At 72.9% G+C, this 57035-nt stretch carries 48 protein-coding genes and 2 tRNA genes (1 of these 50 only partly in view); 22 read left to right on the forward strand and 28 right to left on the reverse strand.

The window, feature by feature from the left end:
- Positions 1-125: 125 nt before the first annotated feature.
- From LZ495_RS35980 to LZ495_RS35990, 3 genes are all read right to left on the reverse strand, one after another.
- Complete coding sequence (locus LZ495_RS35980) at positions 126-1379, reverse strand: cytochrome P450 (protein WP_235057358.1); 1254 nt, start codon at positions 1377-1379, stop codon at positions 126-128.
- Between the two features lie 259 nt (positions 1380-1638).
- Positions 1639-2382, reverse strand: coding sequence for a P-loop NTPase family protein (locus tag LZ495_RS35985; protein ID WP_235057359.1), 744 nt, complete (start codon positions 2380-2382; stop codon positions 1639-1641).
- A 246-nt stretch (positions 2383-2628) separates the two neighbouring features.
- A complete protein-coding gene (locus tag LZ495_RS35990) occupies positions 2629-3558 on the reverse strand; it encodes a TIGR03564 family F420-dependent LLM class oxidoreductase (RefSeq protein WP_235057360.1) in 930 nt (309 codons plus the stop codon).
- A gap of 189 nt (positions 3559-3747) precedes the next feature.
- Here LZ495_RS35990 and LZ495_RS35995 point away from each other — a divergent pair, with 189 nt between their 5' ends.
- Together LZ495_RS35995 and LZ495_RS36000 are read left to right on the forward strand one after the other, a co-directional pair.
- On the forward strand, positions 3748-4305 hold the full coding sequence (locus LZ495_RS35995) for a 3'-5' exonuclease (RefSeq protein ID WP_235057361.1): 558 nt from the start codon (positions 3748-3750) through the stop codon (positions 4303-4305).
- Between the two features lie 149 nt (positions 4306-4454).
- A complete protein-coding gene (locus LZ495_RS36000; protein ID WP_235057362.1) occupies positions 4455-6161 on the forward strand; it encodes an amidohydrolase in 1707 nt (568 codons plus the stop codon).
- On the opposite strand, the gene ppgK is transcribed toward LZ495_RS36000, so the two are convergent.
- The 4 genes from ppgK to LZ495_RS36020 form a co-directional block, all read right to left on the reverse strand.
- Complete coding sequence (gene ppgK, locus LZ495_RS36005) at positions 6158-6946, reverse strand: polyphosphate--glucose phosphotransferase (RefSeq protein ID WP_235057363.1); 789 nt, start codon at positions 6944-6946, stop codon at positions 6158-6160. The two genes, LZ495_RS36000 and ppgK, sit on opposite strands and share 4 nt — an antisense overlap.
- A gap of 100 nt (positions 6947-7046) precedes the next feature.
- Positions 7047-9737, reverse strand: a complete 2691-nt coding sequence (locus tag LZ495_RS36010; protein WP_235057364.1) for a right-handed parallel beta-helix repeat-containing protein — start codon at positions 9735-9737, stop codon at positions 7047-7049.
- Between the two features lie 185 nt (positions 9738-9922).
- Positions 9923-11125: an LCP family protein gene (locus LZ495_RS36015; RefSeq protein WP_235057365.1), complete on the reverse strand. Its 1203-nt coding sequence runs from the start codon at positions 11123-11125 to the stop codon at positions 9923-9925.
- A 277-nt stretch (positions 11126-11402) separates the two neighbouring features.
- Positions 11403-12071, reverse strand: coding sequence for an ACT domain-containing protein (locus LZ495_RS36020; protein WP_235057366.1), 669 nt, complete (start codon positions 12069-12071; stop codon positions 11403-11405).
- A gap of 265 nt (positions 12072-12336) precedes the next feature.
- On the opposite strand from LZ495_RS36020, the gene LZ495_RS36025 reads away from it, so the two are divergent.
- A complete protein-coding gene (locus tag LZ495_RS36025; RefSeq protein WP_235057367.1) occupies positions 12337-13941 on the forward strand; it encodes a flavin monoamine oxidase family protein in 1605 nt (534 codons plus the stop codon).
- Between the two features lie 59 nt (positions 13942-14000).
- Positions 14001-14648, forward strand: a complete 648-nt coding sequence (locus LZ495_RS36030; protein WP_235057368.1) for a Rid family hydrolase — start codon at positions 14001-14003, stop codon at positions 14646-14648.
- 289 nt (positions 14649-14937) lie between these two features.
- On the opposite strand, the gene LZ495_RS44410 is transcribed toward LZ495_RS36030, so the two are convergent.
- The 5 genes from LZ495_RS44410 to LZ495_RS36055 form a co-directional block, all read right to left on the reverse strand.
- Positions 14938-15933 (reverse strand): tetratricopeptide repeat protein, encoded by a 996-nt coding sequence (locus LZ495_RS44410; RefSeq protein WP_268823802.1) that lies wholly within the window; start codon positions 15931-15933, stop codon positions 14938-14940.
- A 131-nt stretch (positions 15934-16064) separates the two neighbouring features.
- Positions 16065-17423: a YhgE/Pip domain-containing protein gene (locus LZ495_RS36040; RefSeq protein ID WP_235057369.1), complete on the reverse strand. Its 1359-nt coding sequence runs from the start codon at positions 17421-17423 to the stop codon at positions 16065-16067.
- Positions 17420-18106 carry an ATP-binding cassette domain-containing protein gene (locus LZ495_RS36045; RefSeq protein ID WP_235057370.1) on the reverse strand — a complete coding sequence of 229 codons (687 nt, stop codon included), beginning with the start codon at positions 18104-18106 and terminating at the stop codon, positions 17420-17422. Before LZ495_RS36045 ends, LZ495_RS36040 begins: the two co-directional genes overlap by 4 nt.
- A gap of 160 nt (positions 18107-18266) precedes the next feature.
- A complete protein-coding gene (locus LZ495_RS36050) occupies positions 18267-18521 on the reverse strand; it encodes a DUF397 domain-containing protein (protein WP_235057371.1) in 255 nt (84 codons plus the stop codon).
- A 239-nt stretch (positions 18522-18760) separates the two neighbouring features.
- Positions 18761-21229 (reverse strand): glycoside hydrolase family 3 C-terminal domain-containing protein, encoded by a 2469-nt coding sequence (locus tag LZ495_RS36055; protein WP_235057372.1) that lies wholly within the window; start codon positions 21227-21229, stop codon positions 18761-18763.
- Between the two features lie 196 nt (positions 21230-21425).
- Here LZ495_RS36055 and LZ495_RS36060 point away from each other — a divergent pair, with 196 nt between their 5' ends.
- Positions 21426-22088 carry a TetR/AcrR family transcriptional regulator gene (locus tag LZ495_RS36060; RefSeq protein ID WP_235057373.1) on the forward strand — a complete coding sequence of 221 codons (663 nt, stop codon included), beginning with the start codon at positions 21426-21428 and terminating at the stop codon, positions 22086-22088.
- 33 nt (positions 22089-22121) lie between these two features.
- On the opposite strand, the gene LZ495_RS36065 is transcribed toward LZ495_RS36060, so the two are convergent.
- Positions 22122-23360, reverse strand: a complete 1239-nt coding sequence (locus tag LZ495_RS36065) for a MerR family transcriptional regulator (protein ID WP_235057374.1) — start codon at positions 23358-23360, stop codon at positions 22122-22124.
- A gap of 299 nt (positions 23361-23659) precedes the next feature.
- The gene (locus tag LZ495_RS36070) at positions 23660-24157 is read right to left on the reverse strand and encodes a universal stress protein (protein WP_235057375.1); all 498 of its coding nucleotides are present in this window, start codon (positions 24155-24157) and stop codon (positions 23660-23662) included.
- A gap of 511 nt (positions 24158-24668) precedes the next feature.
- On the opposite strand from LZ495_RS36070, the gene LZ495_RS36075 reads away from it, so the two are divergent.
- The 8 genes from LZ495_RS36075 (at position 24669) to LZ495_RS36110 (ending at position 30071) form a co-directional block, all read left to right on the forward strand.
- Positions 24669-25013, forward strand: coding sequence for a hypothetical protein (locus LZ495_RS36075; RefSeq protein WP_235057376.1), 345 nt, complete (start codon positions 24669-24671; stop codon positions 25011-25013).
- Positions 25014-25719: 706 nt separating this feature from the next.
- Positions 25720-26733, forward strand: coding sequence for a GlxA family transcriptional regulator (locus tag LZ495_RS36080; RefSeq protein WP_235057424.1), 1014 nt, complete (start codon positions 25720-25722; stop codon positions 26731-26733).
- A 49-nt stretch (positions 26734-26782) separates the two neighbouring features.
- Complete coding sequence (gene orn / locus LZ495_RS36085; RefSeq protein WP_235057377.1) at positions 26783-27394, forward strand: oligoribonuclease; 612 nt, start codon at positions 26783-26785, stop codon at positions 27392-27394.
- Positions 27395-27527: 133 nt separating this feature from the next.
- A tRNA-His gene (locus tag LZ495_RS36090) sits at positions 27528-27603 on the forward strand.
- Positions 27604-27702: 99 nt separating this feature from the next.
- The gene (locus tag LZ495_RS36095) at positions 27703-27915 is read left to right on the forward strand and encodes a hypothetical protein (RefSeq protein ID WP_235057378.1); all 213 of its coding nucleotides are present in this window, start codon (positions 27703-27705) and stop codon (positions 27913-27915) included.
- Positions 27916-27963: 48 nt separating this feature from the next.
- On the forward strand, positions 27964-28404 hold the full coding sequence (locus LZ495_RS36100) for an SRPBCC family protein (RefSeq protein WP_235057379.1): 441 nt from the start codon (positions 27964-27966) through the stop codon (positions 28402-28404).
- A gap of 62 nt (positions 28405-28466) precedes the next feature.
- A complete protein-coding gene (gene hemC, locus LZ495_RS36105) occupies positions 28467-29402 on the forward strand; it encodes a hydroxymethylbilane synthase (RefSeq protein ID WP_235057380.1) in 936 nt (311 codons plus the stop codon).
- Positions 29403-29483: 81 nt separating this feature from the next.
- Positions 29484-30071: a VanZ family protein gene (locus LZ495_RS36110; RefSeq protein ID WP_235057381.1), complete on the forward strand. Its 588-nt coding sequence runs from the start codon at positions 29484-29486 to the stop codon at positions 30069-30071.
- Here LZ495_RS36110 and LZ495_RS36115 read toward each other — a convergent pair.
- Complete coding sequence (locus LZ495_RS36115) at positions 30033-30281, reverse strand: hypothetical protein (RefSeq protein WP_235057382.1); 249 nt, start codon at positions 30279-30281, stop codon at positions 30033-30035. The genes LZ495_RS36110 and LZ495_RS36115 overlap by 39 nt on opposite strands.
- Positions 30282-30460: 179 nt before the next feature.
- Here LZ495_RS36115 and LZ495_RS36120 point away from each other — a divergent pair, with 179 nt between their 5' ends.
- Positions 30461-30673 (forward strand): hypothetical protein, encoded by a 213-nt coding sequence (locus LZ495_RS36120; protein WP_235057383.1) that lies wholly within the window; start codon positions 30461-30463, stop codon positions 30671-30673.
- Between the two features lie 81 nt (positions 30674-30754).
- Here the strand turns inward: LZ495_RS36120 and LZ495_RS36125 are convergent, their stop codons facing one another.
- Both LZ495_RS36125 and LZ495_RS36130 read right to left on the reverse strand, forming a co-directional pair.
- Entirely contained in the window at positions 30755-31933 is a 1179-nt protein-coding gene (locus tag LZ495_RS36125) for a nucleoside 2-deoxyribosyltransferase domain-containing protein (RefSeq protein WP_235057384.1), read from the reverse strand.
- Between the two features lie 35 nt (positions 31934-31968).
- Positions 31969-32835, reverse strand: a complete 867-nt coding sequence (locus LZ495_RS36130; protein ID WP_235057385.1) for a SecDF P1 head subdomain-containing protein — start codon at positions 32833-32835, stop codon at positions 31969-31971.
- A gap of 274 nt (positions 32836-33109) precedes the next feature.
- Between LZ495_RS36130 and LZ495_RS36135 the strand changes: the two genes are divergently transcribed.
- Positions 33110-34621, forward strand: a complete 1512-nt coding sequence (locus tag LZ495_RS36135; protein WP_235057386.1) for a serine/threonine-protein kinase — start codon at positions 33110-33112, stop codon at positions 34619-34621.
- Between the two features lie 41 nt (positions 34622-34662).
- Here the strand turns inward: LZ495_RS36135 and LZ495_RS36140 are convergent, their stop codons facing one another.
- The gene (locus tag LZ495_RS36140) at positions 34663-36396 is read right to left on the reverse strand and encodes a class I adenylate-forming enzyme family protein (protein WP_235057387.1); all 1734 of its coding nucleotides are present in this window, start codon (positions 36394-36396) and stop codon (positions 34663-34665) included.
- Between the two features lie 264 nt (positions 36397-36660).
- Between LZ495_RS36140 and LZ495_RS36145 the strand changes: the two genes are divergently transcribed.
- Both LZ495_RS36145 and LZ495_RS36150 read left to right on the forward strand, forming a co-directional pair.
- The gene (locus tag LZ495_RS36145) at positions 36661-37527 is read left to right on the forward strand and encodes an enoyl-CoA hydratase-related protein (protein WP_235057388.1); all 867 of its coding nucleotides are present in this window, start codon (positions 36661-36663) and stop codon (positions 37525-37527) included.
- Positions 37528-37667: 140 nt separating this feature from the next.
- Entirely contained in the window at positions 37668-38201 is a 534-nt protein-coding gene (locus LZ495_RS36150) for a MarR family winged helix-turn-helix transcriptional regulator (RefSeq protein WP_235057389.1), read from the forward strand.
- Between the two features lie 73 nt (positions 38202-38274).
- On the opposite strand, the gene LZ495_RS36155 is transcribed toward LZ495_RS36150, so the two are convergent.
- The 3 genes from LZ495_RS36155 to LZ495_RS36165 form a co-directional block, all read right to left on the reverse strand.
- Positions 38275-40587 carry a RelA/SpoT family protein gene (locus LZ495_RS36155; protein ID WP_235057390.1) on the reverse strand — a complete coding sequence of 771 codons (2313 nt, stop codon included), beginning with the start codon at positions 40585-40587 and terminating at the stop codon, positions 38275-38277.
- A gap of 251 nt (positions 40588-40838) precedes the next feature.
- A complete protein-coding gene (locus tag LZ495_RS36160; RefSeq protein ID WP_235057391.1) occupies positions 40839-41993 on the reverse strand; it encodes an Rv3169 family protein in 1155 nt (384 codons plus the stop codon).
- Positions 41990-43165: a phosphotransferase family protein gene (locus LZ495_RS36165; protein WP_235057392.1), complete on the reverse strand. Its 1176-nt coding sequence runs from the start codon at positions 43163-43165 to the stop codon at positions 41990-41992. The genes LZ495_RS36160 and LZ495_RS36165 overlap by 4 nt, the downstream gene beginning before the upstream one ends.
- Positions 43166-43535: 370 nt before the next feature.
- On the opposite strand from LZ495_RS36165, the gene LZ495_RS36170 reads away from it, so the two are divergent.
- Complete coding sequence (locus LZ495_RS36170) at positions 43536-44207, forward strand: HAD family hydrolase (protein ID WP_235057393.1); 672 nt, start codon at positions 43536-43538, stop codon at positions 44205-44207.
- Positions 44208-44442: 235 nt separating this feature from the next.
- Here LZ495_RS36170 and LZ495_RS36175 read toward each other — a convergent pair whose 3' ends face one another.
- Positions 44443-45672, reverse strand: coding sequence for an NsdA family TPR-like regulatory protein (locus tag LZ495_RS36175; protein ID WP_505011347.1), 1230 nt, complete (start codon positions 45670-45672; stop codon positions 44443-44445).
- Between the two features lie 244 nt (positions 45673-45916).
- Here LZ495_RS36175 and LZ495_RS36180 point away from each other — a divergent pair, with 244 nt between their 5' ends.
- A complete protein-coding gene (locus LZ495_RS36180) occupies positions 45917-46360 on the forward strand; it encodes a hypothetical protein (protein WP_235057395.1) in 444 nt (147 codons plus the stop codon).
- 367 nt (positions 46361-46727) lie between these two features.
- On the opposite strand, the gene LZ495_RS36185 is transcribed toward LZ495_RS36180, so the two are convergent.
- Complete coding sequence (locus tag LZ495_RS36185; RefSeq protein ID WP_235057396.1) at positions 46728-47894, reverse strand: ABC transporter substrate-binding protein; 1167 nt, start codon at positions 47892-47894, stop codon at positions 46728-46730.
- A gap of 166 nt (positions 47895-48060) precedes the next feature.
- Here LZ495_RS36185 and LZ495_RS36190 point away from each other — a divergent pair, with 166 nt between their 5' ends.
- Both LZ495_RS36190 and LZ495_RS36195 read left to right on the forward strand, forming a co-directional pair.
- Complete coding sequence (locus LZ495_RS36190) at positions 48061-48738, forward strand: TetR/AcrR family transcriptional regulator (RefSeq protein ID WP_308268693.1); 678 nt, start codon at positions 48061-48063, stop codon at positions 48736-48738.
- 151 nt (positions 48739-48889) lie between these two features.
- Positions 48890-49225, forward strand: coding sequence for a DUF8844 domain-containing protein (locus LZ495_RS36195; protein WP_235057397.1), 336 nt, complete (start codon positions 48890-48892; stop codon positions 49223-49225).
- 45 nt (positions 49226-49270) lie between these two features.
- On the opposite strand, the gene LZ495_RS36200 is transcribed toward LZ495_RS36195, so the two are convergent.
- From LZ495_RS36200 to LZ495_RS45400, 4 genes are all read right to left on the reverse strand, one after another.
- Positions 49271-50644: an AAA family ATPase gene (locus LZ495_RS36200; protein WP_235057398.1), complete on the reverse strand. Its 1374-nt coding sequence runs from the start codon at positions 50642-50644 to the stop codon at positions 49271-49273.
- Between the two features lie 106 nt (positions 50645-50750).
- A complete protein-coding gene (locus tag LZ495_RS36205; protein WP_235057399.1) occupies positions 50751-52289 on the reverse strand; it encodes a hypothetical protein in 1539 nt (512 codons plus the stop codon).
- Entirely contained in the window at positions 52286-53500 is a 1215-nt protein-coding gene (locus tag LZ495_RS36210) for a hypothetical protein (protein ID WP_235057400.1), read from the reverse strand. Before LZ495_RS36210 ends, LZ495_RS36205 begins: the two co-directional genes overlap by 4 nt.
- Positions 53501-53628: 128 nt before the next feature.
- The gene (locus tag LZ495_RS45400) at positions 53629-55461 is read right to left on the reverse strand and encodes a helix-turn-helix domain-containing protein (RefSeq protein ID WP_372498699.1); all 1833 of its coding nucleotides are present in this window, start codon (positions 55459-55461) and stop codon (positions 53629-53631) included.
- Positions 55462-56041: 580 nt separating this feature from the next.
- On the opposite strand from LZ495_RS45400, the gene LZ495_RS36220 reads away from it, so the two are divergent.
- A tRNA-Lys gene (locus tag LZ495_RS36220) sits at positions 56042-56115 on the forward strand.
- A 173-nt stretch (positions 56116-56288) separates the two neighbouring features.
- Here LZ495_RS36220 and LZ495_RS36225 read toward each other — a convergent pair.
- Positions 56289-57035, reverse strand: the 3' portion of a protein-coding gene (locus tag LZ495_RS36225) for a M48 family metalloprotease (RefSeq protein WP_235057401.1). 213 nt of this gene lie beyond the right edge of the window; the window shows 747 of its 960 coding nt (coding positions 214-960); its start codon lies beyond the right edge, outside the window; the stop codon is at positions 56289-56291.

The following is a 57035-nucleotide window of genomic DNA, read 5'->3' on the forward strand; positions in this document are numbered from 1 at the left end:
CCCTTTCCTCGCCCCGCCCCCCCCGCCCCCCCCGGGGCCCCCCCCCCCGGGGGGGGCGCCCCCACGGTCACTCTTACGAGTTCTTCTTTCGTGTGGTTCTTCCTTGCTCGTCCCGGCCGGTCGGATCAGGCGCCCGCGGGTGCCGTCCCGTCGTAGGAGACCCGCATCTCCTTGATGCCGTTGATCCACGACGAGCGCAGCCGGCGCGGTTCGGCGAGCAGGGAGATGTCGGGCATGGCGTCGGCGATCGCCTCGAACATGAGGTTGATCTCCAGGCGGGCGAGGTTGGCGCCGAGGCAGAAGTGCGGTCCGCCGCCGCCGAAGCCGAGGTGCGGGTTGGGCGCGCGGGTGATGTCGAAGGCCTCCGGGTCGGCGAAGACGTCCGGGTCGAAGTTGGCCGAGCCGTAGAACATCCCGACGCGCTGGCCGGCCTTGATCTCCTGGCCGCCGAGCACGGTGTCGCGGGTCGCGGTGCGCTGGAAGGACATGACCGGCGTCGAGTAGCGCACGATCTCGTCCGCGGCGGTGTCCGGGCGGGTGGCCTTGTAGAGCTCCCACTGCTCGGGGTTCTTGAGGAAGGCGTGCATGCCGTGCGTGATGGCGTTGCGGGTGGTCTCGTTGCCGGCCACCGCGAGGACCAGCACGAAGAAACCGAACTCGTCGGAGGACAGGCTGCCTTCCTCGGAGGCGTGCACGAGCTTGGTGACGATGTCGGGCATCGGGCAGGCCTTGCGCTCCTCGGCCAGGCCCATCGCGTACCCGAGGAGTTCGGCGGACGCCTGCCGGCCGACCTCGGGGCGGTCGACGTACTCGGGGTCGTCGTAGGCGAGCATGCGGTTCGACCACTCGAAGATCTTGCCGCGGTCCTCCTGGGGTACGCCGATCAGCTCGGCGATGGCCTGGAGGGGCAGTTCGCAGGCGACGTCGACGACGAAGTCGCCGCTGCCCTTGGTCTTGGCCTCGGCGACGATGCGCTCGGCGCGGCCGGTCAGGGCCGCCTTGAGCGCGTTGATGGCGCGCGGGGTGAAGCCGCGCTGGACGATCTGCCGGAGCCGGGTGTGCTCGGGCGGGTCGATGTTGATGAGCAGGTGCTTGAGGCCTTCGAGGTTCTCCGGCTGCATGTCGGGGCCGAACCGGATGATGGTGCCCTTGGCGTTCGCGGAGAAGACGTCGGGCCGGGTGGAGACCTCTTTGACGTCGGCATGGCGGGTGACGACCCAGTAGCCGTCGTCGCCGAATCCGGCGAGGCCGTGCGGCTGTTCGTTCCACCAGACGGGTGCGGTGCGGCGGAGTTCGGCGAACTCGGCGAGCGGCAGCCGGTCGGTGTAGAGCTCGGGGTCGGTGAAGTCGAAGCCGGGCGGGAAAACGGGGCAGGTCACGGACGGCCTCCTGCGGCTCTCGTCGGTGCGGTGGCGCACTGATGGCGCGGCACTGGCGGCGCGGCGCCGGCGACGGAGTGCGGGCGCGCGCTGGTGCATACGGCGGGAGCGGCAGGACATGGCCTTGTGGGCTGTCCCCCGTGCGGGTCAGCCTAAGGCTTCGGTCTGCCGAACGGAAAGCCTTCACGCGGGTTTTGCGGGATGGGATCCCTTGTTCTTCCGTGTTTTCGGCTAGCCGTTCGGCAAGTCGGATGCGTCGTCAGGCGGTGAAGCCGAAGTGGGCGGCGATCGCATCGGCAGTGTCCTGGAGAGGGACGGTGCCGTCGGTGGTGAAGACGCGCATCCCGCTGCGGGCGGCCTGGCGGCGCATCCTGCGGTCCCACATGCCGTCCCGGACGAGGCGCTTGGCGAGGATGTCGGGGCAGCCGGTGGCGCCGTGGCGCTCCTGCATGACGCGGGCCCGGAACTCCGCGGTGGGCAGCATGAAAACGGCGTGCGCGGGGTCGGTCAGCAGGGGTGCGAGGTGCTCGGGGAGCATGCCGAAGTAGTCGACGATGAGCGGGCCGTCGACGGGCCGCGCGAGGATGTCCTCGACCAGGTGCGCGAGGGTCTCGCCGTGCACGCTGGGGGTGGCGTGGAAGGCCTGCTTGGGGGTCCGGCCGGCCCAGAAGCTGCCTGGTGGCAGGCGGGCGAGCGCGTACAGGTTGGGGTGCTGCGGGCCGGAGCGGGCGATCCAGCCGGGCTCGTGGGGGTCGCCGTGGAAGACGGGGATGCCGTACTGCTCCCCGAGCATGGCCGACACGGTGCTCTTGCCGGCTCCGGTGCCGCCGGCCATCCACCGTACGTGCGAGAGGCGTTCGGCGAGCGTGGGGGCGTACGGGGCGGGCGGCAGGGTGGCCGCCGGGGCGGGCGCCGGGGTGTGCGGTGCCAGGAGCGCCTCGTCCGAACTGCGGGGGGCAGGAAGGACGGACAGGGGCGTGAGGTGCTCAGAAATAGGCGTCATAGCCGGGATTTTCCCACTATTTCATGCCCTGTACCTTTGCCGGTTTCGATGCGTCGGCCGAGGTGTGCAGGGGTGACGGACGGGCCCGCGCCGGGGTGTTGGCGGGTCCCGTGAGGAGGGGGCGGAGCAGGTGAAGAGGGCGCGCTGCACGGTGCTGCGAGGGGGTGCTGCAGTGCTGCGGGTGAAGGCGGGGCCGACCGGAGGGGAGAGGCCGGTCGGGTCAGCGCGCCCGGTGGGGAGTGCCGGTCAGATCAGCGAGCGGAGGAATTCCTCGGTGCGGGCGAGGGATTCGCTGCGGTCGGGACCGAGACCGAGCGGGGCGGCGATCAGATCGGTGCCGCCCCCGTCGGTATAGGAGCGCAATCGGGCGGCGACGGTCTTTTCGTCGCCGATGAGCGCCACGTTTGCCGGCGAACCGGCGTCACCGAGGCCCAACACACGCTGGTAGGCCGGGATTTCCTGGTACATCGCGAACATCCGGGCGGCCTTCTCGCGCGCCTCGCCGGCGTCGTCGACGATGGCGACCGGCAGGCCGACGATCACGCGCGGCGCGGGACGCCCGGCGGCCTCGGCGGCGGCGTTGATGCGCGGGGCGATGTGCTCGCCGACCGCGCGTTCGTCCGCCCAGTAGGTGATGGTGCCGTCGGCGACCTCGCCGGCGAGCTTGAGCATGAGCGGGGCGAGGGCGGCGACGAGAACCGGGTACGGACTGCCGCCGGGCACGTCGAGGAGTGCGCCGATCTTGTACAACTCGCCTTCGTAGGCGATGCGTTCCATGCCGCCGGCCTGCGCGGCCTTGAGGATCTCGACGTACTCGCGCACGTGCCGCGCGGGGCGCTCGTAAGGCAGGCCGTACATGCCCTCGATGACACCGGGGTGCGACGGGCCGATGCCCAGCGCGAGTCGGCCGCCGGTGGCGGCCTGGGTGGTCATGGCCTGCTGGGCCATCGAGACGGGGTGCCGCGGGTAGGTCGGCACCACCGCGGTGCCCAGTTCGATACGGCTGGTGACCTGGCCGGCGAGGGCGAGGCCGGTGAGCGCGTCGAGGCTCCACGGCATGTGCGGCAGCCAAGCGGACGCGAAGCCCGCGTCCTCGGCCTGGCGGGCGCGTTCGAGCAGCGTGTCGATGCCGGTGCGGCCGCCGCTGACGTCGCCGATGAACACCCCGATCCGCATCCGTCCTGCCTCCGTGTCCGCTGTCCGCTGTCCTGGCCGCACCATGTCCGGGTACGCGGGCGGGCCGGCTCGTCGCCGGCCGGGCCGCAACCTCGTCGCGCGACGGTACATCGTCGGACGGGTTCCTGGCGACGCCCGGGGCCGGAAAATCCGTACCGGCCACCCTGGCGGGGCTGCTTTGATCCGCGCATGGCGAAACGACTGCTGGACCGGATCCTCGTGGTGGACGTCGAGGCGACCTGCTGGGACGGGCCGGTGCCGGAGGGGCAGGCCAACGACATCATCGAGATCGGCATCGCGGTGCTCGACGTGGCGACCGCCGAGCGGGTCGACCGGCGGGGCATCATCGTGCGTCCGGAGCGCTCGTCGGTGAGCCCCTTCTGCACCGAGCTGACCACCCTCACCCAGGAGGACGTGGACGCCGGGATCTCCTTCGCGGAGGCCTGCGCGATCCTCCGGACGGAGTACCGCGCGCACGAACGGGTGTGGGCGAGCTGGGGCGAGTACGACCGCCAGCAGTTCGAACGCCAGTGCGCCGCGCTGGGCGTCCCGTACCCGTTCGGCACCCGGCATCTGAACGCGAAGACGCTGTACTCGCTGGCCCGCGCGCTGCCGCGCGAGCCCGGCATGGCGGGCGCGCTCGCGGATGCGGGCCTGCCGCTGGAGGGCACCCACCACCGCGGCGTGGACGACGCGTGGAACATCGCGGCGCTGCTGGGCGGGCTGCTGGCGGCCGGGCGGAGCTGAGCGGGCCCGGCGATGATCGCGAAGGGCGGTTTTCGGCCGCTTCAGGGCGGCCCGGTCTGGGTATCGGGCGGAGGTGGGCGCCGACGGCCGCGGTCGGCCCGGCGCGCATCGTCCGACGGCACACCGACCGACCCGGGAGCGGCACCAGCATGGCAGCGGGACGTACCGACAGCAGCGACGACCGTGCCGGACACCGCGAGCCCGATCCCGAGCGCCCTGTCGTGCACGACGCCGACATCTTGTTCCTCGGCACGGCGGTGACGATGGACGGCGACCGGCCGTTCGCGGACGCGGTGGCGGTCCGGGACGGGCGGGTACTGGGGGTCGGCAGCCGGATCGACGCCGAGCAGTGGCGGGGTCCGGGCACCCGGATCGTGGAGCTGGGGGCGCGCTGCCTGCTGCCGGGGTTCATCGAGGCGCACGGGCACCCGATCGTCGAGGCCCGGTTGTTCGGCACCGACCTGGTGGACATCCGGCCGATGACGGTGCCGACCGCGGCGGAGGCGGTGGACGTCGTCCGCAAGACGCTGTCGGTGCGCGGCACCGAGGGGGCGTCGTTCATCGGCTGGGACCCCCTCGGGCACGGTCCCGGGCTGCCGGATCCGACGCTGCAGTGGCTGGACGAACTCTCCCCGGACGCCCCGCTGGTGATCCTCACCCAGTCGGCGCATCTGGGGTTCTTCAACTCGCGGGCCGCCGAGCGGGCCGGACTCGACGCCACGACGCCGGATCCGTCGGGCGGGCGGTTCGGGCGCGAGGAGGACGGCTCGCTGAGCGGGACGGCGTACGAGCAGAGCGCGATCCGCGCGCTGTTCCCCGACCACCGCAATCCGCGCGAGCAGTTCGCGGCGGCGCTGAGCCGGGAGGTGACCCGGCTCAACCAGGTCGGGGTCACCACGATGAGCGAGATGGCGTGCCTGCCGGAGTGGCGGGCCGCGCTCCTCGATCCGAACCGGTCGTTCGACGGACTGACCGTGCGGCTGCGGCTGTACGCGCCGGCCGAGGAGACGCCGCCGATCGGCGTGCATCCGGGCGAGGGCAACGACATGATCCGCGAGGTCGGGGTCAAGATCTGGGTGGACGGCTCGCCGTGGGTCGGCAACATCTCGGTGTCGTTCCCGTACCTGGACACGGAGTTGACGCGCAGCCTGGGGCTGGGCACGCGGCCGCGGACCACCACGAACTACTCGTGGGACGCGCTCGCCGCGATCGTGGAGGCGTACTTCCCGCTGGGCTGGCAGGTCGCCTGCCACGCGCACGGCGACCTGGCGATCGACATGGTGCTGGACGTGTACGAGAGCGTGCTCTACCGCTATCCGGGGCGCGACCACCGGCTGCGCCTGGAACATGTAGGCGCGATGCGCGAGGACCAGTTCGTACGGGCGGCCGGACTGGGCGTGACGGCAAGCGTGTTCATCGACCACGTGTACTACTGGGGCGACCTCCTCACCGAGGAGTTGTTCGGGGAGACGTACGGGGCGCGGTGGGCGTCGGCACGGTCGGCGGTGGACGCCGGCATGCGCATCTCGCTGCACAACGACCCGCCGGCGACGCCGGAGAACCCGCTGCACAACATCACCGTGGCCACCACGCGGAGGTCGCGCTCGGGGCGGGTGCTGGCACCGGAGGAGTGCCTGACGGTCGCGCAGGCGCTGCGGGCGGAGACCATCGATGCGGCGTACCAGCTGTTCTGCGACGACGTGACGGGGTCGATCACGCCGGGCAAGTACGCGGACCTGGTGGTGCTTTCGGCGAACCCGTACGACGTGGCGCCGGAGGACATCCGGGACTTGGACGTGGTCGCGACGTTCCTGGCGGGGCGCCAGGTGCACGGGGACCTGTGGGCTGAGGGCTAGGGCGCCTGCTGGCTCTGGGGCAGGAGGGCGTCGCCGCATTCGGTGCGGGCGGCGAGGGCGGCGCCGACGATGCCCGCGTCGTTGTGCAGCGAGGCCGGGACGATCTCGGCGCGCACGTGCTTGATGTGCGGCAGGAATTTGTCGGCCTTCTTGCTCACCCCGCCGCCGATCACGAACAGGTCGGGCGAGAACAGCATTTCGAGGTGCTGCAGGTAGCGCTGCACGCGGTGCGCCCAGTGCTCCCAGCTGAGGTTGTGCTCCTCGCGCACGTTGCCGGAGGCGTGGTGCTCGGCTTCGTGCCCGTTGAGTTCGAGGTGGCCGAACTCGGTGTTGGGGACCAGCACTCCGTCGCGGAAGAGGGCGCTGCCGATGCCGGTGCCGAAGGTCAGGAGCAGAACGGTCCCGGTGCGGCCCTGCCCGACGCCGCACCGCATCTCGGCGATGCCGGCCGCGTCCGCGTCGTTGACGACGGTGACGGGCAGGTGCAGCGACTCGGAGAAGAGCTTGCGGGCGTCGAGGTCGACCCAGCCCTTGTCGACGTTCGCGGCGGTGCGGGTGATGCCGCCGAAGACCACGCCGGGGAAGGTGATGCCGACCGGCCCGCGCCAGGAGAAGCGCGCCACGATGTCGCGGACCACGTCGAGGACGGCCTCCGGCTCGGAGGGGTGCGGGGTCAGCTGCCGCACGCGCTCGTGCAGGAGGCGTCCCGCCGCGGTGTCCACGGGGGCGCCTTTGATCCCCGTGCCGCCGATGTCGATGCCCAGGCAGGTGTCCACGTCGTCCATTTTCGCCCGTCCTCCGCAGTCTGGTCGGCTACGCCACGACCAGGGATGCCCCGGGACGAGAGGAACCATTCCGACCAAGCGGGCTTATGCCTCGCCTGCTTCACCCCGGCAGGTCGGGCAGGTCCGCCGCATGCAGCGTCCGGAGCTCCTCCATGCCCGCCTCCGGCATCCGGGCGAGCCGCGAGGCGTGGTTCTCGATCATCGTCTCGAAGGTCCTCCGCGCCTCGCGCGCGTTGCCGAAGCCGCTGCCGCGCGGGAGCCGCCGGAAGTACGTCAGGAGCGAGCCGCGGGCGGCGTCCGTCAGGACGTACTCGTGCTCGGCGACCTGCTTGCCGGTGATCTCGACCAGGTCCTCCGCGGAGTAGTCCTGGAAGGTGATGGTGCGTGAGAAACGGGATCCGAAGCCGGGGTTCGACGAAAGGAACCGTTCCATCTCGTCGGTGTAGCCGGCCACGATGACCACCACGTCGTCGCGGTGGTCCTCCATGAGCTTGACCAGCGTGTCGATGGCCTCGCGGCCGAAGTCGCGGGACGGGTCCGGCGGCGCGAGGCTGTAGGCCTCGTCGATGAACAGCACGCCGCCGCGGGCCCGGTCGAAGACCTCCTTGGTCCGCGGCGCCGTGGAGCCGATGTGCTCGCCGACCAGGTCGACGCGCGAGACCTCGACGAGGTGTCCGCGGCGCAACACCCCCAGGGCGGCCGCGATTTCGCCGTACAGCCGGGCGACGGTCGTCTTGCCGGTGCCGGGTGAGCCGGTGAAGACGAGGTGGCGGCGCAGCGTGGGGGCCTTGAGGCCGGCCTCTTCGCGGCGGCGGCCGACCGAGATCAGGTCGATGAGGTTGCGGACCTCGGTCTTGACCGAGGCGAGGCCGACCAACGCGTCGAGTTCGGCGAGGAGTTCCTCGGGGGTCCGGGTCTCGGCGCGTTCGTCGTCGCCCCCCGGGCTGCCGCCGTCGCGGGCACCGGGCACGCTGAGGCGCTCGGTGAGGGTGGCGACGCCGGCGAGCTTGGACTGCGGGGCCAGCAGGCCGGGGCCCGTGCCGGGCTCCCCGCCCCCGCCGCTGCCCGTACCGCCTGCCCCGCCGGTGCCGCTGCCGTCGGTGCCGGTGCCCGGGCCGTCGCCCTGCGAGGTGCATTCGGCGGCGATGGGGCCGGCGTCGGCGAACTCGAAGCCGCCCTTGACGTTGCCGCGGGTCCGGCAGCGCATGAACGACGGCTGGCAGCCCTCGCGGACGTGCACGCCGAAGCCGCGCCCGTTGGCGATCTCGCAGTCCTCGAAGTCGCCGCGGCCGCCGCCCGAGATGCGGATGCCCTCGCCGGTGGCGCGGTCGACGGTGACGCGGCGCACGGTCGGCCCGGCCGCGCCGGTGACCGAGACGCCGTCGGTGACGTCCTCGATGACGCAGTCGGCGATGATGCCGCCGCAGTCGGACTCGGTGAACCAGATGCCGGTGGTGCCCTTGCGGATGCGGCAGCCGTTGACCGACACGATCGCGCCCTGGCCGACCGAGATCGCGGTCTCCTCGACGTCGTGGATCTCGCAGCCCTGCATGGACAGTCCGGTGCCCACACCGCCGACCTTGACGGCGTCCAGGACATCGTGGATGCGGCAGTCGCCGAGCGCGGCGTCCGCCCCGTCGCCGACCCAGACCGCAGGGTGGCCGCCGGTCGAGTCGTGGAACTCGCAGTCGATGACGGACGCGCGGGCGCCGTGGTCGGCGATCGACAGGCCGTTGCGGCCGAAGCTGCGCAGCGTGCAGTTGGTGAGGGTGACCTCGGAGTGGCCGTGCACGTCGACACCGCTGCGGCCGGTGTCGCGCAGCCGGCAGCCGACCAGGGTGGCCGTGCCGCCGCGGTCGACCGAGACGCCGTTGGCCTCGGCGTCGCGGATGGTGCAGTCCTCCAGCGTGAAGGAGGCGAGGTCGTCGACCTGGACGCCGGTGCCCTTGACCGCGGTGATCTCGGTGCGCACCGCGCTGCCCGAACTGGACTGGCCGCCCACCGAGATGCCCGCCCAGCCGACGCGCTCGACGCGGCAGTCCAGCACCGTGGGCGCGGCGCCGCCGGCCACGCAGATGCCGCCGCCGCCGACGTCGTGGATGTGGCAGGAGACGAGTTGCGGCATGGCCTGGTCGCCCGCAAAGACGGCGGGTTCGGTGTCCGAGCCGTCGTGGATCTCGCAGTCGGTGACGGTGCCGCCGGTGCCCGGGCCGCTGAAGCGCAGGCCGTGTCCGGCGACGTCGCGCACCCGGCAGTTGCTGAGCGCGGGCCGGGCGCCGTCGCGGACGTCCACGCCCTCGCGGCCGGTCTCGGCGATGTCGCAGTCCTCGAAGGTGCCGCGGGCCATTCCGGTGACGCCGACGCCTATCCCCTGCGGGTTGGCGATCCGGCAGCGCCGCACCATGGGGTCGGCGCCGCCGCGGACCTCGAACGCGATCACCGAGACCGCGCGCAGGGTGAGTTCCTCGAGGACGGGGGCGCAGCCGTCGACGACGACCGCGGAGGAGAGCACGCCCGCGCCGCCGACCACGTTCAGGCCGTGCACGGCGGCATCCGCGAGGAGCGTCAGCGCGACGCCGTCGACGGCCTCCAGGGAGACCGTGCCGGGCCCGTCGGCGCACGTCAGAGTGATCGGGACGGAGACGACCAGGTCTTCCTGGTACGTCCCGGCCGCGACGACGACGGAGTCGCCCGGTGCCGCGGCGGCGACCGCCTGGCCGATCGAGGAGTACTCCCCCGAACGCCGCCGCCAGCGGGTGCCCTGCACGACCTGAAGAACCCGACCCGCCATGGCGTGCTTGCCACCAACCCCTCGGTATCACGTAGTTCGCACGGTGGAACACCGCGACCACGTCGGCGCGGACCGCGCGGGCATGGTCACCTGCACCGTACAGTCCAACGACGAGGGGTCACGCCGAGGTCACGGGTTACCGCCCGCGATCAGCCGCCGGGTGCTAGGGACCCGGCAGGCCGATTTCACCCGTTGTGCCGGTACGTACCGCCGGCCGTGGCGGTGGGCGACGGGGTGCCGCTGCGCCCGGGGGAAGGCGTGCTGCTGCTTCCGTCCGCGGGGGCGTCCGCGGGCGTCGGGACCACTGCCGCCGACTCGTCCCGCAGGCGCGCGAACTGGACGTCCGCCTCCGGGCGCAGCAGCGCGACCCGGTTGGGGTCCGGGGTGTACGTGGTGATCGGCACGGTCTCGAACTTCACCGCGCTCTGCGGCATGTTCTTCAGACTGGTCAGCAGGTCGTACAGGTCGCTCAGCGAGCCGAGCCCCGGGTCCGTGGTGATGGCCTTGGTGGCCGCGTCCAGGATCCCGTAGAGCCGCGTGGGGCTGGTCAGCAGGCTTTCCTTCTTGACCTTGTCGACCATCGCGGTGAGGAACTGCTGCTGGCGTTCGATGCGCTGGATGTCGCTGCCGTCGCCGATGCTCTTGCGGGCCCGGACGAACCCGAGTGCCTGCTCGCCGTCGAGCGTGACGTCGCCGGCCGGGAGCTGCAGCTTGGCGGCCTTGTCGTCGATGGGCTTGTCGAGGTGCATCGGCACACCGCCGAGCGCGTCGACGAGCTTCTTGAAGCCGGTGAAGTCGACGGTGATCTGGTGGTCGATGCGCACGTCGGTGAGCTGCTCGACGGTCTTGATGGTGCAGGCCGTGCCGCCGACCTCCATGGCGCTGTTGAACATGCCGAAGTACGGGCGCGACATCGTCCCGTCGTTCTTCTGGCAGGCCGGCACCTCGACCATCAGGTCGCGCGGGAAGCTGACCCCCAGGGCGCTCTTACGGCCTTCGGGGACGTGCAGCAGGATCGTGGTGTCGGAGCGCTGCGTATCGCCCGGGTCGGAGCCGTACTGGGCGTTGTCGCCGGACCGGGAGTCGGTGCCGACGAGCAGGATGTTGAGTGCGTTGGTGGCCGCCGGCCGCTCGCTCTCGCCGAGCTTGGCGGCGAAGTCCTCGGTCTTGATGTTGCCGTTGAGCCGGTCGTAGATCCACCAGCCGATGCCGCCGAGGGCGAGCAGCAGGACGGCCATGCCGGCCGCGAGCCCCACGAGGATGCGCTTGCGGCGGCGCGTCCGCAGGGTACGGCGGCGCTGCGCGCGGCCCGGTCGCATGCCGCCGGCGGCGGCTGCGGTCTCCGGGTGGCCCGCGGCGGCCGGGGGCTCCTGATGCTCTTCCTGCACGGATGTCGCTTTCGTCTGGCCCCCGGACTGCCATGTCACCGGGTTCCCCACGCGAGCTGCGGGCAGGCGTGCACGACTTAAGCGGAACCCGGTACTCCGGATAGACGGAGTCGACGGCCCCCGCGGTTCCGGATTTGTACAACTGTGCCACTGATCACATAAAGCCGCGATCCATGATCAACCCCCTGAACCGGACATCACGCGTGCGGCCGAACGCCCCCGCGGGACGCCCGGCCGCATGCACGCTCGGCAGGCGGGTGAACCCCCGCCGCCCGCCTCAGGTCGGCTGCGCGGTCCGGTTCGCGCGCGGCGCGGCCCGGCTGCCCAGGACGCCGAGGACCACGTCCACCAGGCGGCCCAGCCGCTCCAGCTCGCTGCGGTGGAAGGCCGGCCCGTCGGTACGCACCACGAAAAGCGTCAGCCAGGAGAGGCCGATCGGGGCAGCCGCCCCGAAGACACCGCTGCCGTGCAGGTCCTTGTCGAACTCCAGCGCGAGCGGGCGCAGCGGCGAGACCGACGGAAGCTGCGGCGCGCCCGGCGCCTGCCAGCTGGAGTGCACCACCGAGCGGCTCTTGTTGCCGCGCGTGGCCACCGCCCACTCGGCGTGGAACAGGCCGGGCGCGGCATCCACCAGCGTGGCGACCGCGCGGCCCGGGTCGCGGGCCACCTGGCCCAGGACGTCCAGCTCGGGCGAGGAGCCCGGCACCTCGCCGGCCGCCCAGCAGCCGTCCACCCGCACCCCGGCGAGCGTCTCCAAGGACTCGACCAGCCGGCCGACCGGCCGCTCGCCCGGCCACGAGACGGTGAACTCGTCGACCGCCCGGCCGGTGTTGCGCTCGAGCACGGTCATCTGCAGCACATCGGCACCCGCGGTGCCCAGCGCGTGGGTGACCCGGGCGAGCGATCCGGGCCGGTCGGGCAGCGAGACACGCAGGCGGAACAGCATGCGGAGACCGCCTCCTCTGAGTGGTGCGAACAAGTGGTGCGAATACGTGGTGCGAATGAGTGGTGCGAAGTCGGTTGATGTCGATTATGCGGCTGTTCCGATCATCGGACCGGCCCATTTCGTGCATGTTGCCGAGTGATGACACCCGAGTGCGAGTCCCGGACGTCCACTCTCATGATCTTTTGACAACCGCACGGAAACCGCCGGGCCATCCCCCCGCAACACCGCTCCCTCAAGATCCTCGCCATCGAGAGGGAGAGTGTGCATGCAAGCAGAAACGTCACGTCGGAACTTCCTGCGCTCGGTCGGCGTCGCCGGCGGCGCGGGCGTCCTCTACTCGACGATGGGCGCCATGGGACTGGCACCGGTGCCCACCGCCACCGCGGCCCCGTACCGCGCGCCGTCCGAGTCGGACTTCAACCTCGCCGGCCGCCACGGCCGCAAGAAGGTCGTCATCCTGGGCGCGGGCGTGGCCGGCCTGGCCGCCGCGTACGAGCTGGGCAAGGCCGGGTACGACTGCCGCATCCTGGAGGCCAAGGACCGCTCCGGCGGCCGCAACTGGACGGCCCGCGGCGGTACCTCGGAGACCGATCTGGACGGCCGCACGCAGCGCGCCCGCTTCAGTGACGGCCAGTACATGAACTGCGGCCCGGGACGCCTGCCCCAGTCGCACGTCACCCTCGACTACTGCCGCGAACTCGGCGTCCCGCTGGAAGCGTTCGTCAACGCCAACGCGGACGCGTACATCTACCACGAGAACGTCCCGGCCCTCGGCGGCAAGCCGATGCGCTGGCGGACCGCCAAGGCCGACGTCTACGGCCACATATCCGAGCTGCTCGCCAAGGCCACCGACCAGGGCGCCCTCGACGCCGCCCTTACCAAGGACGACAAGGACCGCCTGATCGCGTTCCTGCAGAGCTTCGGCGCCATCAAGGGCAAGGCCGACGGCTTCAAGTACACCGGCGGGAGCCGCCGCGGCTACACCGTCGAGCCGGGCGCCGCGCACGAGAAGGGCACCGTGCTCGGCAACGTGCCGTCCGTCTCGGACGTGCTGGCCAGCGGCGTCGGGCAGCGGTTCGCCTTCGAGTTCGGCTACGACCAGGCCATGATGATGTTCCAGCCGGTCGGCGGCATGGACGCCATCCCCAAAGCGCTCGAACGCGCGGTGGGGCGGCACCGGATCACCTACGGCGCCTGGGCCACCGGCGTCGCGAACGTGCCCGGCGGCGTCGAGGTGTCCTGGAAGGACGGCCGCGGCCGCGAGCAGGTCGAGCGCGCCGACTTCTGCGTGGTGGCCACGCCCCCGCAGATCGCCGCCCGACTGCGCCACAACCTCGGCGACGCGGTCACCAGTGCGCTCAAGACCCCCGTGCCGATCTCGGTCGGCAAGATCGGCCTGGAGTACCGGCGGCGCTGGTGGGAGCTCGACGACCACATGTACGGCGGCGTCGTCCCGACCGACCTCGACCTGGCCACCCTGTGGTTCCCGTCGTACGGCTACCAGGGCCGCCGCGGCACGGTCATCGGCTACTACAACTTCGGCGCGGCGGCCGACGCGTACGGCAAGCTCACCCCCGAGGAGCGCACCAAGCGGGCCGTCGACCAGGGCGCGAAGGTCTTCGGCGACCGCTACCGGACCGAACTGGACGCCTCGTTCAGCGTCGCCTGGCACCGCACCCCGGGCATCGAAGGCGGCTGGGTCGGGTGGCCGAACCAGGACGGCCCCGAGTACAAGCTGCTCAACCAGCCCCAGGGCAACGTCTACTTCGCGGGCGACTGGCTCAGCTACGTCATCGCCTGGCAGCACGGCGCGTTCACCTCGGCCCGCAAGGTCGTCACCGAGATCCACCAGCGGGTGATGGCCGCATGACCGCCGGCCTCGCCCCGACCCCGGAAGAACCCACTCCCGCGAAAGGCGGCGGCACCGGCATGACCCGACGACGCAAGGCCCTGATCGCCCTCGGCTCCAGCGCGGTCCTCCTCGGCACGGGCGTCACCGTCGCCGTCGGCCACGACAACCGCATCGGCGACAAGGAAGTCCGGGTCATGCTGCCCCCGGGCCAGAACAACCCGGCCATCGCCCAGGGCGTCGGCACCGGCGGCGAAGTGGCCATCTACACCAGCAGCGGCCTCGGTCCCGGCGCGCTCAACCCCAACGCCCCGGCGGGCAGCCCGGAGAGGTTCACCGACCCCGCGATGACGGCCGGCGCGGAAGGCGTCACGGTCACCGAGGCCCAGGCCCTGGTCGTCCTCAAGGCCATCCAGGACAACCTCAAGGCGGCCGGCCTCACCCCCGCCGACGTCATCACCATGAAGTGCTACCTGATGAAGCCCCCCGGCGCCGCGACCGCCGACTACGCGGGCTGGAACCGCGCGTACCGGCAGTTCTTCGCGAACATCGACCTCGCCACCAAGCAGGTCGTCCCCGTCCCCATGGGCACGTCGCCGGCCAAGGCCCCCATCCTCGCCAACAACGCCCGCCCGGCGCGCGCCACGATGGAGGTCGTCACCCTCGCCGTCCCCGGCTGGCTGGTCGAGGTGGAAGTCACCGCCGCCTACCCGAAGAACCGCAAGTAGCCCACCCGCACGCCGATTCCGGCCGCGCGGCGCCCGCGGCGGCGCCGCGCGGCCGCGGCCGTTCCCGGGCCACGGCGCCCCACGCCCTGCCGGGCCCGGGGGGGGCCCCGGCGGGGGGGGGGGGCCCCGGGGCGGGGGGGGGGGGGGCGCCCCCCCCCCGGGGCGCCCCGCGGCCGCGGCATGTCCGGGGACTCGGCGCCCCTCGCAGTGCCGGCCGCGAGGGGCCGTGCGGGCTTGGGCCGCCCGGCTCGGCGCGAGATCCGCGGACACGCCCCGGCCGGGCCTGGTCTCAGGCGGCCTTCTTGGCCTTCTTCGGGTCCTGGGGGCGGGCGCCGGCCTTGGGGCCCCAGGTCCACCAGTCGAGGGCCCGGCGGGCGTTCTCGGTGTCGGGGTGCTCGGCGCCGAGGATGCGGGTGCAGTCCGCGGCGAGTGATTCGAGGAGGGCGCGGGCGGTGCCCGCGTCGCCGGATTCGCCGGTCCAGTGGGCGAGGTTGTGGCGCATCACCAGGGTGTCGGGGTGGCCGGCGCCGAGGGCGCGGACGGCGTCGGTGACCAGGACGCGCAGTATGTCGCGGGCGCGCTCGGCGCCGCCGGACTCGCCGGTCCACCAGGCGAGGTCGTGGCGCGCGGTGAGCGTGTCGCGGTCCTCGGCGCCGAGGACCTGCTCGCGTTCGCCGGCCACGTCGGTGAGCAGGCGGGCGGCCTCGGCCGGGTCCCCCGCGCGGCCGACCCACTGAGCGTGCTGGTGGCGGTTGGTGAGGGTCTCGGCGTGCACCGGGCCCAGGACGTCGGTGCAGCTGTCGACGACCGGGCGCAGCAGGCGCACCGCGGCGCCTGCGTCGCCTGCCTCGCCGATCCAGCGGGCCCATGCGGCGCGGGCGTTGAGGGTCTCGGGGTCGTCGGCGCCGAGCAGCGTCACATAGTCGGTGGCGACGTCGCGGGCCAGGGCCTCGGCCGTGACGGCGTTGCCGGAGACGCCGAGGCAGAAAGCCTGGTTGTGGCGGGCCAGGAGGGTGTCCGGGTGCTGGGCGCCCAGCAGGCGGGCGTATTCGGTGGCGAGGTCGGCGAAGGCCGCGGCGGCCTCGGTGGCGCGGCCTTCCTCGCCCAGTGCCTGTGCCCACTCCGCGCGCGCGTCCAGTGCGCCGGGGTGGTCGGGCCCTAGCTCCTTCAAGGCGGCCTCAGCTCTCTCGTGCAGCGCCTGTATTCGGTCCACGTCCTGCGCGGGCCGCTGGGCGGGATACCCCGCGACCTCCGCGTGCTGCGTCTTGTCGTTCTCGACGCCCATCCCCCAACACCCTCCTCGTTCCGTGCGCCGCACCCTTCTCCCCCGGCTCCGATTCTCCTGCGAGAACGGGCCGTGCGGCATGCATATGACGACGGTACGCGGCTGAGCGGTTCAGGGCTGCGGGGGCGTCCCTACAGTTCGATGGCCGGTTTCATGCGGGTCATCGTCCACATACGGCGCCGGGCCAGGACGAGTGCGGAGACGGCCAGTGCGGTGACCAGGAAGGCGGCCAGGACGAGGAAGGCGCGGGTCAGTACCCAGCTCTCGCCACCGGAGATGGTCACGCGCAGGCCGTCCACCAGGTAGGTCATGGGCAGGACGGGGTTGAGCGCACGGAACGGCGCGGGGGTGGTCTCGATCGGGTAGAGGCCGCCGGCCGAGGTCAGCTGCAGCATGAGCAGGACCAGGGACAGGGCGTCGCCCACCGCTCCGAATGCGACGTTGAGCAGGTGGTCGACGGCCACGAAAGCCGCGGCGGCGAGGGCGAGGAGTCCGAGGGTCTTGCCGACGGAGTCCGGGTCGAGGCCGAGTCCGAGGTCGACGACGCCGTACAGGATGTACGCGCCGACGACGCCGATCGCGGCGGCCGGGAGCCAGCCCGCGAGGGCGACCGTGAGGGCGCCGGAACGCCCGGCGAGGGCACGGGCATTGAACGGCTTGAGGACCAGGTAGGCGGTGAGGCCCAGGACCCACAGGGCGATGCCGAAGAAGAACGGTGCCATGCCGCGGCCGTAGATCTTGGCGGGGTGCAGGTTCTCGATGCCGATCACGACCGGTTCGACCAGGGCGCTGGTCGCGCCTTGGGCCTGCTGCTGGTTCGCGGGGGCGGGGACGGCGGCGGACAGCTGGTCGAGGCTGCCGGCGAGTTGCGCGGCGCCTTCCTGGAGCTGCGGGACGGGGGCGGTGCCGATGCCGTTCTGCAGTTGCCGGGCGCCGGCCGCGGCCTGGCCCAGTTGCTGCTTGAGGGTGCCGAGTTCGCCGAACGCCTGGCCGGCGTACGTCTGCTGCACGGCCTGGGTGATGGCGCCCTGCAGGGTGGCCTTGGCGCTCTCGGCGGCCTTGCCGATGATGAAGCCGTTGGCGTCGTTGAGGGTCATGGTCAGCCGCGCCTGCCCGGCGGAGGCGGTGGGCCCGGCGGCGAGCTTGGCGCTGAAGTCGGCGGGGATGGCGACGGTGAAGTAGTAGTCGCGGTCCTCAAGGCCGTCGCGGGCCTTCTTCGCGTCGGCCTGCTCCCACTTGAACGTCTTGGACTTGAGCAGGGTGTCGGTGAGTTGCGCGCCGGCCGCGACGGTGGTGCCGCCGGACGTGACCGGCCGGTCCTCGTTCACGATGGCGACGGGCACGTCGACGAAGCGCCCGTACGGGTCCCAGTTGGACCACAGGTACAGCGAGCCGTAGAGCAGCGGGACCAGGCTGATGACGATCGGGACGATCATCAGCGGCCCGCGGAAGCGGCACAGTTCGAGCCAGGCGAGGCGGAGGGCGTTCACCGGCGGGCCGCCCTACGCGCGCGCAGGTGGGTGTCGTGCCCGGGCAGGGCGACCACCAGATCGGGCGCAGCGGGCCCTGGCGGCGGCGTGGCGGTCGAGGTGGCCACGACGGTAGGGCCGCTGTGCGCGAGGGCGCGTACGGCGTACCAGGCGCGTTCCAGGTCGCTGCCCGCGATGCCGGCGTCGACGTCGTCGACGAGGACGCCGGCGGGCTGTTCGGCGGCGGCCAGCGCGAGGAGCAGCAGGAGCTGTTCCACGCGGGACAGTTCGCCGGCGAGGGTGCGCCGGTCGCAGGCGAGGTCGACGAGGTCGAAGGCGTCGGCGAGCGATTCGCCGGTGACGCGCGGGCCGCCGATCGCGCGGCGCTCGGTGATGAGTTCACCGACCGTGAGGCGTTCCTCGAGGTCGATCGCGGGCGTCGCGCGGGCCACCGCGATGCGCCGGCGGGCGGCCTTGGCGCCGCGCGGGAGTTCGGTGCCGTCGATGCGGATGCGGCCGCGCGCGATCTTGAACCGGGCGCCGAGCGCGAGCATGAGCGCGGTACGCCCGGAGCCCGCGGGCCCGGCCAGGACGCTCAGCGACCCCGGCCGCGCGTCCAGGTCGACGTCGGCGACCACGGTTCCTTCGAAGCCGCGGACCGCGACCCCTTCGGCGACGATCTCCACTCCACGCGCTGCTGCCATGCGTCGACTCGGCCTCCTCGGACATACCGGGCATAAGGGTTTGTCCGAGGAGATAACCGAGGCGTGGCCGGTCAAACGAGTGAAACGGGTGAAAGATCAGAAAATGCGCATTGGTTGCCGCCCGGCCGGGGAGCTGCCCCGCTGCGGCGGCGCCTGCGGGCTACAGCCGGTCGAGGTCGAACTCGCCGTCCTTGACGCCCAGCACGAACGCGTCCCACTCGCCCTTGGTGAACCGCAGGATCGGGCCTTCGGGGTGGATCGAGTTGCGCATCGCCACCGCGCCGCCGCCGATCTCCGCGGTCTGCACGACGCCCTCGCCGGTGGTGTCCTCGCCGTAGCTGATCCACTCGGCGCCGCTGATGTCGCGCGCGTACAGCTCGGCCTTCTCCGCGTCCATCTCTTCCTGCGTCGCCATCGCGCCGTCCCCTCGTCTCGCGTCCCGCACCGTCCGGTGGTCCGACGTCAACGTACGACACGGCACCGGCGCGCGAATACCGTACGGCGGAACTCGGTTACACACCGCGGCCGTCCGATACAGGGGCCGGACGGCCGCGCGCGGGTGTGCCGGCCGACTGTCGCCGGGCACACCGTGCATACGCGCACGTCGGAGCGGGGCCACCGGTAAGTGCCGCCCCGACGCACGCGGACCCTGGGTTACAGGGTGATCTCCGTGCCGACCCGCAGGTCGGCCGAGCTGCGGCCGGCCGCCACGCGGTAGGCGCCCGGGACGACGGTCCAGCCGCCGGCCTCGGTGTCCCAGCGCGCGAGGGTGGCCGCGTCGACCGCGACGCGCACGGTCGCGGTGCCGCCGGCCGGCACCTCGACGGGCGCGAAGCCCACCAGGCGCAGCGGCTCGGGGCCGCCGAACAGTTCGCCGCCGGCCGGCTCCAGGTAGACCTGCACGACCTCGCGGCCGTCCCGCGCGCCGGTGTTGGCGACGGTGACGTCGACGGTCAGGCCGCGCTCCGCGTCGCCCTCGACCGCGGCCGACTCGTACGACCAGTCGGTGTAGCCCAGGCCGTACCCGAACGGGTAGGCGGGGACCGCGCCGCGCAGCGCCCAGAGCCGGTAGCCGATGGCCGGCTCGGCGTACACATGCCCGCCCTCGGGCACCGCGGTGGACAGGAGCGGGACGTCGTCCTCGGCCGCCGGGTACGTGGTGGGCAGCCGCCCGCCCGGCTCCGCGGCGCCGGTCAGCACGTCGCCGAGTGCGGCGCCGGCCTCCTGGCCCGGCAGCCACGCCCACAGCAGCGCGGCCACGTCGCCGCGCCACGGCATGAGCACGGGCGAGCCGGCGTTGACGACCACGATCGTGTTGGGGTTCGCGGCCGCGACGCGCGCGACGAGTTCGTCGGTGCGGCCGGGCAGCTTGAGGTCGCGGCGGTCGAAGCCCTCGGACTCGATGTCCTCGGTGGTGCCGACCACCACGATGGCGACGTCCGCGGCGGCGGCGTCCGCGACCGCGGCGTCCATCTCCTCGTCCTCGGGCAGGCGCGGGCCCTCCCAGCCCAGGCCGAGCGCGGCGAACTCCATGGCCGGGTCGGTCGTGTAGCGCACCGACAGGTCGACCGGGACGCCTGCCTTGGCGGGCACCTCGACGCGCTGCAGCGGCGGCTTGAGCAGGTTCTCGATGATGTCGTGGCCGTCCGCGGCCAGGCGGAAGGCGTGCTCGGCGCCGTCCGCGGCCAGCTCGAAGCCGCCGATGCCGCGGACGTCGAACAGGTGGGTGCCGTCGGTCTCCGGCGTGATGCGCGCGGACGCCACGATCACGGTGGCGCCCTCCGGCATGCTGCCCGGCCAGAAGACCAGGTTGGAGCCGAGCCGGTGGTCGGCGCCCAGCGAGTTGCCCTCGGCGTCGAAGAACTCGACGCGCAGGCCGGCTTCGCCGCTCTCCGGGTGCACCGACGCGGCGGGCGCCATGTCGGGCAGTGCGCGGTGCGTGAAAGCGCCCGCGCGGACGGTGAGTTCGACGTCCGGGCCGAAGGCCTCGCGGAGCCCCTCGGGGATGCCGACGACGTGGTCCGGGTTGACGTGCGCGCTGCCGCCGCCCTGCGCGGACATGCGGACCGCGTTGGGGCCGACGACCGCGACGCGCGCGACCGCGCTCTTGTCGAGCGGCAGGGCGCCCTTGTTCTCCAGCAGCACCATGGCCCGGGCGGCGATCGCGCGGACCTGCGCGACGGCGTCCGCCGGAGTGGTGGCGTCGCCGCGCGGGGCGGTGTCGCCGAGCACGCCGACGCGGGCCGCGAGGCGCAGGATGCGGATGACCTTGTCGTCCAGGACCGACTCGGGGACGCGGCCTTCGCGGACCGCGGCGACCATGGCGTCGCCCCACTCCTCGACCGGGCCGGGCATCGCGATGTCGGTGCCGCCGAGCGCGGCGGCCTCGGTGGTCTGCACCGCGCCCCAGTCGGAGATGACGACGCCGTCGAAGCCCCACTCGTCCTTGAGGACGTCGTTCTGCAGGCGGCTGTTCTCCGTCATCGCGGTGCCGTTGGTGCGGTTGTACGCGGACATGATGAGCCACACGCGCGCCTCGCGGACCGCCGCCTCGAACGGCGCGAGGTAGACCTCGCGCAGCACGCGCTCGTCCACCTGGACGTTGTAGCTCATGCGCTCGGTCTCGGAGTCGTTGCCGACGAAGTGCTTGATGGTGGCGCCGACGCCCGCGGACTGCACGCCCTCGACGAAGCCCACGCCGACCTTCGCGGTCAGCAGCGGGTCCTCGGAGTAGCACTCGAAGTGCCGGCCGCCCAGCGGGCTGCGGTGCATGTTCACGGTCGGCGCGAGCAGGACGTGGATGTCCTTGTCGCGGGCCTGAGCACCCATCAGGAAGCCGACCCGGCGGGCCAGTTCGGGGTCCCAGGCGGCCGCCTGCGCGGTCGGCGAGGGGAACAGCAGCGAGGTGTCGCGCTCGTCCCACAGCACGCCGCGCACGCCCACCGGGCCGTCCGAGACGCGCAGCTTGCGCAGGCCGATCTGCGGCAGCTCGGGCAGGGACCAGAAGTCCTCGCCCACGATCAGGCGCACCTTGTCCTCGACCGAGAGCCGGTCCACGAGACCGCGCAGCTCGTCGTCGCCGATACCCGTCTCGGGGGTGCTGTCGGACGTGTCAATCGTCATCGCGGCCTACCGTCGCTTTCCTGGTTCACGGCCCCGTTCAGGGACGCGGAGGGTCGCCTGCCGCCCGCCGCGCGCGGGAGCCGCGGCCCGGACTCCCCGGAACGGTAACCGCAAAAACCTTATACTCGGTAGCTTTGTTACCTGTACGTGACGTAGCCAACGTCGCGGGAAAATCCGGGCACGGCAGGATGGGGGGATGGACGCAACAGAGACGGCGAAGCGGACCGCGACCGCAAGCGCGGCGACGGGCCGGGGCCGCGGCCGCCGGCAGGGCTATGCCACCGGCGACGCCCGCCGCGCGCGCATCCTCAACATCGCTCTCCAGGAGTTCGGCGAGAACGGCTACCGCGGCACGTCGCTGGCCCGCATCGCGGAGCGCGCCGAGCTCACCCAGGCCGGCCTGCTGCACCACTTCCGCAGCAAGCAGGAGCTGCTGACCGCGGTCCTGGACCTGCGCGACGCGATGGACGCCGAGCGCCTGGACCTCAGCAACCTCCCCGACGGCGGCGAGCCGACCCTGCTGGCGCTGGTCGCCCTGGTCGAGCACAACGCCCGGCAGCCGGGCATCGTGCAGCTGTTCACCGTGCTCACCGGCGAGGCGGTCACCACCGACCACCCCGCGCACGGCTGGGCCCAGGAGCGCTACCGGCTCCTGTCCACGTCGATCGCGACCGCGCTGCAGCACGGCGTCCAGGCCGGCGAGCTGCGCGCGGACCTGGACGCGACGGCCTGCGCCCAGCAGGTCATGGCCATGATGGACGGGCTCCAGCTGCAGTGGCTGCTGGACCCGGAGCGCATGGACATGGCCGCGACCTTCCGGGCCTACATCGACGGGCTGCTGAAGCAGATCTCGGCCTGATCCCCCGGACGCCCGCCGGCCGCGGGCGCCGGGTCAGAAGTCGCGGCCCGCGCCCGCGGGGTCCGCGTCCTTCTCGGCGGCGGTCAGCTCGGTGAGCACGCCGGCCAGGTCCCATCCCGAGAGGCTCGCTATCGCCTCGCGGAACGTGGTCAGCGCGAACAGGTCGCCGCGCGCCGTCATGCGGCCGTCCACCAGCGCCTCGCGCGGCAGCGAGCGGTCGTTGTCGAGCAGCAGGCTGCGCGCGGTCGGGTAGTCCATGTGGATCATCAGGTCGGGGCCCGGCAGCAGCCCTGGGCGCACCAGCACGCGCCCGTGGAAGACATCCAGGTGGAGCTCCGCCGGATCGTCGCGGCCCGGGACGTCGCTGACCACGATGTCGACCACGGCCGGATGCGGCGTGCGCTTCTCCGGGTCGGGCGTGATGAGCCGGCTGAGCCGCGACACCGCGGCGATCCACTCGTCCGACATGAACGGGTAGCGCTCGAGCGCGGGCGCGTCCGGCTCGGCGGGCGCCTCGGGCAGCACCTCCGCGCTCTCCGCCTCCAGCACCCGGCCCAGCGTCTCGCCGAGCTGACGGGTCGCCAGGCGCCGCATGGCGCGCGCCAGTTCGCTGTCCACGGCACGCTGGGCCAACGGCCGCAGGCGGCGGATCAGCTCGGCCATCTCGGGCGCCTCGTCCTCCAGCGAGGAGTCCTTGAGGTAGTGCTGCCACAGGTACGTCTCGGTCAGCTGCATGAACGACCCGGCGACGCGCTCCATATCGGCCCGCAGCGCCCGCAGATGGTCGAGCACCGCGTGCACCGGGACGCCCGCCGCGTGCAGCTCGGCGCAGACCGCAAGTTCGCGCGGGCTCGGCACCCGGAACACGGTCAGCGAATCGTCCTCCGGTTCGAGCAGCCCAAACTGGACCGCGCCGGCGATCACCACCGGGTCGGACAGGCCGCCGAACATCGCGGTCAGCTCGGCCCGCGTCATGCGGCCCGGCTCCTCGTCGCTCCACGGCCCGGTCACCTCGGCGACCAGCCCGAGCACGCCGCCGAGGCTGCGGCCGTTGTCCCAGGCGTCCAGAAGCTCCTTGATGCTCACCAGGCTGTAGCCGCGCTCCAGGAGCTGGCCGATCAGGCGGAGGCGCGCCAGATGGCCGCCGTCGTACAACGACACCCGCCCGGCGCGGCGCGGCCGCGGCAAAAGCCCGCGGTCCTGGTACGCCCGCACGTTGCGTACGGTCGTACCGCCCTCGCGGGCGAGGTCCTCGATCCGGTAGTCCGCCAACCTCGTGCCTCGCGTTCTTGTCTGTCACCCGACCACAGCAGTGCGCAGTTTCGTGGTTGGGCGCCAACGTAATGCAGGCGGGCGCGAACCTCGATCACGAGTGACCGCCGAAATGAGGGGCGATATCGGGCACATCGCGACACATCAGGAATTATTTCCGCCCCGGCGGGCCTCCCGGGCCGTCGGCCGGCCGGGGCGGGGGCGCCGCAGGGCATCCGGACGCCGTGTCCGGCGACCGGTGCGCACCGGGCTCCGGAGACAGCACCCCGGGGTGCGTCTCAGGGGCGCCCGGGCACGCCTCAGGGGATCACGACGACCGGGCGCTTGGCGTGCTTCACCAGGCGGCAGGCCACCGAGCCGAACAGCCGGCTGACGAACCCGGAGGAGCCGCCGACCACGATCGCGTCGGCGGCGAACTCCTTCGCGACGTCCTCGATCTCGTGGCAGATGTCGCCGCCGCGCTCCACGAGGATCCACGGCACGTCGCTGAGATGGTCCGCGCAGGCCAGTTCGAGGCCGAGGGCCTCGGACCGGTTGTCCGGCACGTCGATGAAGACGGGCGGCTCGCAGCCGGCCCACACCGTGGCCGGGATCCGGTTCGCCACGTGCACGATGACGAGCCCGCCGCCGAGGCGCCGGGCCATGCCGGCCGCGTACGCCAGGGCGCGTTCACTGGCGCCCGAGCCGTCGAAACCGACGACGACCGGGTGCTGGAACGCGGGGTCGCGGGGGCGCTGGGATTCGGGACGGAGCAACGGGGTGCCGTCCGGCAGGTCACTGAAGTCGAAAGCAGCCATGGCAATCGGGCGTCTTTGCCGAGGGAGGGACCGCGGGCCCCTCAAGATCAAAGGAAATGCCTGTTCGTGTGCCTATGCGTACAGATTACGTCTTGCGGTCGGAAACGGACAGGCCGTGCGGTGGTCGAGCACGCACGATATCCGCCCGGGACGGCCTGCGGGAGACCCTGGACGCCGCTATCCGTCCATCCGGGTGAAGTCATCGCGGAAGGACGTCCTCGCGGGCGTGCGCGGGCGGACCGGAAGCCGCTCCGGAATGCCGCAGGCGCGCCGGAAGTACCACCGAAGGAGTCGGCCCGCGTCACCGGTACGAGGGCCCGGCGGGCCCGGAATCCCGGCCGCCCGTTACCCCCGGCCCGGCGGCCGCGTTGCACACGACGACACCGCGTGTCCGGACGGCCACGTCGACCGGGGCGGCGATCCCGGGTGCGCGGCACCGTCTCGCGGACGCCGACCCCGGGTCGACGCGGCCGGGTCGCCGGGCCGGGCACCGCACGAGCGAGGAGGACCCGTGGCGCAGCGCTCGGGCACCGCCGCTCCGGCGCGCCCCCGGTCCCGCAGCCGCAGCGCGGGTCCCGCGAATCCCGAGTTTGTCGACATTCCTGAAGTCGGTGCCGCCGACCCGGCATCCCCTGCCGACGAAGCGGCCGAAACCGCCGCACGGCCGCCCGTCGATCTCGACGAGCTGGCCCCCTGGTACGCCCTCGCCGCATGCTGCGCCGCCCTTGCGCTCCTGGCCACCGGGGCCGGCCCCGCCTGGTCCGCGGCCGCGGCCGCGGGGCTCCTCGCGGCCGGCGCCGCAGCCCGCATGGTGATCCGCCGGAATTCCCCGCACACCATCAGTAACGCCGCATAAATTTCATTCACGAAATTCGCGGCACAATCCGGGCATTGCTCCGCGAAGAGTCACCACAGGTGGTGTGACCGCCATCACAAACAGGCATATCTACATAACGTCACGTGGAGAACACCATGCATAGACAAGCCCAGAAAGAGTAAGTTCCGATCTTGGGTGACTTGAGTGGCGTGTGTGAACTACTGAGACTCGCCATCAACGACCCCTCCCGTCCCGCCGGTGTTCTGCCGGACGGGGTCGCGGAGGGCTGAAGGGGGCGATCGGAGCCATGAGCAGGACCGACGGTCGGCAGGCGGGGCAGCGCATCCGGGTCGGCACGGCGGCTGCCGCACGCGAAAGCGGGCCGGACGCGGAAGCGGTGCCTTCCGAGGCGGCGCCCGCGGCCGAAACCGGCTCCCGCACGGCAGCCGCGGATGTCGCGATACCGGCGGCACGCAGCGCGGAACCGCAGGTTCCGCTCCCGGCACCGAGATCCGAGTCCGACGGCCCGGCCGATGCCGACCCCGAGGACACCGCCCTCGCCGCGGACGACGGCGACGCCCGGCCCGGCCCGGAGGCCGCGGCCGGCACCGAAGCGGCTCCCGCGGCCACCGCGTACACGGTGGTCGGCCCGCGCTCCCCCGGCGACCTCGCGGACGCCGACCCCGATACGGACCTCGAACCGGACGGCGGCGACCCCGGCACCCACGCGGAGTGGCCGGACCGGCTGATCGGCCGGCGCCGCGCCGAGACCATCGCGGTGCTGCTCTTCTCCAACTCGCCGATCCTGGAGAGCTCGATCCCCATCTCGGTCTTCGGGGTCGACCGACGGGACGCCGGAGTCCCCACCTACCGATTACTGGTATGTGCCGCCGAGCCCGGACCGCTGCGCACCACCGGCGGTGTCGAACTCATCGCCCCGCACGGCCTCGACGGCCTGCACCGGGCGGGCACCGTCATCGTCCCGGCCTGGCATTCGCCGTCCCGGACGCCGCCGGCCCCGGTCCTGGACGCGCTGCGCCGGGCGCACCGCGAGGGCGCCCGGGTCGTCGGCCTGTGCGGCGGCGCGTTCGTGCTCGCCGCGGCCGGCCTGCTCGACGACCGGCCGGCCACCACGCACTGGATGTACGCCCCGGCGCTCGCCAAGTCGTTCCCGAAGGTCCGGGTGGACCCGCGCGAGCTGTACGTGGACGACGGGGACGTGCTCACCAGCGCGGGCACCGCGGCCGGCATCGACCTGTGCCTGCACCTGGTCCGCATCGACCACGGCTCGGACGCCGCCAACGCGCTCGCGCGGCGGCTCGTCGTCCCGGCGCACCGGGTCGGCGGCCAAGCCGCGTACATGGACCTGTCGCTGCCCGAGGAGATCAGCGGCGACCCGCTCGCCACGGTCATCTCGTGGGCCCTGGAGAACCTCTCGGAGAAGTTCGACATCGAGGTGCTCGCCACCCGGGCCTATATGAGCCGCCGGACCTTCGACCGGCGCTTCCGGTCGCTGACCGGCAGTGCTCCGTTGCAGTGGCTGCTGACGCAGCGCGTGCTCCAGGCGCAGCGGATGCTGGAGACCACCGAGCTGCAGGTCGAGGAGATCGCGCGGCGCTGCGGCTTCCGGTCCCCGGTGGCCCTGCGCGGGCACTTCCGCAAGCAGCTCGGCATCCCGCCGGCGGCGTACCGGGACGCGTTCCGGACCCGCGATCCGGAGGGGGCGGGAGAGGAAGTGGAGGCGGCGGGTCGCGTATAAGCGTCTCCAGGTCGTCTTGCTGGAAGGTCACGGCCTAGGCTGATCAACCATGAATGACCGCTTGGTCTGGATCGACTGCGAGATGACCGGACTCGACCTCACCCGGGACGCGCTCATCGAGGTGGCCGCGCTGGTCACCGACTCCGAGCTGAACGTCCTCGGGGAGGGTGTCGACGTCGTGATCCGCCCGCCCGCCGAGGCGCTGGCCGGCATGCCCGACGTGGTGCGCACCATGCACACCGCGTCGGGTCTGCTCGACGTCCTCGACGAGGGGGTGACGATGGCCGAGGCGGAGGCGATGGTCCTGGCGTACGTACGCGAGTTCGTGCCCGAGGGCCGCAAGGCCCCGCTGTGCGGCAACTCGGTCGCCACCGACCGCGGCTTCCTGGCCCGCGACATGGCCGAGCTCGAGGGCTACCTGCACTACCGGATCGTGGACGTGTCCTCGATCAAGGAGCTGGCCCGGCGCTGGTACCCGCGCGTCTACTTCCAGTCGCCGCCGAAGACCGGCAACCACCGGGCGCTGGCCGACATCAAGGACAGCATCACCGAGTTGAAGTACTACCGGGAGGCGATCTTCGTGCCGCAGCCCGGCCCGGACACCGAGACCGCGAAGTCCATCTCGGCCCGCTTCAGCGCCCCGCAGGTCCCCGCTTCCTGACCCCGGCACGGCCCCGGGAACCGGTCGGATCCGGTCCCCGAAGGCACCCGGAGACAACCCGGGAGCGAGCACCCCTCAATCCCCTGTACACTCTTTCTCGCTGCTCCGGTCGGATCTCCGATCGAGGCGCGTGGTGGGTGTAGCTCAGTTGGTAGAGCACCTGGTTGTGGTCCAGGACGTCGCGGGTTCGAGTCCCGTCACTCACCCCATCGGATCAAGGCCCCGTCCTCGCAAGAGGCCGGGGCCTTGGCTGTTTTCCGGACCGGCCGCCCGCGGGCGGCCGGCGGCGGCGCGCTAGCCTGCCGCCCATGGGTTCGGAACGGATCACGATCGTGCTCACCGGCGACGAGGCGCTGGTGCTGGCCGACTGGCTGCGCGGCACGCCTGCGGACGACGCGGCGGTGCATGTGCCGGTCGGCCATGTGCTGGAGGCCGTGGAGCGCCGCCTCGGCGGGCCGGACGACCCCGCGCACGCAGACCGCCTCGGCGAGGCCCGTCAGCGCCTCTCCGGCAGCCGCTAGGACCCGCTCGCGGGCGGGGAGAGGGGGACGGCGGTGCCGAGGATCCTGGTGACCACTTCCGTGCCTGCGCCGCCGGCGCAGGTCTTCGCCGCGGCACTCGATGCGGGCGCGCACTCCCGGTCGATGGCCCGCCATGGCGAGCGGGTGGTCGGCGGGCCCGCGGACGGCGTGCTGCGGCCCGGCGACGAGGTGACCTTCGAGGCCCGGCACTTCGGGCTGCGGTGGCGGCTCACCGCCCGGATCACCGGGTACGACGAGCCGCGGAGCTTCGTCGACGAGCAGGTGCGCGGGCCGTTCCGCACCTGGCGGCACGAGCACCGCTTCGAGGACGACGGTGCGGGCGGCACCGTGATGGTCGACGACATCGAGTTCCGGTCGCCGGTGCCCGGGCTGGGCCGGCTCGTCGACCGGCTGTTCCTGCGCGCCTACATGGAGCGGGTGATCCGCTCGCGCGGGGCGTACCTGAGGGACGGTCACCCCTTCGGGTGAGAAGCGGGCGGGCGGCGGCTGTTGCGGGGGCCGGGCGGTGCGGGGGCGCCTAGCCTTTGGGGATGGCTGGTGCTGGGGTGCTCCGGATCGGGACTCGTTCCTCGCCCATGGCGATGGCGCAGGCCGCGCATGTGGCCGGGCTGCTGCGGGCCGAGTGGCTGGTGCGCGAGGTCGAGATCGTGCCGTACACGACGTCCGGCGACCGGTGGACCGGCAGCCTCGCGGAGCTGGGCGGCAAGGGCGTCTTCGTGAAGGAGATCGACCGCGCGCAACTGGCCGGCGAGGTGGACGTGGTGGTGCACTGCCTCAAGGACATCCCCGGTGACGAGCCGCTGCCCGAGGAGCTGGAGCTCACCGCGTTCCTGCGCCGGGACGACGCGCACGATGCGGTGGTCAGCCGGTCCGGAGTCAGGCTGAAGGACCTGCCCGAGGGCGCCCGCGTGGGTACGAGCTCGGTCCGCCGGGCTGCGCAACTACAGGCGCTGCGCCGGGATTTGACGGTGGTGCCGATGCGCGGCAACGCCAATTCCCGGCTCGCAAAACTGGACGCGGGCGAGTGCGACGCGCTGCTGCTGGCGGTCGCCGGGCTGCGGCGGATCGGCATGGCCGAGCGCATCACCGAGGTGCTGCCGGCCACGTCGATGGTCCCGGCGATCGGCGCGGGCGTGCTGGTGCTGCAGTGCCGACGCGGCGACGAGGAGACCGTGGAGGCCGTCGCGGGCCTCGACCATGCGCTGACGCGGGCGTGCGCGACGGCCGAGCGGTCGCTGCTGCGCACCCTCAAGGGGCATTGCGCGAGCCCGATCGCGGGTCACTGCGCACCGAAGGACGACGGCCTCACGCTGCACGCCGCGGTCTTCAGCCCGCGCGGCGACGTGGTGATCGAGGCGTTCGAGAACGGCCTGATGCACATGCCGGAGTGGATCGGCGAGGCGGCCGGGCACACTCTCCTCGACCAGGGCGCGCGGGCGCTGATCGACGCGATCCCGCATCCCTGACGCGCGCTTGGGCCACCCTTGCGACAGCGCCCCCGCACCGGGAGTCCGGCGGCGGCGCTGACGGGGCGTTAGGTTGCCGCCATGGGCGAGGTCTGGCGGGCGTGGGGCGACGTGCTGACGGTCTGGGCGGTGGGGGTGCCGCTGCTGGTCGCGGCGACCGCCGTGCTGGTGCGTGTGAGGGTGCGTCAGGGCCGCCCGCGGCGCGAGGCGTTGCGCTGGTCGGTGGCCGAGGCGGCGATCGTCGGCGGCACGCTGCCGTGGGTGTGGATGATCCTCACCCCGACCGCCGGACCGGGCGGCGTGAGCCTGGTGCCGCTGCGGGATCTGGTCGCGACGCTGGGCAGCGCGCCGTCCACGGTGGTCGTGCAAGTGGGCGCGAACCTGGTGCTGTTCGTGCCGCTGGGGTTCTGCCTGCCGCTCCGGCTGCCGCGCTGGGCCGGGGTGGCCCGGATGACGCTGCTGGGCGCCGCGGTCTCCGCTTCGCTGGAGTCGGCGCAGTACGTCCTCGGCCTGGGCCGCGTGTCGTCGGTGGACGACGTGCTCATGAACGCGGCGGGGGCGGGACTGGGGGCGTGTGCCGCCAGGCTGCACGTGGCCCGGCGCGAGGCCGGGCGCGCCTACAGCTCGCGGCTACTTCTTCGGCTTGGCGGGAGCGGCGGACTCGGCTGAGCCGTCGGAGGGTTCGCCCTTGCGCAGTCTGCGCAGGTATTCGCGGGTCCATCCGGTGGTCTTGACCACCTCGGACTGCTTCACGCCCGCCGCGAGTGCGGCGACCGCCGCCTGCTTGAGGGCCTGCCGGGCTTCTTCGTGCGCGCGCTCGGTACGCCGGTACGCCTTTGCCGCCTTGGTCAGGTCGTCGGCGGCTTCAGTGTGTTCCACCCCGTCAGGATGCCATATACGTTTGCCTAGCGCGTAGGCCAACAGAGTTGACATCGGTTCCGGAACCGTGGAATATGGCAGTCGACATCAAGGTGAACAGCAGGTTAACGAGACCTGGCCGGCGCGCAGCACCCTCGGGGAGCAGGCACCGGATGGAGCACCCGGAGGGGGCAGACGCCATGAAGAAGACCGAGACCCACCGCACCATCCCCGCGCAGTGCCGGCTGTGCGGCGAGCCGTACCTCGCGGAGCTGCACCCGCGCCCGCTGGTCCGCGTTCCCGCGGGCGGCGACCCGATGGGCGGCCGGCTGACCGTGTTCGACGGCGTGACCTACATGGTCGAGCGCCACGGCCCGTGCCCGCAGGCGCACCGCTTCGGCCTGCCGTACTGAGCAGCCCGCGCGGCAACGAGCAAAGCAGGCAAAGCGGTCCGGCCGATTCGGCCGGACCGCTTTCGCGTTCCTGAACGCGGGTCAGATCCCCAGGTCGGCGAGCACTTGGGCGGCCATGCCGACGGTGGTCCAGTCGGCCTCCTCGGCCGCGAGCAGTCCGCCGTACGTCGTGACCTCGATGTAGGTGCGCTCCTCCGGCCCTTCTCCGTGCACCGACGCGTCCGCGCGCAGCCCGGCGAGTTCGGCTTCGGCAAGTTCCGCCGAGTACAAGTGCACGCGGTGCGCGGACATCGTCGCTGCGCTCTGCCGTACTCCGTGCGCCCGCAAGCGCTCGGCACCGAGCACGAGACCGGTCTCTTCCCGGACTTCGGCGAGGGCCTGGGCGGCGGCATCGCCCGGGGCGTCCGGGGCCGCGGAACCGCCCGGCAGTTCGCGGACGTACCCGTCGGCGGACGCGCCGGCCGCGCGGAACTCGCGGACCAGCACGACCGCGGTCTCCCGCAGCGTCGCCGCGCGCCGGTAGAGCAGCACCGCGCTGGCGTCCGGGCGGCCGATCACGACCTCGTTCGCCTTCACGCGGCCGCCTTCGGCAGCGATCGCGACGGTCACGTGTAGCGCCCAGTACACCGGCTCGTGCCGGGTGCCGGGCCGGTACGCCCAGACCGGGCGGGCGTCCAGCAGGGTGTTCCCGGCCTTGCGCTGCACGTCGTACCACTGCCGGAAGACCGGTGACGCCCAGAACAGGAGCGGGACGTGGCGTTCGCCGCCGCTCCGGGCCGCGCCCGCGCCGATGCGGTCGAAGGCGATGCGCAGTGCGCCGTCGAGGCTGTCGGCAGTGGGCACGCCCTGGTCCGCGGCGTATTCGCGCTGGTAGCGCACCTTCGCGGCGTCCGGCGGGGTGCCGAGGACCGCGCGACCGCCGTCCTTGAGCCAGCCCCATTCGTCGTTGGTGGTGAGCCCGGGCAGCGTGGCCATGTCGCGCGGGATCCAGAAGACGACCTGGTCGGCGGCGCGCAGCCAGCGCAGTTCCCACAGAATCTGGTCGTCGTAGTCGGACCAGGGCGCGCCGTCGGCCGGCTCGGGGACGAACACCACCAGCTCGCCGGCGCCGGTCCACTGACGGCGGATCAGGTCCAGTGCGGCGGGGCGCCACGAGGCGACGTCGGGGCTGCGTGGCGTGGGTCCGGCGAGGAAGATGCTCGCATCCCAGGAAGCGGGTGGTTCGTCGCTTGCGTGGACGACCGTGACAGAACCGGGCAACTCGACCTCCTGGACGCGGCTTTTCTCCCCGGACGCTAGTTCACGTGCACGTACGAGGTGACCGTGAAGGTCGCGGGCAGCGGTCCCGCGTCGATGACGCCGGCCAGTTCGTCGGCGGTGCGTTCGGTGATGTTGGCGTAGATCGTCGGCCGGATCTCCAGGTCGGTGCGGTCCACCACACTCGGCGCGCTGACCACGGTGCCGCGCACCACGAACGCGATGGTCCTCAGGTTGTCGTTCTCGTCGGGCGGCCGGTGCAGCAGCTCCCGGAACGCGGCCTGGCCCTCTTCGGTGAAGACGAGGACGACCTGCCAGCCGCCCGCACTGCTGTGCTCGCTGTAGCTGGACCAGGACCGGTCGACGTCGTCGCCGTCCACCGCGGCGGGCCCCAGCACGTACTTCCAGTTCCCGTCCGCGTCGCACACCACCACCGGGCGGTCCGCGGGGTCGGGCGGGAGGTCGCCGATCCGGCTGCAGTCGACCGCGGCGAACTCGGCGGCGAGTTCCGGGGGCACCCGGCCCTGGTAGACGGCCCCGGACGGCAGTCCGGCCAGGGCGAGGACCGGCCGTATCGTGAGGGTCGCCTGGCGGCCGAGCTGCCGGACGCGGTCCTCGGCGGTCTCCCCCAGGCCGCGCACCGACAGGCGCAGCGCCACGGTGCCGTCCCGCGGTGCCGCTTGCTCGACGCGTATGCCCAGCGCCTCGGCACGCCGCTCGACGACCGTCGCGGCATGCTGCAGTTGCGCGTCGGTGAGCGGGACGGCCGGGGTGAGGACGACGTCGGCGAGGTCGAGTCCGGAGGGGATGGGCGGGGGCTCGTCGCGGCGTTCGCGGCGGTCGGAGCAGCCGGTCGCGAGCAGGAGGGCGCCGATTGCCACCGCGGCGAGGGCTTGGCGCATCATCGATTCAGCCTGGCAGCTCGGGCGCCTCCGCACCACGGGTCCGGGGGAAATCCGGGCGTGCCGGCAATTCCGGCAAACCGCGCACTGCGCCCAAAGTGCGGACGGCGCTCGGCTGTTCCCGGCTGTTCTCGGCTGTTCTCGGCGAACCGTCCTGCCGCTGTCCTCCCCCCGCGCGCACGGCTGCGGGACAATCTCCGTGGCCCGACTGCGCCGGGGGCGGGCGCTCCCTGCGGCGGTCGGCCCATGACGACCACGACGGGGAGGCGTTCGGCACGTGGGTGAGTGGTGGCTCGCCGGCCGGTACCGGCTGATCGAGGAGCTGGGCTCCGGCGGCATGGCCGTGGTGTGGCGGGCCCAGGACACCCATATGCACCGGTATGTCGCCGTCAAGCTGCTGCGCGACCAGTACGGGGTGCCCGGCGCCGCCGACCGGTTCGCCCGCGAGGCCCGGACCGCGGGCACGCTCTCCAGCCCGCACATCGTCACCGTGCACGACTTCGGCAGCGGGCATCTGCTGGCCGCCGATCCGGACGATCCGCATACGCCGCCGAGCGCCCGCTCGGTGCCGGACCCGCCGCTTCCCGCGGAGCCGGCCCGCGAGTCGGTGTACGTCACGATGGAGCTGGTGCCCGGGCGTTCGCTGGCGCGCGTGGTGGCCGACGAGGCGCCGATGCCCCTGCCGCGCGTCCTGGAATTGGCCCGGCAGCTGTGCGAAGCACTGGAGGTCGCGCACGACGCGGGCGTGCTGCACCGCGACATCAAGCCGGCCAACATCATGGTGACCGAGAAGGGCGTGCTGAAGGTCCTCGACTTCGGCATCGCGCGGTTCATGAAGGCGCTGGCCGCGGGCGAGACGCTGACCCGGCCGGGCGCGGTGCTCGGGACTGCCGCGTACATGTCGCCCGAGCAGGCCGGCGGGGTCGAGACCGACGCCCGCTCCGACCTGTACTCGATGGGCTGCCTGCTGTACGAACTCCTGACCCGGCTGCCTCCGTTCGGCTTCGGCGACGTGCCCGGCCTGCTGTACCGGCACGTGCACGTCCCGGCCGAGTCGCCGTCCCGGGTGCGCGACGACCTGCCGGCCGAGGTCTGCGATCTGGTCCTCGCGCTGCTCGCCAAGAACCCGGACGACCGGCCCCAGAACGCCGCGGAGGTGCTGCGCCTGCTCGACGCGGTGCCGCCGCAGCCGCCCGTGCGCGTGCCGTCGGACTCCGAACTGGCCGAGGAACTGGCCCGGCGCATGGACCGGGTCGACGAGATCTCGCCGCAGGAGTCGGTGGCGCTGCTGCGCGAGCTGCTGCCCGAGCACAACCGGGTCTTCGGGCCGGGGCATCCGCGCACGCTGGCGGTGCGCGACGATCTGGCGTACTACCTGGGGGTGTCCGGCGAGCGGGCGCTGGCGGTGCGGGTGCTGGACCAGCTGGTGCGGGACTACACGCAGGTCCTCGGCGCGACCGACGAGGGCACGCTGGGGGTGCGCCGGAACCAGGCGTACTGGACCGCCAAGGCCAATGACCCGAGCACCGCGGCCCGGCTGCTGCGCGAACTGCTGCCGGACTTCGTGAACCGGCACGGGCCCACCGATCCGGAGACCCTCAAGGTGCGGCGCGAACTGGCGCTGTGCACCGGGCGGTCCGGGGAGGCGGACGAGGCGGTGCGGCTGCTGGAGGCGCTGATCCCGGACATGACCGAGGTGCTCGGCGGCGACCACAAGCATGTGATCACCGCGCTGGAGGAACTGGAGTACTGGCGGCGGCGTATCGTGCCGCCGCGGCGGACCGGCTGACCGGGCGGTCCGCCGGTCCCCCCGGTGATCCGGTGCGCCGGTCAGAAACTGAGCATGTCGCGCAGTTCGCGCTTGAGCACCTTGCCGACCGCGTTGCGCGGCAGCGGCCGGTCGCTGAACCGGATCGTGGTGGGCACCTTGAACGCGGCGAGCCGCCGGGCGACGTGCCCGCGGAGCTCGGCCGCGGTGACCGCGGTGCCGGGCTGCGTCTCGACCACGGCGGCGACCTCTTCGCCGAGTTCGCGGTGCGGTACGCCGACCACCGCGACGTCGGCGACCGCGGGGTGCTCGAACAGGACCGCCTCGACCTCGGCGGAGTAGACGTTCTCGCCGCCGCGGATGATGACGTCCTTGAGCCGGTCGACGACGTAGACCAGCCCGTCGGCGTCCACGTGCCCGAGGTCGCCGGTGCGGAACCAGCCGTCCGGGAAGGACTCTTCGGTCTCCGCGGGCCGGTTCCAGTAGCCGCGCACGACATGCGGGCCGCGGAACCGGATCTCGCCGGTCTCCCCGGTGCCGACCTCGCGGCCGGTGGCGGGATCGACGACGGCGACGTCGACGACCGGCACCGCGCGGCCCACGCTGTCCGGGTGGTCGTAGTACTCCGCACCGGAGTTGGCCACCACGATCGCGGTGGTCTCGGTCGTCCCGTAGCCGTTGAGCGGCGACACCGCGCGGTCCGACATGCGGCCGACCTCGTCGATCAGGTCGGGCGGCACGGGCGCGCCGCCCGCGCCGAGGGTGAGCAGCGAGGACAGGTCGTACTTGCTGCGCAGCGGGGACTCCAGGAGCCGCCGCAGCAGGGTGGGCACCATGGACGCGCTGGTCACGCGCTCGGTCTCGATGAGCTGCAGGGCGCGTTCGGTGTCCCAGCGGCGCATGAGCGAGAGTTTGGCGCCCTGGGCGGCCGATGCGTACAGCGCGACCAGGCCGGCGATGTGGAAGAACGGATAGGTCTGCAGGGCGCTTTGCCGCGGCAGGTCGGGCATCGCGTCGAGGAAGGCGGGCATGCCGCCGGTGAGCATCTCGGGCGGCACTCCGGCGCGGGCCAGCTGCACGGCCTGCAGGAGCTGCATGGTGTGCAGGTTGGTGGTGTGGTTGCGGTGCGTGCCGACCGCGCCCTTGGGGCGTCCGGTGGTGCCGGACGTGTACATGATGGTGGCGTCGTCGTCGGGGGCGATGCGGGCGTCCGGCAGCGGGCACGGCCCGGTCCAGGCGCGCAGTGCCGCGGACAGGTCGGTCATGCGGCCGCCGAGCGGGCCTTCGGGGTGGGCGACGAGGACGGCCCCCACCGCGTCGGGCAGCGCCTTCCCGGTCTCCGCGCCGGCCAGGACGTCGGCGCGCTCGCCGTCCGCGACGAGCACGGTGGATCCGGAGTCGGCCAGGGCGTAGACGAGTTCGTCGGCGGTCCCCCAGGCGTTGAGCGGTACGCACACGGCGCCGAGGACCTGGGTGGCCCAGAACGCCAGCGGCCATTCCGGGTGGTTGCGCATCGCGACGGCGACCCGGTCGCCGTGCCGCACGCCGAGGTCCTCGGCGAGATGCCGGGCCAAGTGGCCGACCAGGCGCAGTTGTTCGGCGTAGGTGATGCGGCCGTCCTGGTGCACGAGCGCATCGCGGTCCGGGTAGGCGGCGGTGCCTTCGAACACCGCGCGCAGGGTCGGGGGCGCGGCCGGGAACTCCCGCCAGGAGGGTTCGCCGGGACGGGTGTGGGCGATGGCGTACACGGACTCGGGCGCGGTCAGCGCGGCGAGAGCCTCAGTGCGGTCGAGCATCCGTTGCCTGCACCTCCTGGCCGAACGAGCCGCTTTCGGCGGTGGCCGGGCGCGGTTCGTGCGTTGGCGGGTACCCGTGGCGGAGCGGGACCACAGTAGTCCGGGACGCGGCCGACCAGAACACTTTCCGTGCAACCGCCTGTTTCGCCACCGGGGGTGGTGTCCGGCGGCGGGACAGGGCAGGGTGTTGAGCGAGCGTTCGCAAGGTCCGTCGTTCTTCGGCCGCGGGGCCGCGCCCGCGCGACCGGCATGAGGAGCCGCCAGATGGAATACGAGCAGATCGCCGCCGAGGCCAAGGACGGGATCCTGACGATCCGGCTGGACCGGCCGGACCGGATGAACGCCTACACGTTCCGGATGCGCGAGGAGATCTGCCACGCCCTGGACCGCGCGGACGCCGACGACGACGTGCGCGTGGTGGTCTTCACCGGCAGCGGCCGGGCGTACTGCGCGGGGGCCGACCTGGAGATGGGCGCGCGCACGTTCGACCCGACCGCGCACTCCGAGGTGACGGGCGAACCCGAGGACTCCCCGGACGACTTCCGCGACGACGGCGGCAGGCTGGTCATGCGGCTCTTCCGCTCGACGAAACCGCTGATCGCGGCGGTGAACGGGCCGGCGGTCGGGGTGGGCGCCACGATGACGCTGCCGATGGACATCCGGATCTGCGCCGAGGAGGCCCGGTTCGGGTTCGTCTTCGCGCGGCGCGGCATCACCCCGGACGGCTGCTCGACGTGGTTCCTGCCCAAGGTGGTCGGCATCGACCGGGCGCTGGAATGGTGCTTCACCGGCCGGGTGTTCGACGCCGCCGAGGCACTGGAGTCGCGCCTGGTGCGCGAGGTGGTGCCGGGTGCGCAGCTGCTGGACCGGGCGTACGAGATCGCCCGCTCGATCGCCGAGCGCACCCCGGCGGTGGCGGTCGCGGTGACGCGTGCGCTGCTGTGGGGCATGCAGACCGAGCCGGACCCGTGGGCCGCGCACCGCATCGAGTCGCGGGCGCTGCACTGGGCCGGGCAGTCGGAGGACGCCCGCGAGGGGGTCCTGGCCTTCCTGGAGAAGCGCCCGCCGCACTTCGGGCTGCGGGTCAGCAGCGACCTGCCGGACGAGCTGCGCAGCTGGCCGACCGAGTAGTCCCGGGTCGGTCCCGCGCAGTCCCGCGGGCTGCCCGGACGCACGCTTCGGGGCCCGGGAAGTGCCGCCGCCACCCGCGCGGCGCTTCCCGGTTGTGTTCAGCAACCGTTGTGCGGCACGCTGTCTGCGACAGCATTGTCGTGGCGAGGGTGTCGGGTGTCGGCGTGGGCGAGCAGGTGCAGCGGGCGGCCGTGAAGGACAGTGCCGGACGGCGCGTGGTGCGCGAAGTAGGGGCCGCCACGCGGCTGCTGCGCGGACTCATGGCGCCGCCGCTGCATGCGGCCGGCATCACGCAGGCCGAGTACCACCTGCTGGCGGTGCTGGAGGAGCGGGTCACCTCGACCGGCAAGGAACTGTCCTGCACGCTGAGCCTGGACAAGACCACGGTCAGCCGGCAGCTGACCGCGCTCGAAGAGGCCGGCTCGATCGCCAGGACCACCGACCCGGCGAACCGGCGCTCGCACCTGATCACGCTGACCGAGGCGGGCCGGGAGCGGCTCGCGGATGCCCGGCGCCGCACCATCGCCGTTCTGGAGGACCGTTTCTCCAGTTGGCCCGCCGGGGAACTCGACGTGCTTGCCGACCACCTCGCGCGCTTCAACGACCAGTTGCGCGGCGTCGCCGAGGCGGACGCCGGCCGCGGCGACCCGGAACCGGACGCGGTCGAGGCCTGACCCCGTCCGGGCCTGACCCGGTCGGGGCCGTCGAGGCCGGGCGCGCGGCCCGGCGGGCGCAGCGCGCGGCGGCTCACAACTCGCCGGGCGACTCCGCGACCCTGGGGTGGATGCGCGGCCGCGCGCGGTAGACGTCGTACACGCCCTGGACCCGGCGCAGGGCCTTGAGCAGCCGGGGCAGGCTGGCCAGGTCGGCGAGCCGGATGGTGTAGGTCTGGCGTACCCGCATCTGCTGCGGAGGGGCGATGGACGCCGAGGTGATGTCCGCACCGGCGGCGTCGATGGCGGCGGTGACATCGGCCAGCAACCGCGGCCGGTCCAGCGCTTCGAGCTGCACGGTGACGCGGTAGCCGCGCTCGGCCTGGTGCGGCAGCCACACCGCGGAGACGATGTCGCGCCCGGCCCTGATCATCTGCTGGACGTTCGCGCAGTCGCGCTGGTGCACGGCGACCGTGCCGCCGCGGATCACGAAGCCGGCCAGGTCGTCCGGCGGCACCGGGGTGCAGCAGCGGGCCAGGCGTACCGGGGCGCCCGGAGAGCCGGGCACCGATACGAGGTTCTCCCCGGCGTCCTGCTCGACCGGCGCGCCGACCCCGGGCCGCAGCGCGGAGATGCCCGCCGGGTCGCCGGCCGCCGGGCCGAACCCGGCGGCGTCCGCTGCCGGGTCGCGAAGTGCGGACTTGGTCCCGGCCGCACCGGCCGCACCTGCCGGGCCTGCGGTCTTCGCGGTCTCGGCCGGGGACTCGCCGGCCTCCGGATGCTCGGCCAGCCAGCTCGCGATCGCCACCCGGGCCAGCGGGCTGCGGACGAAACCGAGCCATTCACGAGAAGGGCCCGCGCCGGTCGGCGGGGCCGTGATGATCGATACCGTCTCGCCGTCCGCGAGTACCGAGGACAACGCCACGAGGCGGCCGTTGACCTGGGCGCCGATACAGCGGTGCCCGGTCTGCTCGCCGATGGCGTACGCGGCGTCCACGCAGGTGGACCCGGCGGGCAGGGTCAGCGGGCGGCCGCCCGGCGTGAAGACCAGGAGCTCGCGGTCCGCGGACAGGTCGGCGGTGAGCTGCGACCAGAACGCGGTGGCGTCCGGGATGCCGCCCTGCCAGGTGAGCAGGCGGTGCAGCCATTCGAGCTGGCCGCGCTCCTCGGAGCCGTCGTCGCCGGTGTGCGCGACCACGCCGAACTCGGCGAGCCGGTGCATGCGCCGGGTGCGGATGAGGACCTCGACCACCTCGCCGCCGCGCAGCGAGATCGCGGTGTGCAGCGACTGGTACAGGTTGAACTTGGGGGTCGCGATGAAGTCCTTGAACTCCCCCGCGAGCGGCGTCCAGCAGGTGTGCAGCACGCCGAGCGCGCCGTAGCAGTCGGTGTCCGCGTCGACGACGACCATGAGCCGGGACAGGTCGAACGGGCCGAGCGGGGCGTCGCCGCGGCGCACCTGCACGCGGCGGGCCGAGACGTGGTGCCGGGGGCGCGGGGTGACCTGGGCGTCGATGCCGGCCTCGCGCAGCGCGCGGCGCACCGAGCCGGCCAGCTCCGCGGCGGCCTGGTCGCGCTCGGCGGCGGTCTCGGCGAGCACCCGCACGATGCCGGCGTGCTCGTCGGCCTTGAGGGTGGCGAAGACGATGTCTTCCAGCTCGGTCTTGAGCACGTGGATGCCGAGGCGTTCGGCGAGCGGGATGAAGACGTCGCGGGTGACCTCGGCGATGCGGATCTGGCTGGCCCGGCGCATGTGCCGGATGGTCCGCATGTTGTGCAGCCGGTCGGCCAGTTTGATGACCGTCACGCGCAGGTCGCGGCCGGTGGCCACGAGGATCTTGCGCATGGTCTCGGCTTCGGCCTCTTGCCGGTTGTTGAAGTCGACCTTCTCGAGCTTGGTGACGCCGTCGACCAGGTGCGCGACGTCGTCGCCGAAGGATTCGCGGACCGCGCCGAGGGTGAGGTCGGTGTCCTCGACGGTGTCGTGCAGGAGGGCCGCGACCAGCGTGGTGGTGTCGGCGCCCAGCTCGGCGAGGATGGTGGCGACGGCGAGCGGGTGCGTGATGTACGCCTCGCCGCTCTTGCGCATCTGGCCGCGGTGCGACAACTCGGCGACCTGGAAGGCGCGTTGCAGCAGGGCGAGGTCGGCCTTGGGGTGGTGCGCGCGGTGCACCTGCACCAGCGGGATGAGGGTCTCGAGAGCCTCGGGGCTGCGTTTGCGCCCGCCGCCGATCAGGAACGTGGCGGCGGCGAGGCTGAGGCGCTGCACGGGGCGGCGCGCGGAACGGCCGGACCGTTCGGCGTTCCGGTCGGTGTCGCCGCGTTTGTCGGTGCGCGCATCGACCGGACGGGGCGTCACATCCCGTGCGCCCGCGCCTACTGGCGGGTCGATCCCCCCGATCGTCATGACGCACCTCCGGCTGTGAATCACCGGAGCACCGCCCCGGTGGTTCATGCTACCGGCAAGTCAGGGGGGCGTGTCCGGCGGATGTCGCCGATCACACACCATCACCCGTGCGGGTGAACTTCCGCAGTCTGCAAGAGGGAAGGCGGCCTGCGGGACCCGTCCCGCACCGCGGACGGGTCCCCTTTTCGGCAGGCGCAGGCCGCCTCACCAGGGCCGATGCACACGGGGTGTGCGGCGGCCCGGGTGCGCTCCTACATGAACGACGTCTCCGCGGTGAGCCCGAGGGCCGGGTCCGCGCCGGTGATGATCGGCTGGCAGTTGCCCCAGCCGACGCCGCCGCCGACCGGGTCGGTGACCCGGATCACGGTGTCCCGGATCTGGTGCAGCCGGCGGGCCTGCTCGGGCGTCGAGCAGTCCGCGATGCGCTCCCCCTCGACGTGCAGCGCGCCGCGCCACTCGCCGTGGTGGTGCCCGTCGAAGCCGAAGTACAGCCCGGCACCGAGGTGGAAGCCGGTGTCCGAGACGGTCTCGATCTGCAGCGGGCGGGACGAGCCGTCGGCCATGGTGGCGTGCAGCTTGCCGCCCAGGAGCCGGCGGTTGCCCGGGTCGAAGGACAGCTCGGGGACCAGGTCGGCCCATTCCTCGACGCGGCCGTCCGGGTGCTCGACGCCGCCCGTGACGCGCTTCTGGGAGAAGCCGCGCGCGGTGGTGATCTGGTAGTGCAGGAACAGCGCGTACCGGCTGCCGTCCGGGCGCTCCATGAGCACCGGGGACCAGATCATCCGGAAGGACGCGCCCTCCGGCATGCCGGCCGGCTCCAGGTCGGAGGCCGGGGTGCCGACGTCGTACCGGGTGCCCCAGGAGTGGTCGCGGGTGGAGACCCAGGTGTCCGGGGTGATCTCGGTGCGCTCGCCGTCCACCTCGACCCAGCCGTGCGCGACGCCGGTCTGGTGGTAGCGCACCAGGTCGGCGGTGACGCGGTAGGCGCGGCGGTTGTGGGTGCGCTCCTCGCAGACCGGCGGGACGACGGCCTCGAAGGTCCAGTCGAACGCGATCGGCTGGGCGTCGTTCGGCTCCAGCACGAACCGCACGACCTTGAGGGGCTCGACCACCTCGTACTTGACCGGGCCGATCTCGGTGAGCGTCGGGTCGGGCGCAAGGCGCCGCGAGGCGCGGACGGTGATCTGCTCGACGCCGCGGGAGATGCCGGCGTACCCGTCCATGACGTTGCGGTTGGTGTACTTGCCGAGCCCGAAGCCCAGTTGCAGGCTGCCGTCGCGGGCGGCGGCCATCGCGCAGACCTTCTCGGTCCACGACGGGTCGGTGGTGCCGACCGAGCCGAAGGTCTCGGTGACCTGGTGGCAGAAGCCTTCGTCGGCGGCGATCAGCTGGCCGATGGGGTTCACTCGGCGGCCTCGGGAGCCTCGGCGGTGCCGGCGTCCGCGGCGGGCAGGTCGTCCCAGTAGGTGCCGGCCAGCATGGCCTCGATGAGGGTGCGGTGCAGGACCGTCTCGTCGAGGTTCTCGGGCATGACGCGCTCGCCGAAGAACGCCTGGCGGTGCGCGATGCGGGCCATGACGACGCCGTGCCGGATGGCCGCGTAGACCTCGAAGTACTGCGTGTTCTTCGGGGTGTGGCCGGTGAGGGACGCGTACTGGCCGTAGACGTCCTCGCGGCGCAGCAGGTTCGGGATGCCGGGCAGGCCGCCGTAGCGGGTGGCGATGTCCTGGAAGAAGTCGTGGATGAAGACCATCCAGGCCAGGTCCAGCTCGCGCGGGCCGACCGCGGCCATCTCCCAGTCGAGGACCGCGGTGGGCGTGAAGTCGACGTAGAGGATGTTGCCGATGCGGGCGTCGCCCCAGCTGATGACGTCGTCGCCGGTGTCCTCGGGGAAGTTCTCCTCCAGCCACGCGAAACCGCGGTCGAGGAGCGGCACCGGGTGGCCTTCCATGCCCCACTCGTAGAACGCCTTGAGGTCGTTCAGGTGGCGGCGCATGGGGGTGTCGCCGGGCTGCTCCAGCTGGAGGAAGGCGATCTCGTCGGGGGTGGTCTCGATCTGGTGGATGTCCGCGACGATGGCCACCGAGGCTTCCTGCAGGCGGCGCTGCTCGGCGGCGTCGGCCTTGAGCAGCCAGCTGTCGATCGTGTACGGCATGACGTCCGGCGGCGCGGCGCCGTCCGCACGGCGCATCACGAAGAACGGCGCGCCGAGGGCCTCCTCGCCGGGCTCGTTCCACAGCAGCTTGGGCACCGGGATGCCGCAGCGCTCGCCGACCAGCGTCATGACCCGGTACTGCTTGTCCAGGTCGTAGGTCGGGAAGACCGGCTTGGCCTCGGCGGCCGGGCGCATGCGGACCACGCAGCGCTCGGTGCGCTCCGCGCCGTCCTCGGTCCAGGACGCGTCGAAGAGGAGCGTCTCGCTGGACATGCCGTTCGTCGCCGGGATGCTCAGCTCGGAGATCTGCGGGTCGGCGCCGTCCGGCAGGCGTCCGGCGAGCCACGCGACGAGCTGGTCGTGCACCTCGGCCAGGTCGCGGTTGCTGACCTGCGGGCGGGCGACCTCATCGGAGTCGGCCACGACAACCTCCGGTATCCGTGCCGCGATTGCGACGGCTGCGACGGTTTCCAGGGGCTCTGGCGCGGGTCCGCACGGGCCCGGGACGAGGCCCCAAAAGTGAAACCGGTTCTATCATGGGCGACACGTGTCATCAATGGCCATGCAACCAGGGCGTGCGGCCGGGCGGAAGTGCACTCCGGCGTGCGGACGGGCGGTGCGCGGCGGATGCGCGGGCGCACGGGACTTTCCCGGGCATCGGACCGCCCGACCGGACGCATGGTTGGCCCGGTCCCGGGGAGGGGTGCCGCGGTACGGTCTGGGTGGTCCCGCGCCATCCGGGTCTTCCTGTCACCCGGCCGCGTCCGTCCGGGGCCGACGACGGGAGCAGTTCATGAGGATCAACGCGGTCGTGTTCGACGTGGGCGAGACCCTGGTCGACGAGAGCCGTGAGTACGGGACCTGGGCCGACTGGCTGGGCGTCCCGCGGCATACCTTCTCCGCGGTGTTCGGCATGGTGCTCGCGCAAGGCCTGGACTACCGCGAGACCTTCCAGCGGTTTCGACCCGGCTTCGACCTGGACGCCGAACGCGCCGCCCGCACGGCGGCCGGCAGCCCGGAGTGGTTCGGCGAGGACGACCTGTACCAGGACACCCGGCCGTGCCTGAAGGCGCTGGCCGGGATGGGGCTGTGGCTGGGCGTGGCCGGAAACCAGACGCGCAATGCCGGATCGATACTGCGCGGTCTCGAGCTGGGCGTGGACCTGGTGGCGACGTCGGACGACTGGGGGCTGAGCAAGCCGGACCCGGAGTTCTTCGAGCGGCTGGTCGCGGAGTGCCCCTTCCCGGCCGCGGAGATCCTCTACGTCGGCGACCGGCTGGACAACGACGTGCGACCGGCCCACCGGGCGGGTCTGCGGACCGCCCACATCCGGCGCGGGCCGTGGGGCATGCTGGTCGCAGGCGATCCGGAACTGCGCGAAGTGGCGGACGTGTTGCTCGGGTCGCTGGACGAACTCCCGGGCGAGATCATGCGGTTGGACCCGGGGCGGGCGCCGCGCGGCTGAGCGGCCGGGCGGCCGGCGGCCGGCCGAGAAGTGAAGGACACAGGCGGCGGCCGGCCCGGACCTTTGCGGTTCCGGGCCGGCCGCCGGCCTGACGGGGAGGCAGCGTGCCGTGTACCGGACGTGCCAGAGGCGCTGGATGTGCCGGATGCTCCACATGCACCGGACGATCGACAAGGTCGGCGCGACCAGGACGGCCGGGGCGGCCGGGTGGGCGGCGCCGCGTGCGCGGCGCTGCTCAGGCGGCCGGGTCCGGGGCGGGCGGGGGTGCCTGCTGCCCGGCGGCCAGCCGGTCGTCGAGTTCGGCCACGAACCGTTCGCGGGCCCACGGGGCGAGCGCCGCGCGGACCGTGCGGACCCGGTCGACCGCGGTGGCGTAGCCCTGTTTCTCGACGAGTTCGAGGACGCGGTGCAGCAGGGCGCAGGCGTCCTCGGGGTCGCGGGCCGCGGCCGCGGCGCCGGCCAGGTCCGCCAGCGTGACCGCGCGCTGCTTGTCCGCGTCCGGGGAGAGCCCGGCCAGGGTGCGGTGCAGCGTGGCCTTCGCGTGGTCGGTCCGGCCGGCGGCCAGTTCGGCGGCGCCGCGGAACCCGTCGAGGCGGGGTCCGGAGAACCAGTCGAGCCAGGCGGGCGGCCCGGCCGCGGACCAGGAACCGGCCGCGGCGCCGGCCGGGTGCAGCACGTCGGCGGCCCGGTCGAGGAGCGGGAATGCGCCACCCGGGTTGCCGAGGCGTACCTCGGCCTCGGAGGCGACCGCGTCGAGCCAGGCGTGGATGACCGGTCCGGCGTCGCCGCGGGAAGCACGTTTGCGGGCCGCGTCCAGGCGCCCGCGGGCCTCGCCGCCGCGTCCCGACCAGGCGGGGGCGAACGACATGTGGCCCAGGACTGCGGCGCCCAGCGCTCCGTCGCCGGCCGTGTCGGCCGCGGCGAGCGCGAGGTCCTGCCAGGGTTCGACCTGCTTGGCGCCGAGCTGCAGGTCGAAGAAGGCTATGCGGGAGACCAGCAGCGCCGATTCGGCGACTGCGACGGCCACCCGCGGGTCGGGCCGCCGGGCCAGGAGTCCGGCGCCGGCCCGGACATGGCCGGCCACCCGGGGCAGCAGGTGGGCGGGTTCGTGGGTCCAGTACTGCTCGCGCAGGCGGGCGGTGGTCCGGGCGTACCCCGCGGGGTCGGAAGTACGGGCCGCGGCACGGCCGTGCGCGGTCGCGGTCACTCCCGCGGCCACGCCGGCGGAACCGGCCAGGAAGCTACGTCGTTGCACCGCGTCCTCCACGCGCATCGTGATGGTGGGCATGCCTGCACCGCACCGGGAACCCGCGGCGGGTGCCGGGCGGGTTCCGGTTTGCGGAGGGAGGGATACCGGTTCCCGATCCTGACGGCCGGAGGACGTGTACCGCCATGGCAGAAGGCCCCGGAGGGGGCAAGAGTCCTCCACGAGTCCTCCAGGAGTCCCCGGTGGCGGCCTCGTCACGGAGGGTGCCTAGCTGGTTGCATCGTTGTCAGGACGGCGGGAGGACATCCGGCCCGGCCCGGGAGGACGCCCCTGACATCACGTCAGGACGCGGACCGGACCTCGCAAGGCACGGCAGCGACCTCGCATGGCAGTACGGCACGGCACCCGAACAGCACTGGACGGCACAGAGCACGGCACCGCACCGCACCGAAACGGACCGCACGGACCACGGCCCACGCACCGACCCGAGAGGACGCCTCCGTTGAACGCCGACGTCAACCGCAACAGGACGGCCGTGGTGCCGCAGGACACGATCCGGAACCCGCATGCGCCGCGTCTGGTCGCGGCGGGCGAGACGTTCGACGTCATCGAGGTGGAGGACCGGCTGGGCTTCGAGGCCCTGGGGGCGCTGTACGCGCACCGGGTCGCGGTGGGCCCGGTCATCTCGGACCGGCGCTACCGCCGCATCGGGTTCCTGGTGCCGCCGGCCGCGGCCGCTCCGGCGGCCCGGCAGCGCGCGGTCGGTCCGCGCCACCACGGCCGCGGCGCCTGGATCACGGTGCCGCCGGCGGACTGCGAGGACGGGCCGCTGGTGTGGCTGGTCCCGCCGAGTCCTGAAGGGCGGCTCACCGCGCTGCACCACGTGCGGGCCGCAATAGCGGAGGCGGCGAGAACTCTCGCCGACTCCCACCAGAGGGTCTCCTGACCCTCTGTCTCCGAAGGTCTCCGACCTTCGCCACGAACGTACCGGCCGGGGTTCCTGACTGAGCGGCTCCCCCTTGTCCGACTCGCCTCGGCCGGTACTGCAACTTCCCTGGGGCTTCCCGGCGCCGCCACGCCATGCCCCGCTCCCCGCGGCATCCCTGTGCCGGGCCCACCCCCCAGTGGCCGGCCGGGTCCACGCCGCAGCCGGGGCAGCGCGACCTTCGTAGCGCGCGGCCTCGGCCGAGCTTCCGGGCCCGCCCGTACCTGCGCCCGGCGGCCTGACCAGACCGCGGAGCCATCCGGCGGGACGCCCGCCTCGGCGGGACCCGAGCCCTGCCGGACGGCGCCGCGGACGCGCCTCGCTCGGGTCAGGCCGCCGCGAATTCGGCGTAGATGCGGGCCCGGATGCTCGCCGCGGCCGGCGTCGGCTCGGTGGCCACCTCGTACCGGCGGAGCGTCTCGTCCGGGATGTTGACCACCGGGTCGGCGGCGACCGCGCGCGACGCGAAGGCGTGCGCGCCCAGCACCGGGCTGCCGAACTTGATGTAGTCCATCTCGGCGCCGGCGTTCATGGGTTCGAGCATGAAATTGACGAACCGGTGCGCGGCCACCGGGTTCTTCGCGGTGCTGGGGATGGCCCAGAAGTCCACGAAGTACTCGGCCCTCCCTTCCGGGACAAGGAACTTCACCTCGTCGCCGACCGCTGCGCGGGCCGCGGCGATGCGCTGGACGTCGCCGGTGTAGCCGAGGCCGAAGTCGATCTCGCCGCGTTCGCCGCGTTCGATGTAGGTGCTGCTGATGGTGTCGATGCCGGGCTTGGCGCGGAGCAGGACCTGCTTGGCGCGTTCGAGTTCCCGCTCGTCCCCGGTGTTGATGGACAAGTCGAGCGAGGCGAGTGCGAGGTTGACGAGTTCGCCCGGGGACTCCACGACGTTGACGCGCGCGGCGCGGAGCCGGGGCAGGAGTTCGAAGCACTCGCGCAGGGTGCGCGGCTGCTCCTTCACCGCGGCGGTGCGCCAGAAGAAGCCGAGCATCCCGTAGTCCTTGGGCGCGCCGTAGCGGTTGCCCGGGTCGAAGACGTTGTCGCGGAAGGCCGGGCGGAGGTGGATGAGGTTGGGGACGAGCTCGGGGTTGAGGCGCATCGCGAGGCCTTGGTCGATCATCTGCCGCAGGCCGTCGCCGGCCGGGACGACGACGTCGTACGCGCTGCCCCCGGCGGTGCTCAGCCGGGCGAGCAGCTCCTCCTGCGAGCCGTAGCCCTCCTGGACGACGCGGACGCCGAAATGCTGCCCGAACGCCTCGATGTTGGCGGGGTTGCTGAAGTCGACCCAGTTCGCGAGCACCAGGTTCTTCTCGGTCCCGGCCCCGGCGCCCGGGGGTTCGGTGGGGTCCCCGGGTGCGGCGTCGCCGCAGCCGCCCAGCAGCACGCCGCCCGCGAGCGCGGCACCGCTGGCGAGGAAGCCGCGGCGGGAGGGGCCCGGGGCCAGGAGTCTCAGGGACTGCTCGGGCCGGTTCGCTCCGGCGATGCGCTTCACGCGGTCTCCTCCGCTCGGCAGGGGGACAATCGTGGGACTGACTAAAGGTTCAGTCAATAGCTCGGTGTGGTTTTTTGTTCGCGGACTGAAGTTTCAGCCAGTCATGCCGGGATTCCCGGCGGGGTGCGCCCCGGGCGGCGAAATGCAGCGGCTACCGTGTCGTCCCGTGAGCGACCGTCGTACCACCATCCTGGAAGCCGCCACCCGCGTGATCGCGCGGCGTGGCGTGCGAGGCCTGCGCATCGAGGAACTGGCGGCCGAGGCCGACGTGTCGGCGGGGCTGATCTACTACCACTTCAAGGACCGGGCCGGACTGCTGCGCCACACCCTGGAGTTCGTGAACGGGCTGGCCACCCGGTACACCGACGACGCGATCACGGCGGGCGGGCCGCGGGTCGCGGTCGAGCAGATGCTGCTGTTCGAGATCCAGGACACCCCGACGGTCCGCGAGACCAGCACCGCGTGGGGCGAACTGCGGGCCTCCACGGTCTTCGACGACGACCTGCGCGAGGCGCTGCGGGACTCGACCGCGCGCTGGACGGCGGGCATCGCCGAGGCGGTCCGGACCGCGCAGGACGCGGGCGAGGTGGCGGACGCGGTCGACGCGGCGGCCGCAGCGGAGCGCCTGACCGGGCTGATCGAGGGACTGAGCCAGCGGTGGCTGAGCGGCACGACCACGGTCGAACGCGCACGCGAGCTGCTGCGCGAGGCGATAGCCGTGGAGTTGGGGGCGCCTCCCGGGCAGGCCGGACTCCCGGGGCAGCCGGGGCAGCCGGAGGCGGCCGGGACCGGGGCCGTCAGCGGTGCCGGCGCCGGCACCGGGGCGGCGCACGCCGGGCCGTGAACACCGCGGCGCCTGGGGTGATTTGACCGTTTCCTACCCAAGGCTGCGGCATGATCGCGGTTACCCGCCGGTCATGTGCGTAGCCGCACCCCCAGTGGGCATGTCCCCATCGTCGTCACGGGGGCCTAGACCGCGCCAGGAGGAGTACGTCATGCCGCCAGAGCCGTCCAAGCCGCGCATCCGACCGGCACGGCTGCTGTTCGAACCCTCGGTGTTCGAACGCGAAGAGGAGCGGTTCTTCGATCTGGACGACCTCACCGACCCGCAGGTGATGCTCGACCGGTCGACGCAGCTCGCCGAGGCGTTCCGCGCCGCGGCGGACAAGGCGGTGGACTACCAGGCGATAGCGGTGGCACGGCTGGCCGACCGGCGGCGGTTCGACCGGCTCGAACCTGCCCAGATCGCGGCGCGGACCGGGTGGAGCGAGGCGTACACGGTCAAGATGATCGAGTACGGGGAGCGCCTGATCGCCAAGCGCGGCGACTGAACCGGGGGCCGTACCGGCGTACGCCCGGGGCCGTGCGCGTGCCGCTCAGAGCTGTACGCGGTTGTCGGCGAGCGTGCCCAGCACCGCCTGGTTCGCCTCCCAGCCGTCCGGGAACGACACGGGCAGTCCCAGGTGCACCGGCTCCGCGGACGGGTGGGCGTCCAGGAGTTCGGGGATGCCGGCCCGGGCGACCACCAGGCAGGCGTGCCGGTGCCGGGACGCGAGCACGCACAGGCGGCCGGTCTCCAGGTGGAAGGCGGTCGCGTCGCGGCGGCCGGAGAGCGGGTGCAGGAAGACGGTGACGTCGAACTCCCGGCCCTGCAGCCGGTTCGCGGTGTCCACGACAATGTCGCGGGCGCCGGGGATCTCCCCGTTCAGCCGGACCAGGGCGGCCTCGACCCGGGAGCGCTGCTCGCGGTGGCTGACACCGACCGCGATGCGCGCGGCGTCCAGCGCGTTCTCGCCGCGTTCGGAGACCGCGGTGCCGCGCCGGGCCAGGACCCGGGCGGCCAGTTCCGCGACGGTGCGGACCGTCTCGTCGTCGGACGGCAGCGTGAAACCGGACGGGAGTTCGAGCATCCCCCAGCCGGACTCGGCGGCGATGTCGACGACTTGGTCGTACGGGTCGCACTTGCGCCCGGGTTCGAACCCGAGGGCGCGGTCGCGGCGTCCGGTGCCCGAACGGAACGGCGTGAAGGGGTAGAACGCCTCGGAGACCAGCGGCGCGGCGGTGGCGGGCAGCCGCCACGACACGGGCAGCCGGTGCACCGGGAGATCGGGGTTGTGGCGGCGCAGCACCGCCACCGCGCTCTGCGAGGGGTCGTAGGTGAGCCCGTGCCACTGCGCGGCGTCCACGGTCGCGAACGGGTCGAGTTGGCCCGGGTCGCCGACGAACAGTGCGCGGTCGAACAGCCGCGCGACGAGCAGCAGGGCGTCCGAACGCATCTGGTACGCCTCGTCGACGATCGCCCAGGCCCAGCGGCGGTCGTCGACCAGCGCCCATTTCGCCGCGGTGGACACGACGATCTCGCAGCCGTCCAGGTCGGCGGCCTTGCCCGCGATCTGCACGGGGGTGGCGGCGAGTTCCTCGCCGGGCCGGTAGTCGGCGGCGGACAGCCGGCCGAGGACCAGGCCGGGGTGCTCCTCGGCGAGGCGCAGCAGCAGGTCGTCGACCTGGTTGTTGGTCTGCGCGACGATCATGAGGCGGTCGCCGCGGCCGGCGATCTCCGCGGCCGCCCTGACCACCAGCGTCGACTTGCCCGCGCCGGGCGGGGAGTCGACGACGACGCCGCGGTGCCGACCGGACGCGAGGTCGGCGAGCACGGCCGCGGTGACGCGCCCGGCGGCTTTGCCGGGGTCCTGGTCCTGGCCTTGCTCGGCTGCCGCGTCGCTGCCGGGCTGCATGGCTCCTGCGTTCATCCCCGGAACTCCTTTGCGCACGCGGTCGCGTGCGCGGTCGTGCGTCCTTCGTGCCGGCCGTGCCCCGCGTCGGGCCTGCCGGCCGCGGTCTGCGCGGGTGCCGCGTTCACACCCACGGTTCCTCCGCGGCCGCCAGTTCTTCCTCGTCGGGCTGGCGCACCTCGCCTTCCTGGAGCTCCTTGCGCGGCTCGGGCGGGCCGCCGTGCGTCCACGGAGTCTCTTCCGGGGAGGGCCACTTCGGGCCGCCGCGGAATCCGGAGGCGGCGACCGTCCAGCACAGGAGTTCGCCTTCTTCGGGGATGCTGCCTTCCTCGGGGGTCTTGCCGCGGCCCATTCCGCCCGTCAGTTCGATGCGGACCTCGCGGGTGCCGTCCGGGCCGTCGGCGACCGCGATCAGCTTGGCCCTGGCCTTGGGGCGTTCGACGCACTCCAGTTCGGTCTCGCGCAGGAGCAGCGGCTCGTCGGTGGTCCGCACGACCAGGAGGGGCCGGGGCCGGGCCTGCTTCTTGCCCGGCTCGGTCACCATGCGGTCCGCCTCGACGGCCGCCACGCGGCCGCGGAACGCCTGCCCGGACAGCCGGGCCTCGGCCATCAGCAGCGGGTCGTCGCGCAGTTGCTCGGTGTCCAGCCGGGACTGCGCCTGCTCGCGGCGGGAGAGCTGCTGGGCGGCCGCGACGGCACCGGGGATGCGCGGCTGCGGGCGGGAGTCGGGGCTGTCGAGGTCCGCCGCGAAGAGGCTGTACGACATGCGGTCGGTCTCCCAGCGGCCGGCCACCGAGGCCCCGGGCGGGAGTTCGCGCATGAGCTCCAGGCCGCGCCACACGCGGTGCCAGGTCGGCATGAGCTCGACGCCCAGGAGGTCCCTTATCCGCTCTTCGGCACGGGCCGCGGCCCGGGAGTTCTCGGCCCGTTCCGCGGTGTCGTAGGCGGCGATGAGCGGGGCGAGCTTCTCGTCGAACTCCGGTGCGGTCGCGGGGCCGGCGGGCGGCGCGCCCTCGGCGTCGCGGGCGGTCTCCGCCCCGGTGCGGCCCCGTTCCGGGTCGACCCAGCCCATCAGCGCGGCCAGTTCGCCGTTCTCCAGGTCGCTCTGCCCGGTCGACCAGGTCTGGGTGAGCAGGTCGGTGAGCGCGAGCAGCACGGACGAGCCGGGCATGCGGGCGCGGTCCGCGAGGTAGGTGCACCAGCGGCCCATGAGCGGGACGTCCGGGTGCACGGCGTACTCGCCCTCGGTGCGCCGGAAGCGGGTCGAACGCCCGAGCAGGTGCAGGTACTCGATGCCGCCCCGGGACGGGACGATCACCTGCGGTGCGTCGAGTGCGCGTTCGTACGCTTCGTCGTTGCGGCGTTCGACGGTCTCGGTACTGGACAGGTGTTCGGTCAGATAGGGCACGAGGATGCGCGCCAGTTCGGCCACGTGTGCGAACCGGCGCTGCCGGTCGCGCGGTTGCGGGACGACGAACAGGTGCGGGGCGTCCGGGTCGTCGCCGATCAGCGCGGCGAGCGGGGCGAAGGCCTCACCGGCCATCGCGTACGGCACGAACACCAGCGGCCGGTCGGACAGGTGCCGGTGCCGGACGGTCGCGGCCGGCTGGGCGTAGCCGGTGGCGGCGGCGCGCAGGCGCCCGAGTGCGGTGACCGCGCTCACGAGGCGGCCACCGCCCCCGCGAGTCCTGCGCTGCGCCGGGCGGCGACGTCGTCCAGGACCTCGCGGCGCAGGGCCTCCGCACGCCGGAGCACGCGGGCGATCTCTTCTTCGCCGCGCTCCGGCGCGCACTTCCCGTCCGCCAGGTCGAGCGCGCGCCCGATGTCGTCGATGCCGCCCAGCTCACCGCGGATCGCGGTGCCGAGCGTGCCGGCCAGGCCGCCGGGGCCGTGCCCGCTCTGGCAGGCCCGGGCCTCGGCCCGGCAGAAGTACGCCAGCTCGCAGGTCGACAGGCAGCCGGGGATGTACGCCGCGGGGACGGCGGCGACCGCGTCGGCCACCGCTTGCGGGGCGGCCTCCTCGCCCAGGTCGAAGCTGAGCCCGGCGGGCAGGGGCGCGAGCAGGTCGTCCACGCGCGCCAGGCGCGCAAGGCGGCGCCGGGTGACGGCGAGCTCCTTGCGGATGTCGAGGAGGGCGGCGGTGGGCTGGTTCGAGAAGTCCTTGGGGCAGACCAGGACCACGTCCGTCGACACCACGTCGGGCGGGTGGCCGAGCTCGGCCATGGTCTGCTGCAGCGCGAGCACGTAGACCGCGGCCTGCCGGGCCGCCGAGGCGAGCTTGGCCGGGTCGGCACCGCCGTCGATCACCGAGAAGGACTTGATCTCGACGACGTGCAGGCGGCCGGCGATCAGGCAGGCCATCGCGTCCGGCTCCAGGTAGGCCCGGGTGCCGGAGACGTCCAGCGGCAGCAGCGGGTGGTCGAGGATCGCGCACAGTCCGGGGCGCGCGTCCTCCAGGGCACGCCGGAGCGCACTACGGGTGCGGGCGACGCGCTCTTCGCGCCCGGGGCGCTTCTTGTCCTGCTCGGCATCCTCGGGCAGCTCGCCGCCGAGTTCCGCGTACTCGCCGTCGGCGACGGCCTCGGGCGGCACGCCCAGCACGTCGTGCAGCAGCTCCCGCAGGCCGGCCCCGCCGTCCGCCTTGACCAGCGCCTCGAAGGCGTGGCCGCGGACGATCGCGAAGGGCGACTGGCCGTACGCGGTGGCCTGCCCCAGCCGGGCGGCCAGGACCGTCTTGTCTATCCCGGCGGCGTCCATCACTCCGCGCCGCGCGCAGCCGGGGTTCGCGGCCAGTGCCGCGACCGTACGCGCGTTGTGGTTGCGCGTCGGCAACGACCCCCGCAGCAGGTCGAGTCGAGTGTCGGTGGTGCCCATGGCGTGGTGTGCGGCTCCGTACCGTCGTGAAGGTTGTGCGGTCCCGCCACAGTGTGACCCATGCGTACGACAAGGCGGGCCATTCGCAGCCGGTCAGCGTGCCGGAAGCCGGTGCCGGCCGCCCCCGATCACCTCTCCAGCTCCGGCTGCTCCATGTCCTCCTCCGCCGGTCCGAGGTGCTTCCACGTCACCAGTTCCTCGTCGAGCCTGCGTATGCAGGCCGCGTTCTTGAACGGCTCCAGCTCCAGCCGTACTTCCTTCACGCGGTCCATCGCGAGCGAGTACCACTGCCGGGTGAGCGCGTCCAGCGCCCGCGACAGCATCCCGCTCGCCTCGTCGAGGTCGCCGCTCGCCGCCGCCACCCGGGCCAGGTCCGCGCACGTCACCGCCTGCTGCTTGGCGGCGTTGGCGGGCAGGTCCCCGAGTGCATCCGTCAGCGCGTCCCGCGCCGCGTCGTACCGCTTCGCCGCCAGCTCCGCGCCGCCCCGGAAACCCCACAACCGCGCGGAGTCGAAGAAGTCTAGCCAGGCCGGGACTTCGAGGTCGTCCTGGTGTGCAAGGAAGTCCTCGGCTCTGTCCATCAGGTGCAGCGCGCGGTCCTTGTCGCCGATCAGCGACTCGATCTCCGCATTGACCGCGCACAACCACGAACGCATGAGCGCCGGCGCCCCGATGTCCGCCAACAGTCCCGGGTTGTTCGCCCGTTCGACCAGCGCCCGGGCCTCGCCGGGCCGCCCCGCAAACGCCGGCATGAACGCCCGGTGCGCGAACACCGCCTGCCGCAACAGCGGTTCCTGCGCGTCGTACGCCGCCTGGTCCGCCAACTTGTAGAACGTCTTGGCGACACCCTCGTCGCCCAGATCGAAGAACGCGATACGCCCCGCCAGCATCGCGGTCTCCGCCACCGACGCGGCCAGCACCCGCCGCGGCCGCCCGGGGCCGGGGGCCTTCAGCAACTGGTCGCCGAAGATCACATGGTTCACCACCGGGCGGTACGTCATCCCAGCCGGAGCCACCCAGTACATCTGCCGGTACGACGCGGTCAGCCGCGCGTACTGGTCCGCCACCGCCGACCCCAGGCGCCCGTCCCGGCCCGGGCCCGGGATGTGGTCCGCCAGGTTCATCAGCCCGTCGCTGCCCGCGCCGTTCCCGACCCGGTCGCCGGCCCGCAGCAGCGCCGGCGGGGCGACCCGCAGGTCGTGCACGGCCCGCGGCGGGCCCTGGCCCGGCAGGATCAGCCCCGAACTGCGGCGCGATGGCGGCACCAGGCCGTCCAGATCACCCCGCGGCTCCACAAAGTGCGCGGGCTCGGGCATCAGCCCGGGAGCAGCGGGTATCGAACGCTGCGGCGGGGCGGCGCCGCGGGGTAAGACGACCTGGCCGGGCGGCTCACGCCCGTCCGTACCGGCATTCCGGCCCTCGGTGCCCATCCGGTGGGCCCGCGGCACGAACCGGTACCCCTGCCTTCCCCCCGGCGGCCGGGGCGCATCCGCCGCCCCGTTGAGCGGCCCGTACGCCCGCCCCCCGGGCGGCCCGTAACCCGACTGCCCTCCCGGGCCCCCAGGTCCGCCATTGCCCCCGACAGGTCCCCCGTTGCCCCCGACCGGCCCGACCCCGCCCGGCTCTCCGGCGGCACCGAACCCCCCGGCCGGCTCAGGCGGCGTCCCCCCGGTCGCATCCAACTCCGCCTGCCACGGCGGCGTGAACCCCAGATCCGTCAGCGGACGCCCGAACAGCTCCTGCAGGACCTTCTGGTAATCGGGCGTGGGCCACGGCGGCTCGGCACTCTCCCAGCGCCGCACCTGCCGCACGCTGACGGCCAGCCGCAGCCCGCACTCGAGCGCCTTCTTCTCGAAGGCATCGGCGAGTTGCTGCTGGGACACCCACCCCTTGGCGTGGCGCAGCGCCTTCAGCCGGACGTTCCCCGGCGCGGGGGAGCCGCCACCCTGCCGTATGGCCATCGGCGTCCTCCCCGAAGATGCGCGGCCCACGGATGCCCGTCAACCTACAGCGCTGCACAGTGTGGCGGGCCGTGATCCTGACGGTACCCGTCGTGAGCTACGCGCGGGGACCACTTTGCACATGTCCGGAAACCAGCGTCCTCCCCATGTCCTCCCAAAAGTCCTCCCCGCGACCTGGCCTTTCACCGCACCACCCACTACACGCCCCCCTTTCACCCCAACCCGCCCCCACAAAGCTCCCCACCCCCATTCCCCCCACCATCCCCACCCCACCCACCCCCACCACACCCCCCACCCCAAACCACCCCAAGCGCCCCCGACGGGACCCGCCGCCAGGCAGGTCCGAACCGACGCGAGGCGTCGATCGCCACGGGGACGGAAGGGCGAGCTCCGGGCAGCCCACGGCCGCCGCACACCACCCGGCAGCCATACCGCGCACAGCCACGCGTCCTGCGAGAAGCAGTTCAGCGGGTGGCGCCGCACCAGCCCCGAAGAAAGGCGGCCCCGCCAAGGCCCCGCCACCCCACGCCCGATTTTTTGATCTCCCCGCCCTCCTGATACTGTCTTCCCATCGCAGCAAGCGCCGCTAGCTCAGTTGGTTAGAGCAGCTGACTCTTAATCAGCGGGTCCGGGGTTCGAGTCCCTGGCGGCGCACAAGCAAGCGGTATCCGAAGAGGGCGTTCTCGAGTCATCGAGAACGCCCTCTTCGTTTCTGTGCTGCACCGGTGGCTGAGCGGGGCTCTGCTTTCAGCGCCGGCTCCTCCGGATCTGCTCCGGGGCGGAGGCGGTGTCCTGCCGATCCTCGGGCCCCTGCATCGCCGTGCCCTTCAAAGCCCGGGCCCGATTGTGCGGTGGAGGTGGCGGAGGCGGGCTGCGTGTAGGGGGTCGCTGTTGCTCGGGTCGTGTTCGTCGGTGAGGACCGCGGTGAGTTCGGGGCCGAAGCCGAGGCCCGCGGCGAAGTCGTCGGCGCGGTATTCGGCACGGCGGTGGAGCCATGAGGTGAGCGGTGGGGTGATCGCGAGCATGAGCACCAGCCACCACATGTGCAGGGCGATCGCCAGAACGTAGCCGAACACGCCCAGGACGAGTAGGAGTCCGGCGGTCAGGAGTAGGGCGCGTGGGCTGGTCGAGCGGACCAGCTTGGTGAGTCCGCGGAGGAGCCAGCGCCCGGTCTTCCGGGCCGGGAGGGCGTACCAGTCGGCGAGGGTCGCGGCCCAGCTGTGGCCGCCTACGTGGTGACCGAGTTCGTGGGCGAGAACGGCGGCGAGTCGGGAGTTCGGGAGGTGGTCCATCGCGTACGCAGTGACGCCCACGACGTGGCCGGCGGTCGCGGTCACGTCGAGGTCGGCGCGCTCTTGGATCCACAATTCGTAGGTCTCTTGCCGGACTCCCGCTCGACGGGTCACCTCGGCCCACACGTCGGCCAGGCGTCGGGACTCCGCCGGGTTCGGGCGGCGCATACCCAGGATCCGGCGGGCGATGAACGCTTCCGAAGGCCGGTGGAAAGCCAACGCTCCGGAGGCGAGCCATGTCAGGCCCATGAGTCCGGCAAGGCCGATGCTGATCAAGGCGAA

It is taken from the genome of Yinghuangia soli, assembly GCF_021502675.1.
In the GTDB taxonomy this organism is placed as follows: Bacteria; Actinomycetota; Actinomycetes; order Streptomycetales; family Streptomycetaceae; genus Yinghuangia; species Yinghuangia soli.

What these genes read in the sequence shown, in the direction of transcription:
- LZ495_RS35985 (WP_235057359.1), bottom strand. Translation starts at nt 2,382, where the DNA reads ATGACGCCTATTTCTGAGCACCTCACGCCCCTGTCCGTCCTTCCTGCC.
- LZ495_RS35990 (WP_235057360.1), bottom strand. Translation starts at nt 3,558, where the DNA reads ATGCGGATCGGGGTGTTCATCGGCGACGTCAGCGGCGGCCGCACCGGC.
- LZ495_RS35995 (WP_235057361.1), top strand. Translation starts at nt 3,748, where the DNA reads ATGGCGAAACGACTGCTGGACCGGATCCTCGTGGTGGACGTCGAGGCG.
- LZ495_RS36000 (WP_235057362.1), top strand. Translation starts at nt 4,455, where the DNA reads ATGGCAGCGGGACGTACCGACAGCAGCGACGACCGTGCCGGACACCGC.
- ppgK (WP_235057363.1), bottom strand. Translation starts at nt 6,946, where the DNA reads ATGGACGACGTGGACACCTGCCTGGGCATCGACATCGGCGGCACGGGG.
- LZ495_RS36010 (WP_235057364.1), bottom strand. Translation starts at nt 9,737, where the DNA reads ATGGCGGGTCGGGTTCTTCAGGTCGTGCAGGGCACCCGCTGGCGGCGG.
- LZ495_RS36020 (WP_235057366.1), bottom strand. Translation starts at nt 12,071, where the DNA reads ATGCTGTTCCGCCTGCGTGTCTCGCTGCCCGACCGGCCCGGATCGCTC.
- LZ495_RS36025 (WP_235057367.1), top strand. Translation starts at nt 12,337, where the DNA reads ATGCAAGCAGAAACGTCACGTCGGAACTTCCTGCGCTCGGTCGGCGTC.
- LZ495_RS36030 (WP_235057368.1), top strand. Translation starts at nt 14,001, where the DNA reads ATGACCCGACGACGCAAGGCCCTGATCGCCCTCGGCTCCAGCGCGGTC.
- LZ495_RS44410 (WP_268823802.1), bottom strand. Translation starts at nt 15,933, where the DNA reads ATGGGCGTCGAGAACGACAAGACGCAGCACGCGGAGGTCGCGGGGTAT.
- LZ495_RS36045 (WP_235057370.1), bottom strand. Translation starts at nt 18,106, where the DNA reads ATGGCAGCAGCGCGTGGAGTGGAGATCGTCGCCGAAGGGGTCGCGGTC.
- LZ495_RS36050 (WP_235057371.1), bottom strand. Translation starts at nt 18,521, where the DNA reads ATGGCGACGCAGGAAGAGATGGACGCGGAGAAGGCCGAGCTGTACGCG.
- LZ495_RS36055 (WP_235057372.1), bottom strand. Translation starts at nt 21,229, where the DNA reads ATGACGATTGACACGTCCGACAGCACCCCCGAGACGGGTATCGGCGAC.
- LZ495_RS36060 (WP_235057373.1), top strand. Translation starts at nt 21,426, where the DNA reads ATGGACGCAACAGAGACGGCGAAGCGGACCGCGACCGCAAGCGCGGCG.
- LZ495_RS36070 (WP_235057375.1), bottom strand. Translation starts at nt 24,157, where the DNA reads ATGGCTGCTTTCGACTTCAGTGACCTGCCGGACGGCACCCCGTTGCTC.
- orn (WP_235057377.1), top strand. Translation starts at nt 26,783, where the DNA reads ATGAATGACCGCTTGGTCTGGATCGACTGCGAGATGACCGGACTCGAC.
- LZ495_RS36095 (WP_235057378.1), top strand. Translation starts at nt 27,703, where the DNA reads ATGGGTTCGGAACGGATCACGATCGTGCTCACCGGCGACGAGGCGCTG.
- hemC (WP_235057380.1), top strand. Translation starts at nt 28,467, where the DNA reads ATGGCTGGTGCTGGGGTGCTCCGGATCGGGACTCGTTCCTCGCCCATG.
- LZ495_RS36110 (WP_235057381.1), top strand. Translation starts at nt 29,484, where the DNA reads ATGGGCGAGGTCTGGCGGGCGTGGGGCGACGTGCTGACGGTCTGGGCG.
- LZ495_RS36120 (WP_235057383.1), top strand. Translation starts at nt 30,461, where the DNA reads ATGAAGAAGACCGAGACCCACCGCACCATCCCCGCGCAGTGCCGGCTG.
- LZ495_RS36130 (WP_235057385.1), bottom strand. Translation starts at nt 32,835, where the DNA reads ATGATGCGCCAAGCCCTCGCCGCGGTGGCAATCGGCGCCCTCCTGCTC.
- LZ495_RS36140 (WP_235057387.1), bottom strand. Translation starts at nt 36,396, where the DNA reads ATGCTCGACCGCACTGAGGCTCTCGCCGCGCTGACCGCGCCCGAGTCC.
- LZ495_RS36145 (WP_235057388.1), top strand. Translation starts at nt 36,661, where the DNA reads ATGGAATACGAGCAGATCGCCGCCGAGGCCAAGGACGGGATCCTGACG.
- LZ495_RS36155 (WP_235057390.1), bottom strand. Translation starts at nt 40,587, where the DNA reads ATGACGATCGGGGGGATCGACCCGCCAGTAGGCGCGGGCGCACGGGAT.
- LZ495_RS36170 (WP_235057393.1), top strand. Translation starts at nt 43,536, where the DNA reads ATGAGGATCAACGCGGTCGTGTTCGACGTGGGCGAGACCCTGGTCGAC.
- LZ495_RS36195 (WP_235057397.1), top strand. Translation starts at nt 48,890, where the DNA reads ATGCCGCCAGAGCCGTCCAAGCCGCGCATCCGACCGGCACGGCTGCTG.
- LZ495_RS36200 (WP_235057398.1), bottom strand. Translation starts at nt 50,644, where the DNA reads ATGAACGCAGGAGCCATGCAGCCCGGCAGCGACGCGGCAGCCGAGCAA.
- LZ495_RS36210 (WP_235057400.1), bottom strand. Translation starts at nt 53,500, where the DNA reads ATGGGCACCACCGACACTCGACTCGACCTGCTGCGGGGGTCGTTGCCG.
- LZ495_RS45400 (WP_372498699.1), bottom strand. Translation starts at nt 55,461, where the DNA reads ATGGCCATACGGCAGGGTGGCGGCTCCCCCGCGCCGGGGAACGTCCGG.